The 40,556-nt window shown below is 68.3% G+C and carries 36 protein-coding genes and 8 pseudogenes; 19 read left to right on the top strand and 25 right to left on the bottom strand.

The features are described 5' to 3' along the window. Nucleotides 1-174, top strand: a pseudogene (locus ACFY3C_RS44405) (flavin reductase family protein); the annotation flags it as partial. A 165-nt stretch (nt 175-339) separates the two neighbouring features. On the opposite strand, the gene ACFY3C_RS44400 reads toward ACFY3C_RS44405, so the two are convergent. Both ACFY3C_RS44400 and ACFY3C_RS44395 read right to left on the bottom strand, forming a co-directional pair. After that, nucleotides 340-735: a hypothetical protein gene (locus tag ACFY3C_RS44400; protein WP_386580082.1), complete on the bottom strand. Its 396-nt coding sequence runs from the start codon at nt 733-735 to the stop codon at nt 340-342. 244 nt (nt 736-979) lie between these two features. Next, nucleotides 980-1,777, bottom strand: a pseudogene (locus ACFY3C_RS44395) (transposase); the annotation flags it as partial. 192 nt (nt 1,778-1,969) lie between these two features. Between ACFY3C_RS44395 and ACFY3C_RS44390 the strand changes: the two are divergent. Together ACFY3C_RS44390 and ACFY3C_RS44385 are read left to right on the top strand one after the other, a co-directional pair. Next, complete coding sequence (locus ACFY3C_RS44390; RefSeq protein WP_390774984.1) at nt 1,970-2,482, top strand: Imm50 family immunity protein; 513 nt, start codon at nt 1,970-1,972, stop codon at nt 2,480-2,482. Further along, entirely contained in the window at nt 2,475-2,870 is a 396-nt protein-coding gene (locus ACFY3C_RS44385) for an Imm50 family immunity protein (RefSeq protein ID WP_386580079.1), read from the top strand. The genes ACFY3C_RS44390 and ACFY3C_RS44385 overlap by 8 nt, the downstream gene beginning before the upstream one ends. Nucleotides 2,871-3,125: 255 nt before the next feature. Here the strand turns inward: ACFY3C_RS44385 and ACFY3C_RS44380 are convergent, their stop codons facing one another. After that, nucleotides 3,126-3,608, bottom strand: coding sequence for a GNAT family N-acetyltransferase (locus tag ACFY3C_RS44380; protein WP_390774983.1), 483 nt, complete (start codon nt 3,606-3,608; stop codon nt 3,126-3,128). 739 nt (nt 3,609-4,347) lie between these two features. Between ACFY3C_RS44380 and ACFY3C_RS44375 the strand changes: the two genes are divergently transcribed. The 4 genes and pseudogenes from ACFY3C_RS44375 to ACFY3C_RS44360 all read left to right on the top strand — a co-directional run bounded on the left by ACFY3C_RS44375 (nt 4,348) and on the right by ACFY3C_RS44360 (nt 7,732). Further along, nucleotides 4,348-5,238, top strand: coding sequence for an alkaline phosphatase family protein (locus ACFY3C_RS44375; protein ID WP_386580076.1), 891 nt, complete (start codon nt 4,348-4,350; stop codon nt 5,236-5,238). 5 nt (nt 5,239-5,243) lie between these two features. Beyond that, nucleotides 5,244-6,512: an MFS transporter gene (locus ACFY3C_RS44370; RefSeq protein WP_390774982.1), complete on the top strand. Its 1,269-nt coding sequence runs from the start codon at nt 5,244-5,246 to the stop codon at nt 6,510-6,512. Next, nucleotides 6,509-7,531 (top strand): TolB family protein, encoded by a 1,023-nt coding sequence (locus ACFY3C_RS44365; protein WP_390774981.1) that lies wholly within the window; start codon nt 6,509-6,511, stop codon nt 7,529-7,531. The genes ACFY3C_RS44370 and ACFY3C_RS44365 overlap by 4 nt, the downstream gene beginning before the upstream one ends. 106 nt (nt 7,532-7,637) lie before the next feature. After that, nucleotides 7,638-7,732 (top strand): annotated as a pseudogene (locus ACFY3C_RS44360). 67 nt (nt 7,733-7,799) lie between these two features. On the opposite strand, the gene ACFY3C_RS44355 reads toward ACFY3C_RS44360, so the two are convergent. Beyond that, a complete protein-coding gene (locus ACFY3C_RS44355) occupies nt 7,800-8,255 on the bottom strand; it encodes a VOC family protein (RefSeq protein WP_390774980.1) in 456 nt (151 codons plus the stop codon). Between the two features lie 101 nt (nt 8,256-8,356). Here ACFY3C_RS44355 and ACFY3C_RS44350 point away from each other — a divergent pair. Beyond that, a pseudogene (locus ACFY3C_RS44350) lies at nt 8,357-8,539 on the top strand (IS5/IS1182 family transposase); the annotation flags it as partial. 81 nt (nt 8,540-8,620) lie between these two features. On the opposite strand, the gene ACFY3C_RS44345 reads toward ACFY3C_RS44350, so the two are convergent. The 3 genes from ACFY3C_RS44345 to ACFY3C_RS44335 all read right to left on the bottom strand — a co-directional run bounded on the left by ACFY3C_RS44345 (nt 8,621) and on the right by ACFY3C_RS44335 (nt 11,866). Further along, nucleotides 8,621-9,346 carry a hypothetical protein gene (locus tag ACFY3C_RS44345; protein WP_386580068.1) on the bottom strand — a complete coding sequence of 242 codons (726 nt, stop codon included), beginning with the start codon at nt 9,344-9,346 and terminating at the stop codon, nt 8,621-8,623. A 480-nt stretch (nt 9,347-9,826) separates the two neighbouring features. Further along, nucleotides 9,827-10,951, bottom strand: coding sequence for a S8 family peptidase (locus ACFY3C_RS44340; RefSeq protein WP_390774979.1), 1,125 nt, complete (start codon nt 10,949-10,951; stop codon nt 9,827-9,829). Nucleotides 10,952-11,281: 330 nt separating this feature from the next. Further along, nucleotides 11,282-11,866, bottom strand: a complete 585-nt coding sequence (locus ACFY3C_RS44335; protein WP_390774978.1) for a TetR/AcrR family transcriptional regulator — start codon at nt 11,864-11,866, stop codon at nt 11,282-11,284. Nucleotides 11,867-12,003: 137 nt separating this feature from the next. Between ACFY3C_RS44335 and ACFY3C_RS44330 the strand changes: the two genes are divergently transcribed. After that, nucleotides 12,004-12,870 carry a class I SAM-dependent methyltransferase gene (locus ACFY3C_RS44330; RefSeq protein WP_390774977.1) on the top strand — a complete coding sequence of 289 codons (867 nt, stop codon included), beginning with the start codon at nt 12,004-12,006 and terminating at the stop codon, nt 12,868-12,870. A 212-nt stretch (nt 12,871-13,082) separates the two neighbouring features. Here the strand turns inward: ACFY3C_RS44330 and ACFY3C_RS44325 are convergent, their stop codons facing one another. The 3 genes from ACFY3C_RS44325 to ACFY3C_RS44315 all read right to left on the bottom strand — a co-directional run bounded on the left by ACFY3C_RS44325 (nt 13,083) and on the right by ACFY3C_RS44315 (nt 15,888). Next, the gene (locus ACFY3C_RS44325; protein ID WP_390774976.1) at nt 13,083-13,985 is read right to left on the bottom strand and encodes a nuclease; all 903 of its coding nucleotides are present in this window, start codon (nt 13,983-13,985) and stop codon (nt 13,083-13,085) included. A gap of 464 nt (nt 13,986-14,449) precedes the next feature. Then, a complete protein-coding gene (locus ACFY3C_RS44320; protein ID WP_390774975.1) occupies nt 14,450-15,124 on the bottom strand; it encodes an HAD family hydrolase in 675 nt (224 codons plus the stop codon). 80 nt (nt 15,125-15,204) lie between these two features. Further along, nucleotides 15,205-15,888, bottom strand: coding sequence for a LysE family translocator (locus ACFY3C_RS44315; protein ID WP_390774974.1), 684 nt, complete (start codon nt 15,886-15,888; stop codon nt 15,205-15,207). Between the two features lie 435 nt (nt 15,889-16,323). Here ACFY3C_RS44315 and ACFY3C_RS44310 point away from each other — a divergent pair, with 435 nt between their 5' ends. Next, nucleotides 16,324-16,893 (top strand): suppressor of fused domain protein, encoded by a 570-nt coding sequence (locus ACFY3C_RS44310; protein WP_390774973.1) that lies wholly within the window; start codon nt 16,324-16,326, stop codon nt 16,891-16,893. Between the two features lie 49 nt (nt 16,894-16,942). On the opposite strand, the gene ACFY3C_RS44305 is transcribed toward ACFY3C_RS44310, so the two are convergent. The 3 genes from ACFY3C_RS44305 to ACFY3C_RS44295 all read right to left on the bottom strand — a co-directional run bounded on the left by ACFY3C_RS44305 (nt 16,943) and on the right by ACFY3C_RS44295 (nt 18,868). Further along, the gene (locus ACFY3C_RS44305) at nt 16,943-17,092 is read right to left on the bottom strand and encodes a hypothetical protein (RefSeq protein WP_390774972.1); all 150 of its coding nucleotides are present in this window, start codon (nt 17,090-17,092) and stop codon (nt 16,943-16,945) included. Nucleotides 17,093-17,450: 358 nt separating this feature from the next. Next, the gene (locus ACFY3C_RS44300) at nt 17,451-17,960 is read right to left on the bottom strand and encodes a hypothetical protein (RefSeq protein ID WP_386580053.1); all 510 of its coding nucleotides are present in this window, start codon (nt 17,958-17,960) and stop codon (nt 17,451-17,453) included. Beyond that, entirely contained in the window at nt 17,957-18,868 is a 912-nt protein-coding gene (locus ACFY3C_RS44295) for an arginase family protein (RefSeq protein ID WP_390774971.1), read from the bottom strand. Before ACFY3C_RS44295 ends, ACFY3C_RS44300 begins: the two co-directional genes overlap by 4 nt. A 93-nt stretch (nt 18,869-18,961) precedes the next feature. Here ACFY3C_RS44295 and ACFY3C_RS44290 point away from each other — a divergent pair, with 93 nt between their 5' ends. Beyond that, on the top strand, nt 18,962-19,630 hold the full coding sequence (locus tag ACFY3C_RS44290; protein WP_390774970.1) for a CGNR zinc finger domain-containing protein: 669 nt from the start codon (nt 18,962-18,964) through the stop codon (nt 19,628-19,630). A 556-nt stretch (nt 19,631-20,186) separates the two neighbouring features. Here the strand turns inward: ACFY3C_RS44290 and ACFY3C_RS44285 are convergent. Beyond that, nucleotides 20,187-21,392 (bottom strand): hypothetical protein, encoded by a 1,206-nt coding sequence (locus ACFY3C_RS44285; RefSeq protein ID WP_390774969.1) that lies wholly within the window; start codon nt 21,390-21,392, stop codon nt 20,187-20,189. 295 nt (nt 21,393-21,687) lie between these two features. Here ACFY3C_RS44285 and ACFY3C_RS44280 point away from each other — a divergent pair, with 295 nt between their 5' ends. The 4 genes from ACFY3C_RS44280 (at nt 21,688) to ACFY3C_RS44265 (ending at nt 26,624) form a co-directional block, all read left to right on the top strand. After that, nucleotides 21,688-21,978 (top strand): hypothetical protein, encoded by a 291-nt coding sequence (locus ACFY3C_RS44280; RefSeq protein WP_390774968.1) that lies wholly within the window; start codon nt 21,688-21,690, stop codon nt 21,976-21,978. A gap of 1,966 nt (nt 21,979-23,944) precedes the next feature. Next, entirely contained in the window at nt 23,945-24,478 is a 534-nt protein-coding gene (locus ACFY3C_RS44275) for a MepB family protein (protein WP_390774967.1), read from the top strand. Between the two features lie 220 nt (nt 24,479-24,698). After that, complete coding sequence (locus tag ACFY3C_RS44270) at nt 24,699-25,829, top strand: hypothetical protein (RefSeq protein WP_390774966.1); 1,131 nt, start codon at nt 24,699-24,701, stop codon at nt 25,827-25,829. A gap of 291 nt (nt 25,830-26,120) precedes the next feature. Further along, nucleotides 26,121-26,624 carry a GNAT family N-acetyltransferase gene (locus tag ACFY3C_RS44265; protein ID WP_390774965.1) on the top strand — a complete coding sequence of 168 codons (504 nt, stop codon included), beginning with the start codon at nt 26,121-26,123 and terminating at the stop codon, nt 26,622-26,624. A 109-nt stretch (nt 26,625-26,733) separates the two neighbouring features. Here the strand turns inward: ACFY3C_RS44265 and ACFY3C_RS44260 are convergent, their stop codons facing one another. The 4 genes from ACFY3C_RS44260 to ACFY3C_RS44245 all read right to left on the bottom strand — a co-directional run bounded on the left by ACFY3C_RS44260 (nt 26,734) and on the right by ACFY3C_RS44245 (nt 30,996). Beyond that, nucleotides 26,734-28,206, bottom strand: a complete 1,473-nt coding sequence (locus ACFY3C_RS44260; protein WP_390774964.1) for an FG-GAP-like repeat-containing protein — start codon at nt 28,204-28,206, stop codon at nt 26,734-26,736. A 187-nt stretch (nt 28,207-28,393) separates the two neighbouring features. Then, entirely contained in the window at nt 28,394-29,554 is a 1,161-nt protein-coding gene (locus tag ACFY3C_RS44255; protein ID WP_390774963.1) for an oxygenase MpaB family protein, read from the bottom strand. A 106-nt stretch (nt 29,555-29,660) separates the two neighbouring features. Continuing rightward, nucleotides 29,661-30,713: a polyprenyl synthetase family protein gene (locus ACFY3C_RS44250; protein ID WP_390774962.1), complete on the bottom strand. Its 1,053-nt coding sequence runs from the start codon at nt 30,711-30,713 to the stop codon at nt 29,661-29,663. Next, nucleotides 30,706-30,996 carry a polyprenyl synthetase gene (locus ACFY3C_RS44245; protein WP_390774961.1) on the bottom strand — a complete coding sequence of 97 codons (291 nt, stop codon included), beginning with the start codon at nt 30,994-30,996 and terminating at the stop codon, nt 30,706-30,708. The genes ACFY3C_RS44250 and ACFY3C_RS44245 overlap by 8 nt, the downstream gene beginning before the upstream one ends. Before the next feature lie 269 nt (nt 30,997-31,265). On the opposite strand from ACFY3C_RS44245, the gene ACFY3C_RS44240 reads away from it, so the two are divergent. After that, nucleotides 31,266-31,787 (top strand): GNAT family N-acetyltransferase, encoded by a 522-nt coding sequence (locus ACFY3C_RS44240; protein WP_386580038.1) that lies wholly within the window; start codon nt 31,266-31,268, stop codon nt 31,785-31,787. 9 nt (nt 31,788-31,796) lie between these two features. On the opposite strand, the gene ACFY3C_RS44235 is transcribed toward ACFY3C_RS44240, so the two are convergent. Together ACFY3C_RS44235 and ACFY3C_RS44230 are read right to left on the bottom strand one after the other, a co-directional pair. Beyond that, the gene (locus ACFY3C_RS44235; RefSeq protein WP_390774960.1) at nt 31,797-32,555 is read right to left on the bottom strand and encodes a class I SAM-dependent methyltransferase; all 759 of its coding nucleotides are present in this window, start codon (nt 32,553-32,555) and stop codon (nt 31,797-31,799) included. 170 nt (nt 32,556-32,725) lie between these two features. After that, nucleotides 32,726-34,957 (bottom strand): hypothetical protein, encoded by a 2,232-nt coding sequence (locus ACFY3C_RS44230; protein WP_390774959.1) that lies wholly within the window; start codon nt 34,955-34,957, stop codon nt 32,726-32,728. A gap of 258 nt (nt 34,958-35,215) precedes the next feature. On the opposite strand from ACFY3C_RS44230, the pseudogene ACFY3C_RS44225 reads away from it, so the two are divergent. Next, nucleotides 35,216-35,461 (top strand): annotated as a pseudogene (locus ACFY3C_RS44225) (VOC family protein); the annotation flags it as partial. Between the two features lie 58 nt (nt 35,462-35,519). Then, nucleotides 35,520-35,792: pseudogene (locus tag ACFY3C_RS44220) on the top strand (transcriptional regulator); the annotation flags it as partial. A 241-nt stretch (nt 35,793-36,033) separates the two neighbouring features. Here the strand turns inward: ACFY3C_RS44220 and ACFY3C_RS44215 are convergent. Next, nucleotides 36,034-36,924: a recombinase family protein gene (locus ACFY3C_RS44215; protein WP_390774958.1), complete on the bottom strand. Its 891-nt coding sequence runs from the start codon at nt 36,922-36,924 to the stop codon at nt 36,034-36,036. 495 nt (nt 36,925-37,419) lie between these two features. Between ACFY3C_RS44215 and ACFY3C_RS44210 the strand changes: the two genes are divergently transcribed. Further along, nucleotides 37,420-38,535, top strand: a complete 1,116-nt coding sequence (locus tag ACFY3C_RS44210) for a right-handed parallel beta-helix repeat-containing protein (RefSeq protein WP_390774957.1) — start codon at nt 37,420-37,422, stop codon at nt 38,533-38,535. A 19-nt stretch (nt 38,536-38,554) separates the two neighbouring features. Here ACFY3C_RS44210 and ACFY3C_RS44205 read toward each other — a convergent pair whose 3' ends face one another. The 4 genes and pseudogenes from ACFY3C_RS44205 to ACFY3C_RS44190 all read right to left on the bottom strand — a co-directional run. Continuing rightward, the gene (locus ACFY3C_RS44205; RefSeq protein WP_390774956.1) at nt 38,555-38,983 is read right to left on the bottom strand and encodes a site-specific integrase; all 429 of its coding nucleotides are present in this window, start codon (nt 38,981-38,983) and stop codon (nt 38,555-38,557) included. A 154-nt stretch (nt 38,984-39,137) separates the two neighbouring features. After that, a complete protein-coding gene (locus ACFY3C_RS44200) occupies nt 39,138-39,545 on the bottom strand; it encodes a resolvase (protein WP_390774955.1) in 408 nt (135 codons plus the stop codon). Between the two features lie 134 nt (nt 39,546-39,679). Continuing rightward, a pseudogene (locus tag ACFY3C_RS44195) lies at nt 39,680-40,066 on the bottom strand (recombinase family protein); the annotation flags it as partial. Between the two features lie 402 nt (nt 40,067-40,468). Continuing rightward, nucleotides 40,469-40,556 (bottom strand): annotated as a pseudogene (locus tag ACFY3C_RS44190) (IS5/IS1182 family transposase); the annotation flags it as partial.

The raw sequence follows: 40,556 nt of genomic DNA, 5'->3' as shown, positions 1-40,556 counted from the left end.
GACAAGTTCGCCGCGGCCGGCCTCACGCCCGTACCGTCCGAGACGGTACGCGCTCCGCGCGTCGCCGAGTGCCCGCTCCAACTCGAGGCCCAGGTCCAGCGCAGCTCACCGGACGCGGAGGGCCACTTCCTGATAGTTGAGTGCGCGGTCGCACGCGTCCACGCCGACCGTCGCGGCAGACGATCAGGAGATTCGATGAAGCGGTGTGCTCGGTCTCGACGACCTCAGCCCGGCACACCACCGATCACCAAGAAGTGTCCTCCGTCGATCCTGCTACATGATCCCCCCCCCCGAAAGACTTCCATAGGTGACCACTTAGCGAGGGTAGGCTGCTTCCGGCTACTTCTTGCCCTGCTCGTCGTTTTCCTTGAAGCAGACGACGAACCATTTTCCGGGGCCTGACTGGGTGAGCGAGCCGGTCGTGCCCGGGACGTCGGAGCACGAGAAGGTATCGACGACTCCGTCCTTGTCCATCTTCAGGACCTTGTAGTCGGCGTGCGGGTCAGTGCAGTCGAGCTTCTTGGTCTTCGCTTCCTTGTCCGTCCCGATGTTCTGGAAGCAGTCACCGGTCTTGAGCGCCGCGGACTGGTCCTTCGTGTCGTACGGGCCCAAGGCCCAGAACGCCACTATGCCCGCGAGGACAAGAACCAGACCGAGGAAGATCAGGCGGTTGCGTCGTATCTGCACCGCGGTGTACGAGACGTTCAGGCCGCCCAGGGGCGGAATTTGGGACACGGGCAGTTCCTCAGGCGGTAAAGACTTGCGAAGGCGACCACAAATCTAGCCCACCTGCCTGTACTCGCTGTTTGCCGCCCCCTGTTGGTCCTGCCCGTCAGCTTCCGGGGTTGCTATCGACGGGCGCGGGGACAGGACTGGCAGCAAGTGCGAGCTCACCGGATGGATGCGTCCCAAAGCTGGTGAGCCGTGTCTGAACGGAGTTGGAAGATCACTCACGGAGCGAGGCTTTGCCAGGACCTCGGGCAAGTTGGACGATCTCTAGCCAGTTGCGGTTCTGGGCGGCGTCGTGCAGCGGCAGGTTGCGCAGGCCGGTGTCGCGAGCCGCCCGGATACGGCCCTCTGCGCAGGCGCGCTGGCGGTGCCGCACTTCTAGGATCGTGGTCGGGGTGTCGGCGGTGTTGGTGGCGAAGGAGACGAGCCTCATGCTGTCGGCGTCGGTGATGCGCAACTGTGCTCCGGGGTGGGGTCGTTCCTTGCGCTCGATCAGCCGCATACCCTTCGGCCATCCCTTCAGGACGTCGCCCGCGAGTTCGGCCACCCAGGCACCGTCGGGCACGCCGCCGTCGTTGGCGGCGTCCTCTCTCTCCGAATGCACTAGGACCAGCACGCCGTCGGTGTCCACGATCACGTCATCGCCGGCGTCCGGTGCGGCTCGGCAGGCCAGCCGCCAGACCCGCTGACGCGCGTCGGACCGGCCCCGGCGGACGGCGGACGGCGGACGGCGGACGGCGGACGGCGGCGAGCGCGTGGGAACTGGCCGCGGCGAGGGTGTCGGCCGGCCGGGACACCGTAAGATCGGATGCGGCCGGCCCGAACACGCTGGGCTGCGCCCGCGGCAGATCGACGTCGGCCAGGGAGTCTCCGCCCAGCGCAATCGCCAGAGTGAGGTCGAGAAGGATCTTGCCCGGATCGTGCGCTGCCCGCGGCTTGCGATACGGCATGAGCGCCGCCGGCACGGCAGCGCGGTGTCCAGGCCGGTCCGGCGGGCAGTCTCCACCAGCAGCGACCCGAGGGCCGCGAGACGCTCCCTGCCCGCCACCCGATATCCGGACGTGGATGGGACCCATTGCGCTTCATCTGGAGCGTGCCTCGTGCTGGGGCAATCCAACCAGACCGTAGACGAGCACTATCATCCCAGTTCAAGTGCTCCTTGTTGATCTCCGACCGCCCCTGGGACGAGGATCGGTTGACATCGCCGGGCGCGAAGCGCCCAGAGTGAAGGGACCCACCCATGTCAGCCGGCACATGGCCAGGGCTCTTGGTCCACTCCGAGCGGTTGACCGCGCTCTACACCGAGTTGCCGCCCTTGAAGCACCTGGTTCTCAGATCGGTGCACCTGAGTCCCTACGGCCCCGGTGTGAAGTTGCGGGTGGAGCTGCCCCGATTTCCGGACCTCGCTCCTGCTTCTTGGACCGAAGCCGGCTGCGACCGGTTCGAGGTCCAGATCGAGTTCCTGACCGTGGGTGAAGACCTGCGGATGCGGGGTGTTCCCAACCGCACCGTGGTCGACATCGAGTTCGGCCCCCTCGCCCAGGACCAAGGGCACTGGATCACGGTCGCGGTGAGCGGGCCGGGGTTCTCGCTGGACTTCACCGCGCATGCCACGGTCCTGGCCAGGCATCTCAACGCATACCGCTCCGACGACGCAGATCCCTACACAGCTCGGCGATGGTTCGAGAGCCGACTCGACCAGCACCTGCACCAGGTGCTGCCTCCCACGACAGCGAAGGCTTTCTATGACTGACCGTGACTGGTCTGCCGAGGTGACCCATCCCGAGACGCTCCGCGAAGTCCTTGGCTCGCCTCCGCCACCGCTGAGCGACTACGACCTGACCTCCGTTCTCATCGACGAACGCGAAGCGTCGGTCACCTTGAGGTTCTTCGCCTTCGCCGTCCCGGTCGGTGCCGCGGATCTATGGCGGGCGCGAGGGCACAATGCGGTCGAGTTCGTACTGGTCTGCATCGGCGTGAAGAACTTCGGGGTGGATGGGTGGTCCTGCTGGCCCACAACCGTCGCCACCGTCGTGGGGAAAACGGTCGTGCTCGCCGGCCAGGGCAAGCGCGTGTCCTTCGAGGCCGCTGAGATCCGAGCCGAGTCCCCAATTGGACGCCTGGCCAGCCGCGTGCCGTGACGTCACTCGCAGGTCGAGAGGGGATTGGCGCACCGGGAACCTCACGCCGTGCCCCTCATGAAAGGGAGAGACTCGTAATCCAGTCAGAAATCGTTGCCTGAGCTGAATCTTCCTCTCTCGTGGCAGCGGCCTGCGGCCTGGCGCCGCCGAGTCCTGTGGCCTGGCCACGACCAAGGTCAAGGCCCGGCAGGCTCAGACGAAGTGACGGCCGCCCCAGGAGCGTTGAGGCGGCCGCCGACCAGGTGAAACCGACGTCTACAGCGCGATTTCCAAGGTCACTGACTTGGACGCGAAGCCGTTGCGCTCATAGAAACGGATGGCCTCGGTGTTGCTCGAGTACGCCGTCACCTCCGCCGCCTGTGCTCCCTTTTCCTTCGCCCAAGCCATGAACGCACCGATCAAGCGCCCACCGATCTGTTCCCGGCGATGAGCGGGCTGCACATACATGCTCACCAGCGACGCCACCCTCACCGGCTTCATCGCGGACCCCTCCGCCACGACACCGGTGAGATGGCCGACGACCTCGCCATCCCTGTGGGCAACGAGCAGCAGCCGGTCCGGATCGTCGATACCGGCGGTGAAACGCTGCGGCCCGTGCTCGCGCGGCCAGTTGACGTTGATGCTCGGATCACGAGTCCCTGCATCCTCGGCAAAAAGGGCACGACTGCACGCCACAAGACTGTCGACATCCGCGTGCTCTGCTTCGCGGACAACCACCACACGCCGTTGATCACTCATGGGTCGCGACGCTATCGGCTCCCACTGACACCTTGGCACCGCCTCACGTGGTCCCGACACAGGCCATTCCGCGGGGTCACGTCACAGCCACATCGCGGTGCAGCGCGGGGCGCGTCGCTCGGGGGGACGCTCCAGGGCGGTCGTCACGCAACGTCCTTCAGTTCGGTCTGCTGAGGGCAGTCGGGGCAGGGTGGGCGTCCGAGCCCTCGATGTCGGCCTCGATGGGCCACGGGCGAGAGATCCGCCCACCCACCACGCGGGCAGCAGACGAGCAGAGATCAGGAGCTGGCTTCGGCGCGAACGATCAGCGTGTCGATGTGTCGAGGCCTGGAAGCCTCGAGGGCTTCGACGGCCGTCGGGGAATTTGCCGTCGCACGGGGAGCAGTCCGCGCCGTCAATGGCCCACAGCTCGTCGTCGATGGGCCAGCCCTGGGAGCGGAAGAACTCGCCCGTATGCAGACACAGGCCGTCGCGAAGGCGCTGGATGGACGCGGCGTGATGCTTGAACCGGCCGCAGTTGGGGTCGGGGACGCAGCGTGGTGCGGGTGGGCTGCCACGCTCCGCTGAGGGGCGTCGATCATGTAACAGTCGGGTTTCTCTGTGCGTGACCTGTGCGTGGTGTGACCTTTGCCCGGCGGGGCCCACCGTTCTTCTGCCCTTCACCCAGTTCCAGTCTGGTGCTTCTAGGGTTACGACGCCGCTCCCCCGAACGTCCGTCACTTCTGTCCGGAGGACAGTCATGACCGTCGTCAAGGCTCCCAAGCGCAACCGACGTTCCCTCACGGCACTCGCCGGGGCTGTCGCCCTGACCGCCACGTCGATCGGCCTGTGGACCGCCACGGCTTCCACCGCTCAGGCCGCCGCTCTCCCGGCCCCCGACCACGTGGTGGTCGTGGTGATGGAGAACCACTCCTACTCGCAGGTGATCGGCAGCTCCAGCGCCCCCTACATCAACAACACCCTCAAGGCGGGTGGCGCCAACCTCACCCAGTCCTACGGCCTCACCCACCCCAGTGAGCCGAACTACTACATGCTCTTCTCGGGCTCCAACCAGGGCCGCACCGACGACAGTTGCGTCACCGTCGGTTCCATCTCCGCACCCAATCTCGCCTCCGAGCTGATCGCCGCGGGTAAGACCTGGCTGAGCTACAACGAGTCGCTGCCCAGCCAGGGTTCGACGGTCTGCAGCAGCGGCCAGTACGCGCAGAAGCACAACCCGTGGTTCGGCTTCTCCAACGTGCCGACGAACACCGCGATGACCATGGCGCAGTTCCCGACCGACTACACGACCCTGCCCAAGGTCTCCTTCGTCGTCCCGAACCTGTGCAGTGACATGCACGACTGCTCGGTCTCCACGGGCGACACCTGGATCCACAACAACCTGGGCGCCTACGCCACCTGGGCGCAGACCCACAACAGCATCCTCGCCGTCACCTTCGACGAGGACAACAAGCTGTCCGGCAACCGCATCCCCACGGTCCTGTACGGGCAGCACGTCGCCCCCGGCAGCTCCAGCTCCACCACGTACAACCACTACAACGTACTGCGCACCGTGGAGGACCTGGCCGGTCTGACCACGCACGCCGGCAACGCCGCCTCGGCTTCCGACATCACCGGCATCTGGAACTGACGCCCGTGTATCTCGCGGACTCCCGCAGCACCAAGCCCGCTGTCGCCTCGGACACCCGTCCGGGGCGGCGGCCGGCCGCCGTGCCCGCCACCGTGCTGGCCCTGGGTTCGGTCAGCCTGGTCACGGACATCTCCTCGGAGATGGTCACCGCGGTCCTGCCGCTCTACGTGGTCGTGGGCCTCGGCCTGTCGCCGCTCGGGTTCGGGCTGCTGGACGGCATCAACAACGGCGTCGGGGCCCTGGTACGGCTGGCCGGCGGCCATGTCGCCGACCGGGGAGGCCGTCGGCACAAGGTTGTGGCGGGCCTCGGCTACGGCCTGTCGGCGGTGTGCAAGCCGCTGTTGCTGATCGCCCATACGCTCCCCGTGATCAGTGCCGTGCTCGCGGCCGACCGCACCGGCAAAGGGCTGCGCACGGCCCCTCGGGACGCGATGATCTCGCTGGCCACCGAACCCGAGCACCGGGGACGGGCGTTCGGGGTGCACCGCGCCATGGACACCACCGGTGCGCTGCTCGGCCCGCTCGTCGCCTTCGCCGTGCTGCGGGCCACCGTCGACGGCTACGACGCGGTCTTCGCGGTCAGCGGCTGCGTCGCCGCACTAGGGGTGCTGGTGCTGGTGCTCTTCGTGCCCCGCCGCATCGCCCCCGCCGGTGCCGTACAACTGCCCGAATCGGCCCGGCCGGTGCTACGCGATGCGCTCGGGCTGCTCCGCCGCCCCGAGCTGCGCCGGCTCACCGTGTGCGCAACCCTGCTCGGCCTGACCACCGTCAGCGACTCCTTCCTCTATCTGCTGCTCCAGCGCGAAGGGGACCTGCCCGCCCATCTGTTCCCGCTGCTGCCGCTGGGCACCGCCGCCGTCTTCCTGTTGCTCGCCGTCCCGCTCGGCGCACTCGCCGACCGCATCAGCCGCCGCCGGCTCTTCCTGGGCGGCCACGGCGTCCTGCTGCTCGGCTACGGCCTGGTGCTCTCCCCCTGGCACGGAGTCCCGGCCGTGGTCGCCGTCCTGGTGCTGCACGGCACCTTCTACGCCGCAACCGACGGAGTCCTCGCGGCCGCCACTGCCGACGCCGTGCCGGCACAGCACCAAGGTGCCGGGCAGGCACTGGTCGGCACCGGCCAGGCGCTGGCCCGTTTCACCTGCTCACTCGTCTTCGGCGCGGTCTGGAGCCTGTGGGGCGGCCGAACCGCACTGGCCGTCACGGCCGCCGCACTGGCCATCAGCGCCCTCGTGGCCTCGTTCGTCCTGCGTCGCGCCGATGAGGTGTCCACATGACCAGAGCCACCCGCATGTTGATCCTGCTGGCCGCCGTCCTGCTGCTCGGGAGCGTCGGCACCGGGGCGGTGCTCTACGCCGCCCACCGGTCGGGCATGCGTGACCAGCAGCAGGCGAACGGTCCGACCGTGCGGCCCGGAACAGTCTCGCTCCGGCCGACGGCCGGCCGTCGGCTGCTGGTGCGCAACCTGGCCTGGGGTCCGCACCGCGACGAGATCTCCACCGTGCCCGCCGGCGATCCGCAGGGGCCGCGCACCGCATCGGGCGTCAAGTGCCTGCGTTTCCACGCGGCGGCTGGTACCGGCCTCTGCCTGCAGGCCGTGCACGGCGCCCTGCAGGACACCTACCGGGCGGTGGTACTCGACTCGCACCTGCACGAGCTGCACCACTTCCCGGCAGCAGGCATCCCCACCCGGGCCCGGGTCTCACCCTCCGGCCACCTGGTGGCCTGGACGGTCTTCGTCAGCGGCGACTCCTATGCCGGCACCAGCTTCTCCACCCGCACCACCGTCGTCGACACCCGAACCTGGGCGATCGACGACAACCTGGAGACCTTCCGCATCATCAAAGACGGCCGTCCCTACCGCTCCGCCGACACCAACATCTGGGGTGTCACCTTCGCCGACGACACCCGCTTCTACGCCACGCTGGCGACCGGCGGCCGGACCTATCTGGTCCGCGGCGATGTCGCCGCCCGCACCCTCACCGCCCTGCACCGCAACGTCGAATGCCCCTCCCTCTCACCCGACGGCACCCGGATCGCCTACAAGAAGCGCGTCCAGGGCGCCTCTCCCGACGCGCCCTGGCGGCTGTACGTCCTCGACCTGCGCACGATGAAGGAGACCGCGACCGCCGAGCAGCGCAACATCGACGACCAGGCCCTGTGGGCCGACGGCTCCAGCCTCGTCTACGCGCTTCCCGGCGACTACGGCTCAGACCTGTGGACCGTCCCCGCCGACGGCACCGGCACAGCCCGCCGACTGATGACTTCCGCTGTCGCTCCCGCCTACCTGGGATGAAGGCCGCCTTCCCGCCCAGGAGACGTGCCGTCAGCGCCCCGTCAGTGCTTCCTGCCAGTCTTTTCCACGTGAAGGCAACGGGGCAACGCCCCGGGGCCAGGAACGAGGAGAGGTGCCCGGAGTGGTTGATCGGGGACCAGCGAGCACGCCTCAAGGTCGGACCCTTCGGGGTCCACGCAGGTTCGAATCCTGCCCTCTCCGCTGAATGCCTCGTCCAGCTGGAGGACCAGACCCGCAGTGGCTGTGACCAGCACCGCCTTACGGGGTTCTAAACGACACAGAATTCGTTGCCCTCGGGGTCCTGCAGAACGACGGCGTAGTGCTCCATGTCCGGCTCATCCATGATCCGCAGCACGGTGGCACCGGCCTTGGTGAGCCGTTCCACCATGGCGGTGACCCGCTGAGCGCGGACCGCCAACGGGGCCTCACGCCCTCCGCCCACCTTCAAGTCAAGGTGCACCCGGTTCTTGGTGACCTTCGGCTCGGGGACCTGCTGGAACCACACCCGCGGCCCCTGTCCCAGAGGATCGATGATCGATTCCGGCGTCTCTCCGGCACCGGCGGGCAACTCCTCCTCGGGCACCCCCATGTCCGCCCAATACTCCCGCCACGTGGAGTGCCCGCCCGGCGGAGGCTCTGGAACGTACCCCAGAGCCTCGGCCCAGAAGCTCACCAACCTCTGCGGGTCAGCACAGTCGATCACCAGCTGCAGCGTCATCTCCATACCCGGAGGATGCCAGGCAGGTCTGACAACACCGGCCACGGCTCTTGCCCAGACCACCCCGTGCCAAATGATCCACTTTCACAACGGATCCCAAAGAGCTGTCCGAACTCCCGCGCTGGAAGCAGAAACGCAACCGGCCCCGCAAGCAGGTCCGCGCCCGCGCCGAGCACGTCCTCGCCCGCATGAAGAGCTGGAAGATCCTCCGCGACGGCCCTCTCAAAGGCGACGGCGTTCACCACGCCATGCCCGACAGCGCCCGGAGATACAACCTCACCCTCGTCGGACAGGGCAATGGCCCGCATCGCGGACAAGCACGCCAGAGTCCGTCCGGAGATCATTTGCGGCACGACAACCCTTGATCGACCTCAGAAGAAGGGGAACACGATCGACCCGGCCACCCCCAGCCAGAGCAGTCCGGCCGTGACCGCACCGCCCAGGAGGTACTGCAAGACTGTCAGGGTGAGCGACCCCCTCGGCACCTTGACGTTCGGGTTCTGCGGGTCGTAGACGATGTGGATGCCCTCGGTCGAACGGCCGGACCAGTGCCGATACTCCTGACCGTTGGTGGCGGTGAAGAGGTAGGAGCCCTTCTTCTTCCCGTTGGGGAAGTACTCCCGGACGGCCCGGACGGTGAGGCCGCGGCGGGCCAGGATCACCCGGTCACGCACGCTGATCACCAGGAGTGCCGCGCCGAGCAGGCCGGCGAGCAGAGGGAGGAGCGCGACCGCCACGACGGGCCAGCTGTCGGCCCTGTGGGAACCCGCCCAGGCGACGTAACCGGCGTAGAGGAGCAGGGCAGCCGCGATCCCGAGCACGACCTGCCACATCCTGATCTCCGGCGGCAGCGACTCAACGGTGACCGACGCGCTGCCGGCCGGGTCCCGCTCTGCGGGCAGTGCGTCGTTGAGGGCGGAGAGGAACGCACCCGTGGCGGTGGCGTTCGCCCCCTCGATCCGGTGCACGACACCGTCGGTCAGGAAGATCCGCAGAGCCGTGTCACCGTCCCGCCGGACTTCCTGGACGACCGCGAGGGGAATCGTCGTGCACTTCCGGTCCCGGTCGATGGTGAGCCGTTCGGATTCCAGAATCACGGACGCGTGTCCCCTGGCGAGGACTTGAGAAGAGACCATGATCTTCTCGACAGCCGCGCCGCCGCGGCAGTTGTACGCGAGCGGATCACGGATCCGTCTCGTTCCGTGTGGCTGTCGTGGGTGTACGGCCGACGCGGCTGCCCGGTCGCCGAAGGACGGCATCGGTCCGCTTCAGGCAGGCCAGGTCCCGGCAGGTCAGGTCCCGGCCGGCCAGGAACCGGCCGCCGCCGAGCACCACGGACTCGGCGGGGCCAGGCAGGGGTGGCCTCGCTCCAGACTGCCTGCCAGGTCCGAACGATCGCCGGAAACGGCGGCCCGCCCTGATCGGAGGCGACGAACAGGTCCAGAGTCTGCTCGGCGGCCGTCCCGGCGACGACCGGGTCAGCATGGTGTGGGTGCGGTGGCCGCGCGGCTTGCGCCCGCCATTCCGGTGAGCCGTGGCGCTTGGGTGACCGTAACGACCGGGGTGGCCGGGGCAGGTCAGAGGCCGCCGGTGTTGAGCAGACGGTTGGGGGTGTCGGAGCGGACGCCGCGCACGACACCGCGGGTGGCCGTGTGGTCGAGCCAGACGTGGACCTGGTTGGCCGTGGCGTGGGGGTGTGCCGACAAGTACAGTGCGATCACGCCGGTCGCATGCGGCGCGGCCCAGGACGTCGCGCCGTCGTTGTCCGTGGTCGTACCGCCGCCGGCGAGGGCGGCGGTCACCTTCTGGCCGGGGGCGTACAGGTCGACGCACCGTCCATAGCCCGATCCGTAGGAGCTGGTGTCGCTCCACACGCGGTCGTTCGAGGTGGAGGCCGCCACGACGATCGTGCCGGGGACGCCGGCCGGGGAGTGCTTGCAGGCGTCGTCATGGAAGTTGCCGGCCGACACCACCGTCGGGATCCCCGCGTCGACCATCTTCTTCACAGCGGAGTCCACGGCCGCCGACCGGTGGTCGAAGTTGAGCGACATGTTCACCACCGCAGGCTTCTGCGCGTGCGCAGTGACCCACTTGACCGACTTCACCACGGCCGCCTCGGCCGCCGCCGGGGAGCCACCGCCCTCGCTCTCGCACAGGACGCCCTGCACCCGTACGAGTTCCGCCTTGGGCGCCACACCGTACTTCGCTCCGCCGATGATGCCCGCGACGAACGTACCGTGGCCCATCCCTGCCTCGCTGAAGCAGTCACCGGAGTCCTTCGGGCCCACGAAGTCGGCGCCGAGGTGGGCGCGTCCGCCGAACTCCTTGTGGGCGATGTCCATCCCGGTGTCGATCACGTAGACGTGAACGCCCTTGCCCGTGGCGGTGGTGGTGAGTTTCCCGTTCAGCGGCCGCGATCGCTGGTCCAGGATGTCCAGGTTCCACGGCACGTGCCGGGTGATGGGCGACGCTCCGGCCTGCGTGATCTGGGACGACTTCCCCACGGTACCGGAAGACATCGGCGCCGAGCCGGACGACGCCCCGTCCCCCGAGAGCGCCGCGGACTCCCCCTTCACACGCGCGGGGACCTTCCCTCCGCTCCCCCCGGCCGCCTTGCCGGCTTCCCCGCCGCAGGCCGAGGCCCCGAGCACCGTCGCCATGGCCATCACCACGAGACCGGCCTTCGTCACGTTCCGCGTCACAACGCCCCCCACATCCCTGCTTCGTACACAATCAGCGCACAAGACGAGCACAGGGGGCGGGCGGTTCCAGCGGGCGCGCGGTTGGGTGGGTGGGTTCACGCGCTCGACGTGAGCCCGTCCGGCCGCGCCCGGGGCGGGACTTGATGCCCGTACCCCGGAGCCCTCTCCATCCTGCCAAAGAGAAGAGGGCTCGACCGGGACGGAGGCCAACGACAGGGTGAACTCCGCCGTCGTCGGCGACCATCATTCCGGTGGCCCTACTCGTGTGCAGGTCAGTCGTGGGAGTGGTGCGTGCACGCTGACTGACGGCTGAGGTCTCCTGGCGGCTGGCTAGCTGCCGACCAACACGGTCACCAGGCGCGTCATGGCGGGTCTGGGGTCAGGTGTGCCCGGCCAACTGGTCATCAGTAGGTGGTGGGCGGCGCCGACGATGGCAAGCGCCACGGTGCTCGGGTCGACGGTCTCTGCCACCCGGCCGAGCTTCTGTTCGACCTCCAAATAGCCGGTGATGGCCTTCTGGATCACGTCGAAGCCAGGCGCTCCGCTCTCCAGGGCCTCTCGGATGCGCAGCGCGGCGCCGGGTCGGGCCATGGCCAGCCCCGATATGGCCGGGCCGCCGGAGTCGAACAGCGCGAGGGCGACGGCATCGAGATTCTGTGCCACCGAGTTCTGGCCTGTGAGTTCTGACAACGACTGCGCCTTCGCGGCGGTCCGTGTGAACCGGTCGAGACAGAGCTCGGCTACGAACTCGTCCATCCCCGCGAAGTGCGCGTGCAGCAGCCCCTTGGCGCAACCTGCCTCGGCAGTGACGGCCCGGCTCGTGAGGGCGCCGGAGCCGTCTCTCTCCACGACGCGCTCGGCGGCTGCGAACAGCTGCTCGCGCACATCCGGCGTCGCCACTCCGCGCGGTGACATGGGCCTCTCTTCCGTTCTGGTTCCGCCGCCCGCAACGCGTGCAACTTCGTTGATGGTAGCGGACATTGCAGGTTTGGGCAGTTGCCCATAATGTTTGGGCACACGCCCATTCTCTGTCGTCCACCGCAGGAGGAACCGTGCCGGACGTCGTCAACACGGAGCAGGCACAGGCATGGAACGGCCCCGAAGGAAGCCATTGGGCCCGCAACCAAGACCGCTGGAACGCCGTGAACGAGGGCTTCAACGAGCCTCTGCTCAACGCTGTTGCAATCACCGCAACCCATCGGGTCCTGGACCTTGGCTGCGGCTCCGGGCAAACCACACGCCTCGCCGCACTCAAAGCGCCCCAAGGCTGCGCATTGGGCCTTGACCTGTCCGGCCCCATGTTGGCCGAGGCACGGGCCCACACCCAGCGGGTGGGCATCACCAACGCCTCCTTCGCACAAGGTGACACGCAGGTCTACCCCTTCGAGGCGGGCGCTTTCGACGCGGCGATCAGCCGCTACGGAGTGATGTTCTTCGCCGACCCCGTAGCTGCCTTCGCGAACGTCGGCCGGGCGCTGGTGCCCGGCGGTCGCCTGGCGTTCGTCTGCCCAGCGGACGCCGTGCTCAACGACTGGGTGGTGGCGATGGCCTCGCTGCGCGACATCCTTCCGATCGGCGACTTCGGGAGGTCCGGACTGCCCGGCATGTTCTCCCTGGACGACCCGGGCCGCATCCGCGCTGTCCTCACCGCAGCCGGTTTCACCGGCATCACCGTCAACCAGGCACAGGCGGACGGAGTATGGGGAAGGGGGGCCGAGGACGCGGCGGAGTTCCTGCTCGACTCAGGCCCCGGCCGCCACCTGATGGAACAGACCGACCCGCCTGCACAGACCCGTGCACGCCACGTTCTGACGGACCATCTGCGTGCCCACGAGGGGGCGGACGGCACCGTTCGGCTACGCAGCACCTCGTGGCTCGTCACGGCAGACCGCCCGACCGACCCCTCGGGCAGGCCCTAGGTGTATTGACTTGAAGCATTGTTCACGCGGCTTGCCGGTGGCGCCGATCTCGGCGAGGGCTTGTTTCCAGGCCAGGCCCTTATGGGGTCCTGATGCCCTGCAGGGCAAACCTTGCACGCTGGTGCGCGCGTTCATCCGGGAGGCGTGAACCGACGTCATCGAGTCGGGCGGGCGCCGGCCCGCCGGGGCTGTGAGCCCCGGCGGGATCCCGCTCACTTCTCCTTGAAGACGATCTCCCTGGCCGGGCGGGTCATCTTCACGGTGTTGTCGGCGGTGACCTCGACGATGTGGTGCAGGCCCCTGTGGAGCGTCTCGGAATCCGGGAGGAGGCGATACTCGTCGTCCGCAGCCCCGGCCAGGAAGGCGCGAAAGCAAGCCAGTGACGAGTCGTCGGCGCCCATGAACTCCAAGTAGTCCTTCAGACGACGGAACAGCTTCGGCAGGATCACCGCGCCGGTCGTGTCGTCCGTGAGCGAGGTCATTCCGGTGACCTTCGCCCCGTCGAGGGTCTTGTCGACCTTCCACACGCCCTTCGCGGACGCCCTCGCCTTCTCCGAGGCCTCGGTGAGGAGCTCGCGCAGGTACACGGGCAGGCCCGAGTAGAAAGTCGGGTAGGCCAGGCCGAGCAGGAGCAGGCGGTGGTTGGCGGTCCGCTTCAACAGGTCGTCGTCGACGTCGATCCAGTAGCCGCTGTACACGGGCGGGGTGCCCTTGCCGACGAAGGCCACGCAGCGGCCGAAGGCGTCGGCGCCCCGGGTGAGGATCCAGCCGGGCACGCTGTCCGGCGTGGTGGCGACGGTCTCGTCGTCGGCCCGGAGAACGGTGTCGAAGCCCAGGAACTTCAGCAGCTCGTCCGCTGCCTCGTGGGCGAGGCCCCGCGGCTGGTGCTCCACGTGCTGCTTCTCGCCGTAGTGGGTCTCCAGGGCGTCGATTCCTTCGAGCCGGATGCTCGCGCGGCCGTCGGCCTTGGGCACGATCTGCCCCTGCCCGGGCACGAGCTTCCAGTCGGCCACGTTGTCCGGGATGAACGGGAGGGTGTCGCCATCCGGTTTGGCACCCCCCTCAACCTTGAACTTTCCTCTGATCAGCAGCATGGACATGGCGACTCCCGTCACGACATCACTGTCAGCGTTCACTTGTTACGCACAGTACACACGCGGGCGATCGTCGAGGCCATTCCGCACGCGTCAGGCCGGGGGGTGTCAGCAGCAGGACCACGTCATCGGGCGGACCGCCGTCCGCAAAGGCCACCAGATCCCGCCACACCGCCGCGACTGTTGGTGGGTGCAGGCGGGTGCCAGCAGGTGCCAGCGCTGTGGCGGGGCCCGTTCGGCAAGACCGGCCGCGACCTTCGCGGCGGCCGTAGTTGAGCGGGGCCATGACTCGCGGGCGAGGGCCCAGACGTGCAACTGGCTGTCGCCGGATTCGGCGGCGGCCGGGCGGCGGTGGCGAACCAAGCGGTGCCAGAGGGGGCGCGTGAGTGGGGTGCTCCTGTCCATCTTGGCTCGCCCCAACAGCACGGGCGTGGGCGGCATTCGTCCACTCGCCGATGAGTCTGCCCGCGTTCAAAGAACGTAGGTCAGAAGGCGCTGCCATGCCCCAGTTCCCTGGCCCACTCCTGCAATTCGGGCTCGGCCAGGCTGGCGCCCAGCCAGTCGTGGTCGAGGTCGACTCCTGGAAGGGACGGTACGACCGCGACGTAGAGCCCGGCAGCACGCGCCGAGGCGATGCCTGTGGCCGAGTCCTCGAAGGCGACGGAACGCTTCGGGGCCACACCGAGTGTCTCGCATGCCGTGAGGTAGAGCTCTGGTGCGGGTTTGGGGGAACGTACCTCGTCAGCGGCGAACGAGTGGGTGAAGCAGTCGGCGAGGTCGGCCGACCACAGTGCCGCGTCCAGCAGTTCCCGGGGACTGTTGCTGGCTACGGCGATGGGCACGGCTGCACGGCAGGCGCGCACCAGCTCTACCGCCCCGGGGAGGGCTGTGGCGCCTCGGGAAAGCTCCTTGCGGACTCCTTCGAGGAGCTCGGCGGCGAGTTCGGCCCCGGCGCCGGGGCGTCCGAGGTATTGAGCCATGGCTTCTCCGGCGGCTTCCACGGTTCGGCCGATGACGAGGGCTTTCTGTTCGGGACCGAAGGGATGGCCGTGCGCGGCGAAGATGGCCGTTTCCGCAACGGTCCAGCATGCTTCGGTGTCGACCAGCAAGCCGTCGCAGTCGAAGACCACTGCCTCGGTGCTGGTGGGGAGCGCGTACATACAGATGTCCTTTCGCTTCGGGTGATGCGGGGTTGCCCGTGCGTCGGCCTTGGTGGTCCTGCGGTGCGTCGAGAGCTGCCTCATTGCCCGAGCGCGAGCCGGATGCCGAAGGCGGCGATGACCGTGCCAGTGATGCGGTCGAGGTAGCGGCGGGCCGAAGGCCGTTGCAGACGGTCTCGGAGCATGTGCGCGAATGCGATCAGCGCGCAGGACCAGACCACGGCCAAGAGGATGTGCACACCGGCCAAGAGCACGCCTAGAGCAACATGCGAGGCGCCGGTGGGGATGAACTGCGGGAGCACGGCAACGTAGAAGGCGCCCACCTTCGGGTTGAGAAGATTGGTCATGATCCCTTGGCACCAGCCGCCGAGCAGCGTATCGCCGGCGCCTCTGCCGACCTCAGTTTCGGCCGCAGTCCCGGTCCCGGTCGTGTCCCCGACCCCCGCTGTCTGCCGGCTCTCGTTCGCCGAGCGGCGCCAGGTAGCCCACAGCAGACCGCCGCCCATCCACACCAGATACGCGGCTCCACCCCAACGAACAGTGTCGTATGCGAGGTGGGATGCCGTCAGAAGTGCAGTGACACCGAGCGAAGCGAGCGTGCCCCAGACCAGGGTGCCGCTCTGGATGCCGAGGACCACGCCCCAGGCGCGACGCCGGTGCCCGAGTGCCGCGGTGCGCAGGATGAGGGCGGTATCCAGTCCGGGAGTGAGCGTGAGAAGCCCCACTATCAGGGTGAACGTCTCTATCGCGTCCAGGGTGATCATGACCGGTCACCCTAGGCCGAAGACGATAGAACTTCCATGATTCTGCCCGAAATCGGGCAGGGATGGCGGCATTCAGACTGGCCTTGCGCATCAGACCTCGCAGGTGACTCGCTCAGGGATACGCCATCGAGCGATGACGTCAGCCCGTGAGTTTGGGATCCTCTGGCACGAGGGTGGCTACGGGCTGCGGGCGTATCGCGCCCGGTCGAGGCCCGGTTGCTGGGGTTGAGCCGGGCCAGGGTGGAGGCGGTCCGCAAGCGCGGCGTGGATGCTGCGTTGTCGGAGGCGCTCGCACTGTGGAGCAAGCCACGGACGGTGCACGACCCGGGCGACATCCTGCTGGATCGAGGATTGCCCTCTGCCACTCCACCGGCCAGGCCGGACACAAGGAGGAGGGGGCGATGTTCTCCAACTGCGATCGTGCAGGCTGGTCACATGGCCAGTCGTGTAGAAAAGTACCTTGCCCATCTTGATCGGCTTTCCGGGGGAAGGGAGCCCCGGTTCTTCCCTGTCGAGTCGACCAAAGAGGGGCTGCGGGGCGTGACGGAGATCGTGTACGACGACCTGCCGGACGGGCTTCTCACAGCCCTCACGTACGGCTTGTCGCTGGCAGAACATCCGGACTGGCAGCACGGCTCGCCGGAACTCTGTCTCAGTGTGAACTCGACCAACGTGATCTGGGCCCACGCGGTGGGCTTCCTCGCCGAACAGCTCCGTGGCACCTGCCCGTTCAGTTACGGCAGCACCATCAACTTCGGCGAGCGAATCGTGCCCGAGTCAGAGATGACCGCGTTCTGCGTGTTCGCGCCGATGGTCCTCGGCAGAGAGGACTACCTGGGCGTCGACGTTGGCATTCCGGGACACGAGGTTCACGACGTGATCAACATCCAAGGGATGTACCCCATCCACGAGGTCGAGCGGCAGTTCATCAACGAGCACGGGCTTGAAGCCTTCTGGAAGAGCGACTGGGAGCCGACTGACGTGCTGCGTCGCCCCGCAATCTGATCTGGGGAGGGCAGCAGCCTTGATCTGCATGCCTCATTGATGGACAGCATCAGGCGAGCAGGACTCGCTTGCGCAGGAGCGCGAAGCCGGCTCGGCCCATCGTCTGATGCTTGAGCATCTTGATCCGATTGACGTGTTCTTCGACAACCCCGGAACTCCGGGGCAGGGCGAGGCCCTGCGGTGACGGCGTTCCTGTCATGTTCAATAGCTGCGACGGGCGCGATCTCCTCCCAGAGCTTCCACGCATCGGTGCATTCCTGGTCCCAGCGTTTGTCGAGGTAGGGCTTGAATTCGTCGAGCTTGGACGGGCGGTTCTGCCACTGCCCATGGAACAGTTCCTCCGGCACTGCGGCATCTGCCAGGCGCTCTGGTAGCCAGACCCGTCGGCGCACTGATCGGTTCGTGCAACCTCGCGAAGGCCCTCATGAGGTCATGCATCACTCACGTCCGATGGCCTCGGTGCGGTGTTTCACATGCGGTCACCATGAAACGTCGAGAACACCGTCGATGCGTGGTGCCCTTGCCGGTAGGGGGCCTGACCATTGCGTCGAGGCCTGTCACCGTACGCGGCGGGCGCTGACCTCTTGGTCGAGTCGCCAGGTGTGTCCGCCGTCGGCCGATCGTTCGTTGCGCCAGTGGAAGGTGTCGGCGGTGATGTCGGTGAAGGTCCAGCGGACGAGGTCGCTGCCGGCGGCGCGCTCCATGACGATCTCATCGTCGATCTGGCGGGCGTACATGTGCACCACGTCGCCGCGGGCGGTGCCATGGAAGGTGAACCGCCACAGTTGCAGGCGCGGATCCCAGATTCGCACGCACAGGCCGCACTCCTGGTCCGGGGCGCGACCGGCGGCGAGGAGTTCATCGCGGCCGGGCCATTGCCAGACATCCAGGACCGCTCTGCCCTCCAGGGCGTAGCCGAACTCCCATTCGCCGCTGACGCGGTGGGCTGGTGACCCGTGGGTGGGGTAGTAGGCGATCTGGGTCGACCAGTGTCCAGTCAGACGTCCGAACTGCTCCATCTCGGTCGCATACAGGTTGCTGGGGCCGTCGGCGAGCAGCGTCTTCATGCGTGCGTCTCCACGATCGCAAGCGGGGTCAGGGCGGAGGCGAGGCAGTCGACGATGGGAGCGGCGTACGCGCCGTCCGGGTCGAGTTCCGGATCGTAGATGGCGATGTCGAGCCCCACCACGCGCCCGGTGCTGGCCAGGTTCGAGATGAGTTCGGTGAGCTGGGAGAAGTCCAGGCCGGGACGGCCGGGGGAGTCCACCGCGGGCAGGACGTGTTCGTCGAGCACATCGAGGTCGAGGTGGAGCCAGACGCGGTCCAACTCGCGCTGTTCCAGGTGGCGGATGACCCGCTCGCCCAGATCGACGATGCCGATCCGCTGGATCTCCTGGGCGGTGAACCGGGTGACCGGGGGTGTCGCCTCGTCCTCCCGGTCGCCGATCTGGACTACGTCCTCGTCGGCGACCAGCGGTCGGCCCACCACTGGCCAGTGGGTGAGCAGCAGCTCACCACGGCCGGTGGCCAGGGCCAGATCCATTCCGGCCGCCGAGCCGAGGGACGAACCGGCGTCGTAGTTGCCGGGGTGCCGGAAATCGCTGTGCCCATCGAGGTGAACCAGGCCGCAGCGTCCGTGGCGCCGGGCCCCCAGCAGACACCCCAGCAGGATGCTGCAGTCGCCGCCCAGCACGACCGCGAACCGGGAGGCGGCGAGCGCGGCCTGGACCGCCTCGCCGAGCTGCAGCGCGTGCTCACGGATGGTTACCCCGTTGCGGATGCGGGTCGCCGGCTGTGCGTCGAACTCGTAGTGCGGACGGTCGAGTTCTGTCACCCGGGCCGGCCGCAGGCGTGCATCCAGCCCCGCCGACAGCAGTGCTTGCGGGGCCCGCCATGTTCCGGGCTCGCGCCCCGGCGTGGGCGGTCGCAGGCCGAGATTCCAGGGTGCCGTGATGAGTTCGACGGCAGCAGCCATGGGCGTCTCCTATCAGCCGGGAGGCATTCCAACCGGATAACATCAGTACACTGGTTGGATAGAATGAGGCAAGCTCATGAAAGGCGGCCATGCGTGACGGGAACCATCCAGCCTCACACCTTCAGCCCCCGTGACCTGGTCGGCGGGCACATCGCCATCGACCTGATCAACACGGTCACGGCGCGTGACGCGGAGCCGATCGACTGGCTCGACGGTTATCCGCGCCTGCTGGAATGGGCTGCCCTCACTGGTCACTTCGCCCCCGCCGGCCTCACGGCCCTGCGGCGGCTGGCCGAGACCGAGTCCGGCAGAGCCGAGCTGGCCCTGGACCGCACTCGCGAGCTGCGTGAGGCTCTGCACGATCTGATCACGGCACTGGTCCACCAGAGCGCTCCAGCTCCGGCGGAGGCACTCGACCAGGTCGAGAAACACTGGAAGCGCGCGGTCGCCAGTACGCGTCTCACTGTTCGCGGGACTACGCCACAGCTTCAACTCGGCGTCGAGACATCGGGGCTTGAGTACCTCAACCACGAACTCGCCCTGCAGGCATTCGACCTGCTTCGGGCGCTGCCGCTGGAACGCACCCGCGTCTGCCCCGGTCGGCGATGCGGTTGGGTGTTCATAGACAGCTCCCGGGGCGGCCGCCGCCGCTGGTGCGATATGGCCACCTGCGGGAACTCCGCCAAAGGCCGAACCCACTACCAGCGCAAACGAGCCAGTGACACGGGCCCGGACGGGCTTCCCGGGGGCGCTCGCCGGTAATCGGTTCGTGCGGTGGCTGAATTCGGGACGGACGGTGCAGCTCAAGATCAAGCCGCTGTGTCCGAGCGTGATCGGGGTATCGGTCCATGACGAGCCGTCGTCGCAGGTGACGGTCAACTTGCCTCCCTGCCCGGCGCCGGCTGGATCGATGATCAGCGGAGGAGACGTTTGGGCCCAGAAACCGTCGGCGTTGCCGGTGGCCATGCGCCCGGCGAGAGGGCCGGTTGCGCCTATGAGGACGCGATCGCTGCAGCCAGGTTCGATGATGTGCGGGACGGGGCGACCGTCGCGTGTGGGGAGGTAGGTCCGGCTGAATTTCAACTCATTCGGCAGCACCTGGACGAAGGCGCACGCTGCCGACCTACCCGGGCGTGGTCGCGCGACAAGGCGACGACCACGGACGATGGGTACGCGTCGAGCGTCTGGGCTGGGACAAGCTCACCGGTGTGCAGCAGTGGATGCTCGAACACATCCTCGCCATCGAGCCCGCCAGCGACGACATGAAACCGAAGCCACGCCGGCGCGGCCAGGCGCCATGTGCCGTGCCATGTGCCCATCATGGGTGTTCAGCGCCTTGTGCCTCTTGAGCGCGTTTCTCCTGCTGGCGGCGTTCACGGCGATCAAGGTAGATGAGAATCGGCATGACGAAGGGCCTGAGGATGCCATAGGCGATGTTCTCGGCTCGAGCCTTCGCGAGCGTTCTTCGTCTGGCCTTCAGGTCTTCACCGAAGGCAGGGTCGTCAGCGATGAGGGCTCTGCGACCGGCGCGTGACTGTCGCTTGATGAGCTGCCGGTTCAGCGCAGCAAGAAGCCGGTCCTTACCACGCTCACGAGCGGCCTTGTGGAATCGCCGTACGGTGCTGTGCGGACCGTGTTCTGCAAGTGCAACCAAGAGGTTCCCGGACCAGTCATAGCGGCGGATCTCATCCGGGAAAGCGATCTCGTTCTGCACGGATCGGAAGAGCTCGAGTGGGTCCCCCAGACGGGCAACCGCGATCATCACCCGTTGTTGGTCAACCCACCGCTGAGATGAGCCAAACTGGTTCCAGACAGCCCTCGCCGTGGTGACCGGCTGGGCTTTGCATAGATGCTCGATTGCTTCTTCTGCCTTCTGATCTTCGTCGTCGTCCCTCCACTGGGCCACCTGGTCGACGAAGCGCTGCGCGATCACGTTCTGGACAGCGGGCTGAGAGGGGCTGTCCTCCCACCGTGCGAGTTCGGCTGCGGTTTCGACTGCTGCCCGCGCCATCATGCCCGCATCGCTCGTCTGCAGACGCAGAAGCGCTTCGGTCCGCGTTACTTGATCTTGGAGTTCGTCGATTCGCCGCTGCGCAGCCTCACGTTGCGCCTGGAGGACTTCGATCTGCTCCTGGGTCCGGCTGGACAGATCCTCCAGTGCCTCCTCTGCCTCTCGACGGAGCCGGCGTTCAGCTTCGAGCTCGCGGTTGAGAACGGCCAGCGCCTCGGCGGTGCGCACGCGTTCCTGCTCGATCCTTTCCGCCGCCTCGGCAATCTCATGTTCGCGAGCTGTGAGCCGTTTACCACTGACACGGGCCGCTTCGTACATGAGCTTGCGCGTCAGCGCCACTTCCTGCGGCTCGACGCCGGTCCCTTCTTCTTCAGCCAGGACCTGGTGAAGACGCGCAGCCAGCGCATGGCGGGGAACCTCCCGCCCGTTGAGGAACTTCGACAGACGTGTCTTGTCCACACGCATGCCGTCGGTGGTCAGTCGTCGTGCCACCTCGTAGGAGGGCAGGTCCATACGGGCCAGAAGCTCCCGCAGACGCTGCGCGCAACGACGTACCTCGATGGGAAGGTCCTCATCAAGTTCAGCGAGCCCGCGCCGCTGTGGAAACCTCTCCCCCGCCACTGTTGCCCCCTCATGTTGCAGACAACGCATCTTGCGTTGACCTGCAGCAATGTGCAGATGCGGCCTGACGCAACCATGCGTGCTGCCGGTGTGATCGGACCATACCCAAACGGCACAAGCCATGGAGCAGGAAATGCCCGGTCGACACCGTCCACACCGCGTTCTCCCCGCCCGGAGGAGCCCCACCTTGCCCCTGGGCATCGATTCCGCGCTGCCCCTTCAGCCTTCCCCCAGCCGCCAGGCCGCCGTACCCCCATGCCCGAGCCGGCCGCACCGGGTTTCCCGGCGTCTGCGCGTCATCGCCGCCCGCATGCGGGCCATCGCCTGGAAGCTGGTGAAGCTGTCCGGCGAGGAGTTCGTCAGGGGTTTCGCCAACAAGGCCGGCGGGACCACCGCGCTCGTCCTGGGCCTGGTTGTCGTCGCCTACATGCTGGGCGTGGACCCGGCCGACACCGTACGCCGCATGCTCGGCACGTAACCGCCCCCGCTGCCTGGAGCCTGCCGCACGCCGGCTCCAGGCAGCGGGGCCACCAAGGCCTTGGAGATCAACTCCTTCCGAAGCCCAAGGCCAGAACGGTGGTTCCTTCGCGTAGCCACGTGTCTGCGATGAGGACTCGGCAGCGACCCCAGCAGCCCACGAAGTCCATCCATGCGGCCGCTGGCGCGCTACGGCAGGTCCTCCAGCCGGGCATACAGACCCGCGCGGCGGTGGCGACGGCCGCGACTCCGTCGTCGCGGGTCCAGGCGAAGTTCTCCGTGGCACCCAAGTCGTCCTGCCCTCGCCGACCATTCCGCCCCTCCCTCACCCTCAACTTCAGTAGGGACATGGACGAAAGCGGCAGCTGGCACCCACGAGGTTTGTTCAGGGCCCCATGCCAGGTCACAGAGATGGCCGGAGCGTGCGACTGTCGCGAGCCATCCCGCCGACGTCCACCGAACGAGGGCTGGAACATCCGGGGCATCCTGCTCCAGCGACTCAAAGGTCATGACGAGCAACTGCGGAAGCGCCTCTTCTGACGTGCCGGCGTCGAGACGGATACGTGCGCCTGCCTGGGTTGTCAGAACCACTGGGAGTGGCCTACCCACATGAGGCGTTCCTCGCTCAAGCTCGCGCCGCAGGATCCGTCTGAGAGCGCTGCGTCGCAGCATCGAGGCGTTCCCCGACCCTGGTGCCAACCGCAGTCGCCACGGCCTGCAAGAACGGGAGGAGTGCTGCGGCTGCGATGAACACCGATACGGCCGGGCGGCCTACGCCTACGGGATCCTCCCGCGGGGGTGTGTCGGACACCGGGCGCCACCTCTCGTGTTCCGCCGAACCGCGCTCCCGTCGGGCCCAGTGTCCGTGCCGTGGCCCAGTACGCGAGAGGCAAGGGCCCTTCGCGGCGAAGGCACAGGCCAATGAATGGGCGCGTCGTGAGATCACAACGCTCTTGAAAGCCGTTGACACCGGGGAGGGCCGGCGCGTGCGAGTCCAGCTTGATCATGTCAGACTCCTCATCGTCCTCGTGCTGGACCAGTTGTTTCGTACATGGGTGGGGATTTGAGAGAGTTCGAACGCTGCGCTGCGGCAGGCGCAGTTGCGGTGATGCTGTTCCTCGCTGGATGCGGAAGCAGCGCGACGCCGACGGGACCGCGGTCACCAGACTCCGTGACGGCATTGCCGTCACGAGCCGCGGAGAAGACCGCCGACGATGTTGTGAGTGACCTTCGCTTCGCCGCGGCAGGAATCGGAGAGGCCCGCGTACGCGCTGTGCGAAGCAAACGCGCGGCCGCCGACGGTATCCCGCCCTGCCAGGTCGCAGGCGTGATTCTGACGCCGAAGGCACCCGGGCAGGCCATGCTTCTCCGCTTCACCAGAAGCCTGCACACGCGAGGATGGAAACTCCAGAGCCCGGTGGACACAGATTTCACCGGGCTCAAGTCCGGTGATTGGCAGATCTTCCTCGGGGCCACACCGATTCCTTCAAACTTGAGGGAGAAGACAGGAGCCAACCGAGGCGGGCTCCCCGTCTCGGCGGGGGGTAGGTGCAAGAGGAGCTCGTAAGCACGGTCCTCAAAGCCTCGGAAGCGATCGGCCTCTGAGCGGTGCCGCCTGCGCCGCTCCGGCTGCCCCGCGCGTCGTTCCTCGGCCTCAGACGGAACCAGAAGACGTGCGAAACGCCGTCCCGCCGAGCCGTCGGAATGCCAGTGGGGACAGGACACGGAGCCGTGTTCACCTGACCAACACGGTCCGGGCTTGAACGGCCAGCGCGGGTAGGCCGCCGGGGTCAGGCAACAGGCAGTTGCCCGAGCGGCCGACCCTCGTCTGCCTTGGCCCCGAGCGGACCGGCCACTTCCGCATCGCTCGCGAAGGGCGGTCCCGCCCACCACACCGCCACCTGCACGAGGTCCTGCCGTTCAGTGCGGCGGGACGCCGTTACGGACGAGGGTGGCAGGATGGCGGCATGGTGACGAATCAGCCGTGGGCCGGGCTTCACGGTGATCTGCAAACGGCAAAGGCGCTGGTGTACGACGCGAGTGGTTTCGCTTGCTCGCTGCCGGTGCCCGAACCGGAAAGCGCCGAGTACGCTGCGTGCGCGTTCACACTCGATGGCCGCTCGATCCGGTTCCGCGTGGCGAAGACCACCCCGACGAAAGTGGGCCAGTTCGTCACCGTGTGGCAGCGGTCCGAGAAAGGGCCGATCCGGCCCTTCGACACCGACGACAATGTGGACCTCTTCGTCGTCAGCAGCCGCCACGAGGACGGCTTCGGACAGTTCGTGTTCCCTGGCGGGGTGCTGTGCGAACACGGCATCGTCTCCCGCGACGGCTCCGGCGGGAAGCGCGGCTTCCGCGTGTACCCGCCGTGGGTAACCACGACCAGCCGGCAGGCCCGCACCACGCAGGCATGGCAGGTGAACTACTTCCTCCACCTCGGCCAGGACGGACCTGCCGACCTGACGCGCGCCCGCGCTCTCTACCACCCACTCCCGCATTAGCAGCATGGGAGGACAGACGTCGTAGAGTGGACGCGCCGCCGCTGATCATCGTCCCGAAAGCCGATCCTCAGGTCCGTCAAGGTTACTGTCGGACACTAAGGGCTGTCCGATGAGTCGTGTGACGGACCGTCGTCCCGATCGTTCCGGACCAAGAACCAACAGGTCAACCGTCGGCGTCGCCGCGGGAGCGCAGGATGTCTTTCACATGGAGAGACACCCCATGGGCCCCACCGTCCAGGCCCTCGCCAACCCGCTGATGGTGACTCTCGCAAGATCTGTCCATGCCGATGCACCGAGCAACTTCGCCGAACTCTCCGACACCGGCCGTTTCCCGGACAGCTCGGCAGTCGAGCGCCACTTGTTCAATGCCTTCCTGCCGACTCTTTACGCCCGCGCCCAACAACGAGACCCGGTCTCGCGCCGCTGGGCTCCTGAGCGTGCCCACCGCTACTTCGCCTATCTGGCGTCTCGCCTGGAAAGCGACGGCACCTACGACTTCGCCTGGTGGCAGTTGTACGCCTGGGTCCCGGCCCTCGCCCGATCCAGCACGCGCTCCCTCATCTGGGGACTCGCCGCACTTGCCATGAGTTTTCCCCTGCTCGTCTCCCTGGCGGTGTGGCAGGAGGGGGCCGCCTCCTTGTTGAGCGCACCGGAAGTACTTCTTTTTGGCTCCCCCCTGATGGTCGCTCCCTGGGTGACGGCCATGGTCTGCATTCAGACTGCTGGTGCCCGAACCATGACCCGTACCGCGAGCAACGCCCGCCGAAGCATTTCCTCACTCTTGATGGTACTCATCAGCGCAGGCCGGCCGACGCCGCCTCAAACGCCGAACCAGGGTGCGTTCACCCTCCCATACTGGCGCCGTCGCCTGCTTCACGCGGCCGTCACCGTTGCCGTCTCCGCTGGTCTCGGCGGAGCGACTCTGCACCTGTACGGCGTCATCGAGCTTTACGGCGTCGCGGACGAATCCACCTGGAAAGCGGCGTGGCCCATGGGGCTGGGGTTCGGTGCGGTCATCGGAGTAGGGCAGGCGGTACTGCAATGGACGCGCGACACCGCGACTGTGCACGACACCACCACCCCCACCTCCTCCATCCGCGCTGACCGACTTGTCGCCGTGCTCAACGGTGTCCTGGGCGCGTTCCTGATCGCCGCGTCCAGTACCGCGCTGGACACATTCGAGGACGGCGGCGTCTCGATCGGGCTGCTGGAAGTCTTCACCTTCGGTCTGCTGTCGTGTGGTGGCATCGGCATGACTCTCGCGTTGGTCGCCTACGCCTGGCCGCACTACACCCTTGCACGATGCGTACTCGCCGCGCGGGGGCGGTTGCCCTGGCAGTTGCAGACGTGACGTTCCTGGCTGACGCCCACCGGCTCGGTCTGCTGCGCCAGGTCGGCCCCGTCTCCCAGTTCCGCCACGCGCGCCTTCAGAATCACCTCGCGGCCGGACAGGCCCGTTTGCCCGGGCCGCGGGCAGTCTCACCACGGTCGGATTCACCCTCGCGGAGCTGAGCCCCAGGTTGGCGTGGGCGGCCGAGGGCCTCACGGTCGCGGTGGCCGGTGGGCCAAGAGCGGGGGCCGGGGAAACGGCTTTGCGCCCCCTGTGATCGGCGTGGATGCTGGCTCGCCGGAGGTACTGAAGATGATCAACATTGTGTTGCGGCTGTCAGCCCGTGACTTGATGCACGCGGACCTGGCGTCGTGCGGGTGGGCAGGATCTGATCACCACCTGGCCGGCGTCGCCAAGCAGTTGGAACGTGCCCGGAACGGTGAGGTCGACTACCTTGCGGTCTGCCCTGCAACCGACATCCCCGTGGCGAAGGGCGGCATCGACTACCAGGTCAAGGAGGGCGTCGGCACTTTGTGGCAGCTGGCGGTCCACCCCGCATTGCAGTCGTGCGGGATCGGCACGTTCCTTGTCGAAGCCGCAGAACTGCGGATCAGGAACCGCGGTCTGCGACAGGCCGAGCTGGCTGTGGAGGAGAACAACCCCCGGGCGCGTGCACTGTACGAACGACTGGGGTATGTCGCGTACGACCGTCAGCCGGACTCGTGGGACGAGCAAGCCCCTGATGGATCGTTGCGCCGCTACGAAACGATGTGCACGTTGATGCGGAAGGAACTCGCGGTCGTCAGGCCCGGCTAGAAGCTGTCGGTGCGGAGCGGCTCCTCCGCACCCAGTCAAAGCGCATGGCTGGGCCACATTGATCCGCATCGGAGCAACTACCGTTGAGGAACCGGCGAAACGACCGGACCTACGGAACAACCAGCCCCGGCCCGTTGTCCCCGCCCAGGTTCCTTCCAAACTGTGCCCCTGCCGCCTGCGCCCCCAGATCCACCGGGTTCTCCGCGAAGGCCTTCGAAACCGTCAGGCCGGAAGCCGTGCCGCGTAGCAGCCACACCGCGCCGCCGTTCGTGACCCGGCCCAGGTCCTCCCCCGGCGCGCCCGCGGCCAGGTCCGCCTTGCCGTCGCCGGTCACGTCCAGCAGCCGTACCGAGCCGCCGAAGAGGTCGCCCTTCTCCACGCTCCCCGGCACACCCGGTGTGTTCTGGTGGAACGCCTGCGCGCCCGTGCCGGTGAGCCCGCCCCTGCCGCCCTTGAGCAGCACCACCGAGCCGGCCTTCGCCACCGAGCCGATCGCCTCGCCCGGGTCGCCTACGGCCAGGTCCGCGTATCCGTCGCCGTTCACGTCGCCCGCGCTCAGCCGCGCCCCGAACTGGTCACCCTTCTCACTCACGCCGGGCACGCCTGCGGTCTCCTGCGTGATCGTCTTCGTACGGGTCGTGCTGGGCCCGGCCGCCGAGCCGTAGTAGATCTTGATAGTGCCCGGGTCGTCCTCCAGATACGTTTCGCCGTTCGGGAAGACCCGGGTGGCGAGGTCGGCGTAGCCGTCCTTGTCGAAGTCGCCTACGGCGGTGGTGTTCGCGGAGGGCAGCCGTTGCGGGACGGTGGACAGGCCCTGTCGTGTGCCGAGCCACAGCTTGCCGCCCTCGGCGTGGTCCTCGTAGACGTAGAAGGTGGCGAGGTCGTCGATGCCGTCGCCGTTGAAGTCGCCTGCCGCGGTGGAGCAGATCGTGTTGTCGGTGCTGAATGCGGTCAGTTGCTGCTCGTGCGCTGGTGACCCGGTCCGGCCGAAGGGGCCGTAGAGCACTGCGCGGAAGTCGAAGTCCTCGGCGTTGCGCATGAACAGGTCCGCGTGTCCGTCGCCGTCGAAGTCGCCGGCGGTGATGTCCTCGCCGACGAACGCGTTCGCGGGTGCGGGGACGCGGACCGCGCCCTTGCCGGAGATGCCCGTTGCGCTGCCCCAGAGGATGATCACGGAACCGCTGATGTTGTTCGCCGGCTGGTGTTCGTTCGTCGCCACTGCCAGGTCGATGAGGCCGTCGCCGTCCAGGTCTCGGGGGATCAGCTCGTAGCCGAAGCCGTGGTTGTCGCCGGAGGCGCCGGGCACGCCCGGGGTGTCCTGGGTGATGATCGTGGTACGGGCCGGGTCGAGGCCGTTCGCCGAGCCGTAACTGATCGCGACGTAGCCCGCCCAGGAGTGGCCGCCCACCGTGGCTGCGGGGGCGGCGACGGCGAGGTCCTGGTAGCCGTCGCCGTTGAAGTCCTCGCGCACGGTGGTGGCGCCCTCCCCGGCGAACGCCGTGCCCCCGGCGAGCGGCACGGTGAACGCCCCGATCAGCGCGGCGGCTGCGGCGGTTGTGACGGCCGGTCTGCGGATGCCCACGGTTCCTCCTTGAAGCGCGAGCGGTGGCGAGGCGCGAGCGCACGCGGGTGAGGTTCGACTGTGAGACACACGGCAACGGCCGATGGTTGTGCGGTGAACTGTGCGTAAACGCCTCGTACGACGGTACTCAGCTCCATCGGGGCCCGGCACCCCACGCGGTGCCGGCCTCACGCGAGCACCGAGATGATCAAGAGACTGTGACGGCCGGTGGGGTCCACCGGTGGGTGCGGGGCGTCGTGCTGGAGATGCCGTAGTCCTTCTTGAGCTGTTCGGGGATGGCGTAGTGCATGACGCGTCCGCGGGTGAGGGAGGACAGCTCGAACACAGTGGTGAGGTGGCCGAGACGGTCCAGGGCCCAGGCGCCGAGCGGGGAGCGGTCCTCGATGGTCTCCAGGACGCCGAGGAGATGGGGTACGGCCTTGACGACGGTGTCCCAGGGTGTGTGCGGTACGCGGAGCCAGTCGGCGCAGGTGTCGCCGACGAGGTGGCGGATCAGGGCGGAGACGATCGGGTCGAAGAACGTGCCGGGTACCACCTCTTCGTAGAGGTCGATGAGTTGCCGGGTCAGGTGGGCGCCCTCCTCGGAGGGGCCCATGTGCCGGATCATGTACCGGTCGAGGAAGTGGCGGGCCTCGTCGAGGGTCTTGGGGACGGCGTCCTGGTCGACGCCGAGCATGGCGCCGACGACGCGCCAGGCGTAGTAGTAGGCCTCCGCACCCTCCTGTGACATGTGGATGCCGAGGCGGTGCAGGCTGTCCAGCACGAGCATGGAGAAGAGCATCTGCCCGCCGATCATGTCCTCCTGGTTGATCGGCGTGCCGAGCAGGCCGGTGTCCCACCGGTTCTCGCGCCTGAGGTGGTGGCGGATGGAGGCGTGCAGGAGGCGGACCTTCTGTGCGGCGGGGATGAAGCGGCTGCCGGCTTCGAAGGCGTCGGGCTGCATCAGGTAGACGGTGAACTGGCCCGTCTCCGCCATCCGCTTGGACGGGTACTTCAGCCCATGGGTGGCGGACAGCAGCTTCGCCACGTGCGGAACGACGTAGCAGGCGGGCATCGAGGCGAAGGACAGGGCAGTGGAGATGTGCACGCTGTTGTCGATGAAGAACAGCCGGGCCGTCTCCATCTCGGCCCAGTCCACCCAGGCCGGCGGGACACGAGTGGCCTCGAGGTAGTCCCGGGCGACGTCGGGCAGCCCGTCCGGGAGCGGAGCGCCTGCCGTGGAGACGTAGCGCATCAGGGTGTTGAAGGTGCCCACCTCGCCGCGTTCGAAGAGCGCGGCGACGGTGGCGTCGGCGAGTTCGTCACCGGCGTTCCGCAGGGCGTCCATGGATGCTTCGGTGTAGGTCATGAGGGGGCTCCTTGTCTTTCGCGGGATCGTCCGCGAGCGGCGGGAGGGGCGGGACGGGCTGGGGCCGGCTCGGGTCGGCGGGGGGTGTACGGCGGCGGTGCGCCGGTCAGGTCAGGCGGTTCGCGGCTGACTGCGCCAGCGAGGTCAGCGCGCCGGCGGCGTGCGCCGGTACGTCCAGCTCGTGCAGAGCGTCCAGGGCCTCCTCGACCCGTGCACTGATCAGGGCCTCGATGCGGTCGGGTGCCTTCAGTCGGCGCATCACCTCGCGGACGGTGTCCAGCGCAGCCGCGTCCAGGTCGGGGCGGCCCAGCAGGGTGCGCAGCCGTGCACGGTCGTTGTCGTCGGCGAGGCGCCAGGTCTCTGCCAGCAGGGCGGTGGGCCGGTGTCCTCGCACGTCGTCGGCGCCGGCCTTGCCGGTGCGTTCCGGGTCTCCGAACAGGCCGAGCAGGTCATCGCGAAGCTGGAATGCCTCGCCCAGCGGCAGCCCGTACGCGGAGTAGCCCTCGCGCAGCCGCTCACCGGCCCCGGCCAGGGCGCCACCGATCAGCAGGGGTTGCTCGACGGTGTACTTGGCGGTCTTGTACCGAATCACCTTCAGGGACGCCTTGGTGTCCGGGCCGGCTCCGGTGCACAGGATTTCGAGGCACTCCCCCGCGATCAGTTCCCGGGCCATCACCACCCACAACGGGCGGGCCCGGGCGAGGTAGGCAGCCGGCAGACCGCTGGTGGCGAACAACTGCCCGGCCAGCGCCGTCAGCAGGTCTCCCACCAGCATCGCCAGCGATCGCGCGGCGGCATCGGCGTGCGGACGGTGCCGTACGGCACCGCGCAGGGCGACGTGTGCGGTGGGGCGCCCGTGCCGCAGCGGGCTGTCGTCGATCAGGTCGTCGTGCACGACCGCTGCGGCATGCACCAACTCCATGGACGCCGCCGCCCGCACCAGCGCGTCGCTGTCCGGCTGCCCCACCGCACGCCAGCCCCAGTAGCAGAACGCTGCCCGCAGCCGTTTGCCGTCGGCGACCGCAGCTTCGAGTTGATCCGCCACCGGGCCCAGCAGCGGATCGACGGCTGCGAACTGGTCGGCCTCCTGGGCGACGAACCGATGCAGCACCTCGTCGACGCGGGTCTTGAACACCGCCGGCTCCCACCGGTCAGACATCGTCCGCCGCTCGTCGAGCCAGGGCGTGCCGGGCGAGGATCTCCAGGTGGGCCGGGGGTACAGCCGCGTACCGGTCCAGCGCCAGACGCCCGCGTGCCATGAGGTCCTGCTCCGCCTGCGCCGCCAACTCCGCGGCGTCCGAGCGGCGCAGCAGGCCCCGCACCGTTCCCATGGCCAAATCCAGCGTGCTCACGGCCAGATCGGCGAGCCCGGCCGCCAACAGCACCGCATGCTCGTCCAGGCCCCTGCGCCGTCCCGATTCTGATTCTGATTCTCGTGTCATGCTCTTCCCCCCACCCACAGCACGTACGGACGGCGCCGGTCACGCGCCGCCTCTGCGAGCATCGCGCCGGACCGGGTGCGGGAGCGGAAGAACTCACGATCGAGTGATCACATCGAGTGATCGTACGGATCACCGCTGCTGCAGGCCCCAGAGTCGCTGCCACGGGTGAGTGTTGAGGCAGGGGACGACGATGGTCTCCATGCGGCCGAGAACGTGGATGCCGGGACGTGACAGCGGCCGTCGTCGGACGGACGTGCGAAGATCCCTGGGTGAATGATCTACGTGTTCGCTCTGCCTCCGAAGCCGACTTGGCTGCCCTCGTCCGCCTCCGTGACGAGGCGGCACGCTGGATGCTCGCCCGCGACATCACCGGGCAGTGGCTGCCGGGAGAGTTGGACGAGGATCACTTCCGCCAGGTCATGGCACACGGCGAGGTCTGGCTCGCGGAGGTCGGCGGGCGCATCGCCGGCGCCTGGGAGCTGTGGTGGGAGGACGAAGACGCCTGGGGCCCACAGCCGCCCGTGGCCGGATACGTGCACCGCCTCATGGTGGACAGGGGTGTCGCCGCACCCGGCACGGGCAGGCTGCTGCTGACCGCCGCGGAACAGCGAGTGGCTGCGGTGGGACGGACATGTGTGCGCCTGGACTGCTTGGCCGGTAATGCACAGCTCAACGCCTATTACCGGCACGCCGGTTACCGCCCCGTGGGCCGCAAGGAGGGCAAGCCGCAGCCGAGCGGGACGCCCAAGTCCTTCACGCTACTGGAGAAGGAGCTGCGGAAGGCTGGGTAGGGCGCCGCGTCAGCGCAGTTCGAGCGTGAGCAGCGGCTCAGCGAACACGGGCGCTGGGGCGTCGGGATCTGCGGCGACAGCCTGCTCCAGTCGGTGGAAGCCGGCCTCCAGCTCGTCGGGACTGAGTTGCGCGAAGAACGAGAGGGTGCGCAGGCGCAGTCGTTCGAGCATGGCGCCGCGGGTGCCCGAGGACGGCTCGGTGACCGTGCCGAAGCTGACAACGCGCCAGCCGACCGAGGTGAACGTCGCGATGACTTCGTGCAGTGGCTGATATATCGAGGCGTCCGCCTCGTAACCGCGGGGGAAGTACTCCAGCCACCACGGCCGCGGATGGTGGTCACTGAAATTCGTGCGCAGGAGCAGCCGTCCTCCCGTCCTGAGCACCCTGGCCAGCTCCCGGGCCGCCCGGGGCTTGTCCTGGACGTGGTGCCAGGACCAGGCCATGAGAGCGTAGTCGGCGCTGTCGGAGGGCACGGGTATCTCCTCGGCGGTGCCTGGGAGATACCGCACACCGGGATGCTGGGACTGCGTGTGCGCAACCTCGCGCATGCGCACCGACGGCTCGACGCCGATGACCGGTCCGAACGCTCGTGCCAGCGCGGGGGTGAACCTGCCGGTGCCCGAGCCGACGTCCAGCCCTGCCAGCGGACGGGGTTCGGGCAGCGCCGCTTCAAAGGCGCTCATCCATACGTGCAGTTGCTGCTGGGTGAGCGCGCGGCCGCGCGCATAGTCCTGATGCTGCTCCGAGTCGTAGTCGATCGATCTCATCGCTTCTCCCCGTGTCGGCGGGGGCGACCACAAGTGTCGTCCCGATATATCGAGTTGGGACATCGGGACGATATTCGCCGTCGCGTCATCCCACAAGGACGCCTGTCCGACTGTGGCCTCACCGCAGGGGCGCTGCATCAGGATGCTGTCGAGGCCGGGGCGCGCGCCGTTCAGTGCGTCAGGTCCGCCAACACGCGCCGGGCGACGGCACAGAACTCCGAGTCGTTGTGAATGATCTCGGTCTGGATGCCCGAGCCCACGATTCGGCGTGCCCCGTTGGCAAGTGTCTGCAGGCGGTTGAGTTGAGTGGGGGTGAATGCCGCGGGGCCGAGGGAGGCGAGGGCCTCCAGGGCGGTGAGTGCGGAGTTCAGGTACGCGCCCGGAGCGACCGACTCGAGGATGCGGTCGGCAAGGTCGGTGAGCGCGATGCCCGCGGGGCGGTCACTGCCCGGGTGCGCGGCCACCAGTGCGTGGGCGGCGGTCGCGGTCATGTCCGATCGGTCGAGCATCGGCAGCAGGTGTGAGGTGGCCGGCCGCGCGGCGGGCCCGAGGAGGGTGGCGACCTCGGCCGCGCGGTTCGCGGTTTGGTGGCCCCAGGGATCGGTGGCCCAGGTCAGGCCCTCCAGGACCATGGGCAGCACAAGCGCCTGATCGCCGGTCAGCTCCCATACTGCAGCGGCCGCCGCCAACCCGGCTCGGGCGGCGGGGATGGTCGTTCGGGTCTCCGCCGGTTCGGACAGCAGCGCCATGAGCTGGGGAAGGAGCGCGCGGGCCTGCTCGCCGAGTGAGGCGGCGGCTTGGACGCACTGGTCGCGCGTACCGCTCTGCTCGGCGAGCGCCGGCCCCAAGACGGCGATCAAGGGGTCGGCGTCGTTCGTCAGGGTGTGGAGCGCGGTCGCGGCCGCCTGGCGGTTCGACCTGGGGCCGGCCCCGGCGCAGGCGCGCAGGGCGGTGACCGCGTCGGGGTCGAGTTGTGCGTCGGCGACGGCGGCGAGCGCACGGCTGACCGGTACGGCGTGATGCGGCAGGGCGGCCGTCAACTCGGGTATCGCGGCCCGAGCCGAACGCCCCCAACCGGCCAGGAGACCAGCGAGATACACCGGTTCGTTGGCGGTCGCGAGGCCGCCGACCATCAGTGACTGACGCTTGCGAGGTGTCACGGCGTCGGCTGTCGCCGCGGCCAGCCGTGCGCGGACCGTGTCGAGCAGCGCCGGAGTGCACGGCAGCGGAGCCGGGGGACGTTGCAGGGTGAGCTGGAAGGCGGCTTTCAGAGCGTGTGGCCGGTCCGCCAGCCGTTGCGCGAGGAGATCCGCCGCCTCGGGCGCGCCCAGTGCCACCAGGGCTGCCAAGGCGCGGTCAGCCAACTCGTCCGTCCCCTCGGCGAGACGGGCCAGTGCAGGGACCGCCTTGGGGGCGGGCTCGCCCCAATCGCGCACCGCGGTGATGACGGCGCCGGCGGTGGCCGGTGTGTTCAGAAGCGGCAGCATCGCCGGCAACAGCCGCGCCGGGGCTGTCCGGGAGCGCAGGGCGAGCGACTCGGCCGCCCAGGTCGCCTCCGCCACCGCCACCGCCGTCCGGGCATCCGCGCCATCGCGCAGAGCCTCCACCGCGCGATCCAGCGCCGAGACGACGACCTCGATCGCCGCATCCGCATCGCCGCGCTCGTACAGGTCAACGGCGAGGGCCTGCAGCGGCTCCCGTTGCCACTGGCCGCCTGCCGTGTGCGGCCCCAGCGGCGACAGCGCCGCCACGACAGCGGCCAGCTCCCCATCCCACGGGCGACCGGTCTCCACACAGGCCAGAAGCGCTGCCACACGCACCGGCGGGGGCTCTGTCGCGCGCAGGCCGGCCGTACGCAGTGCCTCGGACGCGTCCCGGTCGACCAGCACGCACGCGGTGAGCACGTCCGCTCGCACCACCGGATCGGCCTCCACGTCCCAGCGGTGCCGCAACGCCGTCCAGCCGGCCGGCCTCGCCGCCGACCCGCACTGGGCCACCGCCCAGGCCGTGCACTGCCGTACCTCGGCGTCGGAGTCCGACAGCAAGGGCAGCATCAGCGGCAGTTGCGCGACGACAGCCGCACGCGCCGCACCCGGCCGGTCCAGGCCGTGTTCGTCCGCACTCTCAGCGATGGCGCCCAGCATGCCGAGCAGGTTCGCACGGCGCACCCCCGCCGCCGCGAAGCGGGCCAGAAAGGGGACGGCCGCCACCGTGGCCTCGTACACCGTGCCCTGGTGCACGATGCTGCCCCACAGTTCCTGCTCGGCCTCTGCCGCAGCTTCCTCGTCCGCGCCTGTCACTGCGCGCAGCAAACCGGGCACATCATCGGCGGGACCGTAGGCGTGGCCGAGTTCCGGCCAGGCAACCCGGTCGAGGTCTGCAAACACGGTGGCAAGATCCATGCGGTGGATCCTGTCATGCGGGTCCGACAGCACGACGCGGGCGCCCCACTCCCCGACCGAGCTGGTGCACGCTGTCGTAGAACCTCGCCGCCCATGGGCCACATCAGCGATTGACCTCAACCAAACTTGAGCTTTTAGGTTCCTTCCAGAGCCGCAGGAACCGACCAGCGGTGTCTTTCAAGGAGGTTCGCCGTGACCGAGTACGCAGCCCATGTCGAGATCCCCGACCGCTACCGCTATGCCGTGATCCCGCACATCATGGTCGATGACGCCGCCGCGGCGATCGATTTCTACCAGCGGGCGTTCGGCGCCCGTGAGGAGTTCAGGATCGATGCTCCGGGCGGCGGGATTCTGCACGCCGAGATCACCATCGGACGGTCGATCCTGATGGTGGGCGACGCCGGCGTGGGCGAAGCGGAGGCTGCTTCCTTCGCCGCGCCGACCTCGCTCGGCGGAGGTACGTCCGTCACGCTGCATGTCTTCGTGCCGGACGTCGACAGCTTGGCGGAGCGCGCAGAAGCCGTCGGCGCTGAGATCGTCCAGCCGCCGACGGACATGTTCCACGAAGTTCGTCTCCACGATGGGGGAGTCGAACTACAACCGGGAGCTGTACCGCACCGACTGGATGCACCTGATCCGCTCCCAGGCATTCGTGAACCTGTGGTGGAAGGCGCACCGGGTCTACGACGAGGGCCTGATGGTCGTCCGCGCGATGGGCACCGACGAACTGCAGGTGATCGGAGACTGGCGCGCGGTGTTCCCCGAGGGACGCGGCGTCACCGAGGTGAAGGTCAAGGACGTCTACACCGTCGGTTCCCCCGCGACGACGGACTAGGGGCTTTCGTTCGGATCACAGAAGCGGGTTGAAACGGCCGTCAGCCAGCCACAATCAGGGCGATCCCGTACGCGGCGACCGCCAGGCACACGCAGAAGCACAACACCGCCACCGCGGTGCCGATCGGCCGGTTGGCACGGCGCGTCCGTTCCCCGCCGGTGCCGCCGGGCCAGGCGGCGATGCCGAGAGGGGGTCCCAGTAGCTCTCGCCGAAAAAACAACGCTAAGGAATGATTCGCAGGTCAGCACGCGGGTTCCATCGCGGCCTTCTGCTCGTCGTGCTCGCGCAGCATCCGCATCACAGTCGCCGGAGCGGGGTGCTGGCCGCGCTTCTTTCCGGTGCGGATGACGAGGCGGGAGGCGATCTCGCGCAGCGACAGGTGTTCCTCATCGCGCAGCCGGAGCGCGGTGGCGAGCATGTCCTCGTCGGAGACCTTCGTACCGCCGATGGCCTTGCCCTTCGACCGGGCGGCCTCCTGGCCTTCGAGGGTCTTGTCGCGGATGTAGTCGCGTTCGGACTCCGCCATGGCGGCGAAGAACGCGAACAGGGCGGCCCCGTGGCCGGCGGGGTCATGCTTGCCCGCCAGCGGGCCGGTGAGGAATTCCAGCTCGATCTCGGCGTCGCGCAGCTCCTCGGCGACCTTGAGCAGCTCCAGGGCGCCGCGCCCCAGCCGCTTCATCTCGTGCACCACGAGCGTGACCTTCACCCCCAGTGAGCGGTACTCGCGGGCGGCGGTGAGGGCCGCCTTCATCTCCGGGCGCTCGCGCACGCGCGTGCTGATCTGCTCCTGGAACAGCCGGTGCACCTGGGAGGCTTCGAGGGCGTCGACCTGTGACTGGATCTCCTGGGTGCGGGTGGAGACACGCGCGTACCCGAGACGGATCTCCATCGGGGCGGCGGGCGCCGCGAGTTTCTGCACCGGCAGAGCCTGCCAGGTGGAGCTGGGATGCCGGACGGCCGGGGTGGCGACGTGGAGTTCGGAGCGGAGCGCTGGGACGAGTTGGAAGCGGGCGGTGTGGTACTTGAGCGCGACCTTGCCCGAGGTGGTCCGGCACGGGGAGCCGGCCGGGGCGGTGCAGGTGGACATCGGGCACGGGTGGGCTTCGACGAGCTTGTGCGGGTCGGTGATCACGCCAGGATCGTTTCACGAGTACGTTTCACTGATCAAGAGGAAGGAAACGACTGGTGAAACACGGAGGCCTGCGGGAACGCCCACAACGCGCGGTGTTGCAACAGGGACCGCCTATGAAACGCCGCCGCCCGCGCGGGCTCCTTGTCGAGCTTGACGTTCAGTGACCCAGGCCGCGCCTCACGACCGCGTACGGGTGACGGCATGCTGACCCTGTGGGCGCCGAGACCTTGGGCCGTTTCTTACAGATCATCGTGCGGACCGGATGGGGATAGCCGAACGCGAGGCCTCGCCGCAGGCGCCGCGTCAGGTGCACTGCAATTTCGGGGGCCGGTTCCCTTGATGGGCCGGCAGGGGGAAACCGAATCCGTGTCGGACGTCCGAGAGCGCCTTGTGCTCACAGCCGTCAATAGGTTTGCAGCGCGGCCGGGCCTCCGGCAAGCGGGTCCTGGGGCCCCCGGATCCACGGTGTGAGTACCGGACTAGAACGGAATAGGAATGGCAATCCCACTGATCAGGACGGCCGCCCGCCTGGGCCTCTGCGTCGTCACGGCAATCGCCGTCTGTCCGCTGGTGCCGACGTCGGCGGCGGCCGACGGGTCACACGACCTCGTGGTCCCCAAGGACTATCCGACCATCCAGGCAGCGGTCGACGCCGCCCACCCTGGTGACCGGATCGCCGTCCGGCCGGGTGTCTACCGCGAGCAAGTGGTGATCGGCAAGGATGTGTCGATCACCGGCTCGGGCGACCGCAAGACGACGATTCAGGCTCCGCAGACGCTGACCCCCGGCGACGACGACGCCAACTCGATCGTCGAGATCCACAACGGCGCGTCCGTCTCTCTGTCCCGGCTCTCCGTCAGCGGACCGGGCTCCGGCACATGCGACAACGGCGCGCTCAACGCCGGCATTCATGTGCTCGGGGGTGCTCGTCTCGACCTCGAACACGCCGCCGTCACCCACATCACCGACACCCCCGCCGCGCCCTGCTTCCGCAGTGCGACCGCCGTCCTCATCGGGAACTTTCCGACCAGCACGGGCGCGGCAACCATCCGCGACACCAAGATCACGGACTACCAGGGCGCGGGCGTGGTCGTCATCAACGAAGGGTCCACAGCCACCGTTGAGAACAGCACCGTCACCGGGCACCCGACGGTGTCGACCGACGGCATCGAGTTCGTGCTCGGCGCGGTCGGCCGCGTCACCGGGAACACCATCAGCGACAACGAGTGCCGGGAGCCCGACCCGGACTGCGGCCCCGACTTCTTCAACGAGTTCCAACACGCGGGCATCGTCGCCGACGCGCCGGGCACCGTCCTGCAGCACAACCGGATCGTGGGCAACCAGGTCGGGATCTACGTGGCCGGCGTGGGGATCGACATCGCCCACAACGACATCCAACGGACCTCGTACGTCGGAATCGCCCTCCAGGACGGTTCGTTCACGGTCCGCAAGGACCGGATCAAGGGCGGGGTGCACGGCGTCGCGGTCATCGCATCCGAGGTCGACACGAGCGCGGTGCTCGAAGGCGTAAAAATCACGCGGACGTCGGGCGCGCCGGTCCAGACCTTCGAGTGCTGCGGGTTCACCGCCACGGCGACCGTGAAGCCGTAATCGGCCGGACGCCGAGGCGTCAGCCCTTCCGTCGGGCGGCGGGGTCGCGTTCGGCGACGTGCCGTGCGACCGCGTCGACGCCGGAGCGGGCGTACCGCTCCAGGGAGCGGACGGAAGCGTGCCGGGAACGGGCCAGCAGCATCGGGGGGGATGTGCCGTCCTCGGCGTCGTGTGTCAGGGCACTGTGGCGAAGCCGGTGGAGTGTCCAGCCGTCCAGGTCCTCGATGTCCTCGGGCGAGGCGAGGGGGTTGGCCAGCAGTCGGGTGCTCCCCTCGAAGATCTCTTCGGCCCGGCGGTAGGAGAGCCGGGCCCGGCCGGTCCCCGGGCACACGTCGAGCGTGGGTGTTCCGGCCGGGGCCTTGCGGTCGGCGAGGAACAGCGGGCCGCGGGTACGGCGGTGATGAGTCTGGGCAGCAGCTGGGCGGTGTCGGACTGCCAGTGAATCCACTCGGTCGCCCCGCCCTTCGATGTGACCTCGCCGCGCGCGCCGACGTCCCAGCCCTGTTTGCCCCGGCCGGAGCGTCGGCTGACGAACTCGGGGGTCCGGTAGGAACGGACCAGGGAACCGGTGTTGCTGTCAGAAGTTTTGACAGCGTGTGATCTCAGTTGTCGGTCCCAAGCGCGTTGACGCGGTTCCCGTACTCGCGGCGGGCCTTGCGCTGGGCCGGGACCGCCTCGGTGCCGTCGAGGGGTTGGCAGTGGTCGAGGAGTTGGCGGTGGATCGCGGGCACGGCGGTGACGCGCAGGGTGTAGCCCTGGCCGCGCCGTACGGGCACGCCCTGGTCGAGCGTGGCGTGCTCGGCGGGCTCCAGCTCGGCGGCGCGGAGGAAGTCGGCGACCTTGCCCGGCATGTCGAGGACGACCGGCAGTTCCGGGGCCGGGGCGCCCGGGTCGGCGGCCGTGTACTCGGGCAGGAGGTCCGCGACAGCGGTACGGATGGCGCCGCGGCTGACGTCGTGGTCACGGGCGAGGGCCGCGATGGACCGGCCTTCTTGGTACGCGGTGCGCACGTCGTCGGTCTTGTCGGCCGGGATAGCGGGTCGGCGCCCGCCCTTGTTGCCCTTGGCCTCGGCGGCCCGCAGCCCGCAGCCCGCAGCCCGTCGTACGTCAGCTCCCGTTGTAGGTCGCGCTGGAGTTCGCCGGCGGCTGCGAGGGTCTGCACGATGAACTTCACGGTGGACAGCAGCTCTCCGGTGCGCGAATGGCGGGCGGTGAGGTCCATCGCGGAGAACGCGCCGTCGTGGATACGCAGGGCGAGCCGGTCGCGGTGCAGGACTTCGAGGATGTCGAGGATGTGCTGGTTGCCGCGTACGAGGCGGAACATCTCAGAGATGTGCACGGTGTCGCCCGGTCGCGCGTACTTCAGCAGCTCGCCGAACTTCGGGCGCTGAAGCGGGTGGAGGCGGCTGGAGGTGCCGGCCTCCTCCTCGGACACCTGAGGGTCTTCGATCCCGGCTTCGGCGAGGACGAGGTCCTGCCGGGCGGTCGACTGCTGGTCGGTGGAGACCCGCTTGTAGACGAGATTGGCCACGCTCTTCCTCGCTTCTGTCGCCGCATCGGACCCGATCTGTCATTTAACCCTGTCGTCAGCCGCCATCGGATCTCATTGGATCTGCGCCGTCGTCAGGCCCGGGAAAATCGGGGTCCATTGGACGTGCGGGCGCCCTGTCGTAATTCGATCGTTTGAAGACAGGATCTTTGACGCGTACCTGGGTCACACCTCCGTAACCCCGCTCAGAGACACGAGCCACGGCTCTACTCTGAGGCTCCCCAGTCGACACAGTGAAGCAGGGAGGTTCGTTGTCCACCGTGCCGCCGTCCCCGAGCAACAGCCCTCCGCCGCTGCCTGATCCAGCAACAGGGCCCTCCCAGCCTCCGACACGGCCGTCGCCGCTGCGCCGGCCGTGGAATTGGTTCCGGGGACTAACAACGGCTAACACAATGAGCCGAGTTGTCGGTGGGTGATGAGGCAGCAGGCGAGTTTGAGGAACGCCTCATGGATGTCGGCTCGGCGTTCCCAG

Source organism: Streptomyces sp. NPDC001410 (assembly GCF_042895235.1).
Lineage (GTDB): Bacteria > Actinomycetota > Actinomycetes > Streptomycetales > Streptomycetaceae > Streptomyces.
Note: the sequence above shows the minus strand (reverse complement) of the source record. Positions and strands in the feature narration are given on the sequence as shown.

Coding starts and splice junctions, on each gene's coding strand:
- ACFY3C_RS44210 (WP_390774957.1), top strand. CDS start 37,420: ATGGCAATCCCACTGATCAGGACGGCCGCCCGCCTGGGCCTCTGCGTC.
- ACFY3C_RS44270 (WP_390774966.1), top strand. CDS start 24,699: ATGGGCCCCACCGTCCAGGCCCTCGCCAACCCGCTGATGGTGACTCTC.
- ACFY3C_RS44385 (WP_386580079.1), top strand. CDS start 2,475: ATGACTGACCGTGACTGGTCTGCCGAGGTGACCCATCCCGAGACGCTC.
- ACFY3C_RS44305 (WP_390774972.1), bottom strand. CDS start 17,092: ATGACAGGAACGCCGTCACCGCAGGGCCTCGCCCTGCCCCGGAGTTCC.
- ACFY3C_RS44300 (WP_386580053.1), bottom strand. CDS start 17,960: ATGAAGACGCTGCTCGCCGACGGCCCCAGCAACCTGTATGCGACCGAG.
- ACFY3C_RS44335 (WP_390774978.1), bottom strand. CDS start 11,866: ATGTCACCGCGCGGAGTGGCGACGCCGGATGTGCGCGAGCAGCTGTTC.
- ACFY3C_RS44390 (WP_390774984.1), top strand. CDS start 1,970: ATGTCAGCCGGCACATGGCCAGGGCTCTTGGTCCACTCCGAGCGGTTG.
- ACFY3C_RS44310 (WP_390774973.1), top strand. CDS start 16,324: ATGGCCAGTCGTGTAGAAAAGTACCTTGCCCATCTTGATCGGCTTTCC.
- ACFY3C_RS44250 (WP_390774962.1), bottom strand. CDS start 30,713: ATGTCTGACCGGTGGGAGCCGGCGGTGTTCAAGACCCGCGTCGACGAG.
- ACFY3C_RS44380 (WP_390774983.1), bottom strand. CDS start 3,608: ATGAGTGATCAACGGCGTGTGGTGGTTGTCCGCGAAGCAGAGCACGCG.
- ACFY3C_RS44315 (WP_390774974.1), bottom strand. CDS start 15,888: ATGATCACCCTGGACGCGATAGAGACGTTCACCCTGATAGTGGGGCTT.
- ACFY3C_RS44275 (WP_390774967.1), top strand. CDS start 23,945: ATGGTGACGAATCAGCCGTGGGCCGGGCTTCACGGTGATCTGCAAACG.
- ACFY3C_RS44230 (WP_390774959.1), bottom strand. CDS start 34,957: ATGGATCTTGCCACCGTGTTTGCAGACCTCGACCGGGTTGCCTGGCCG.
- ACFY3C_RS44375 (WP_386580076.1), top strand. CDS start 4,348: ATGACCGTCGTCAAGGCTCCCAAGCGCAACCGACGTTCCCTCACGGCA.
- ACFY3C_RS44235 (WP_390774960.1), bottom strand. CDS start 32,555: ATGAGATCGATCGACTACGACTCGGAGCAGCATCAGGACTATGCGCGC.
- ACFY3C_RS44285 (WP_390774969.1), bottom strand. CDS start 21,392: ATGGACCTGCCCTCCTACGAGGTGGCACGACGACTGACCACCGACGGC.
- ACFY3C_RS44295 (WP_390774971.1), bottom strand. CDS start 18,868: ATGGCTGCTGCCGTCGAACTCATCACGGCACCCTGGAATCTCGGCCTG.
- ACFY3C_RS44245 (WP_390774961.1), bottom strand. CDS start 30,996: ATGACACGAGAATCAGAATCAGAATCGGGACGGCGCAGGGGCCTGGAC.
- ACFY3C_RS44320 (WP_390774975.1), bottom strand. CDS start 15,124: ATGTACGCGCTCCCCACCAGCACCGAGGCAGTGGTCTTCGACTGCGAC.
- ACFY3C_RS44365 (WP_390774981.1), top strand. CDS start 6,509: ATGACCAGAGCCACCCGCATGTTGATCCTGCTGGCCGCCGTCCTGCTG.
- ACFY3C_RS44265 (WP_390774965.1), top strand. CDS start 26,121: ATGATCAACATTGTGTTGCGGCTGTCAGCCCGTGACTTGATGCACGCG.
- ACFY3C_RS44355 (WP_390774980.1), bottom strand. CDS start 8,255: ATGGAGATGACGCTGCAGCTGGTGATCGACTGTGCTGACCCGCAGAGG.
- ACFY3C_RS44255 (WP_390774963.1), bottom strand. CDS start 29,554: ATGACCTACACCGAAGCATCCATGGACGCCCTGCGGAACGCCGGTGAC.